The organism is Sphingobacterium sp. SYP-B4668 (assembly GCF_027627455.1).
Lineage (GTDB): Bacteria > Bacteroidota > Bacteroidia > Sphingobacteriales > Sphingobacteriaceae > Sphingobacterium.
On sequence record NZ_CP115483.1, the window covers coordinates 3,806,316 to 3,863,986 of the forward strand.

Below are 57,671 nucleotides of genomic sequence, written 5' to 3' on the forward strand. Positions count from 1 at the left end.
AAGAGCCAACCCTCTAGAGTTGACGCCCATTACAGAAACGCGGAGTCTTTCATTCGCGCCTATAATGTTGTTGTAGCTCTTGGCACTAAATGCTGGCAATACGCCACCGATGCTCAAGGCGCCTGTAGCCAGTATTGATTTCTTTAAAAACTCTCTTCTTGAATTCATTTCTTTATTCATGGCTCATGTTATTATTGCGTGATTGATTTAAGTTCGACTGCTTGTCCATTTCTGACTTTACTCACATCAGCCGCTTGGATAAATGCGCAGATCTCCAAAGTCTCGCGTGGGTCAAAAGGGACTTTCCTTGTGTCAAAAAAATTCACTATTTGATCCAAAAGAGGATTATAACCGACAAACTCACCCAGTTTAACAGCACCCTTTTCGCAGAATATAGTTCCGCCAAACTCCGCCTTTCCCTTTCTCGTTCCTCTTACTGTGCCTATACGACCATCCTCCCATACACCTACGATTGTATCCGCATCAGCCGTGTGTGTACGGCTGATTGTTTTACAGCCGATACCCATCGCCGTGAATAAAATCTCCACACCATGTATACCGTACCAAAAAAAATCTGGGTGACTACTTTCGAGACTGGCAGGCGAATAGACATCCGCGCCCAACACTTTGCCATATTTACCACTCAACACCTCGGCCATCCCTGTAATATATCGTAAGGATGAAGACGAAAAAAATGGCACATCGTATTTCTTAGCCAAATCAAATATCGCAGCAGCGTCTTTATAAGATGCTGCCAGAGGCTTATCAATAAAGACGATTTTCTTCGCCTTTAGTACTTCTTCGGCTTGTGCGAGATGCAATCTCCCATCATTTGTTTCCAACATTACAGCATCTACCTTGGTCAACAAATCCTGTATGGACTCGGCAATTTCTACACCATATGTTTTAATCTCTTCAATATATTTAGGAATACGCTCAAAGGAAGAAGCTATAGTCTTTGAACCGTAAGGGTAGGCCATTGCTACATAATATCCTTTATACTTAGCTGGGTCGGCATTTATAGCTTTGGCAAATGCTACCGAATGGGAGGTGTCCAATCCGATTATACCAATCTTTTTACCAACATCTTGGGGCATGCCAAATGTTATCTCCGGTGTTAAAAGAGAGAAGAATGTCAGGGCACCTACTCCCAAAAATTCTTTACGATTCAAATTATTCATGATTTGATCATTTATTGTGTTATCATCATTTAGTTAAATATGCAATACGGGTACGTACCCATAAATTAAACAAGCACCTCCCAAAACATCGGCAATCGAATACATTCAACTTGCAAAAGTTGCTGTGTAGTCATTAAGCTTATCAAACTCGTAAGAAATAGGCCTGCCTATCGTTGAAATCGGCAGTTATTTAATGTTTATAATTTTAATACTATAAATATAGTAAAAATGTGTACGTACACGAAATAAAAAACAAATAAATATTACAGTTTGTAATATTTATAGTTTTCTTTGGTCAACACATCAATTGGCATATGGTGTAGTTTCACGACATCATCGCCTGAAATAAAGTAATCACAAAGTGTCTGCAACGCAATAAATCCCTGCTTAACGGGCTGCTGACTAATAATAAAATCAATATAGCCTTCTTCTAAGTAAGCAAGGTTACTTTGTAAATAATCATATCCAATTAATCGAATATCTAATCGCTTTTCTTTGATGTACTGTGCGATGATAAAGAGTCTCGAATTCGTTACAAATATCAAATCAACTTCATTATGTTGAAGAAAACGCTCCAACTCCAGCCTGACGGATTCGTAGTCCGTCTGACTCAGAGAAAGTTTATGTATCTGTTGTTTGAAATCCTGCTCAACAAGATAATCCTCAAAGCCCTCTGTCTTTTTAATGAGATGATAGGTTGCATCGAGCTCCTTAGAAATATTGAGCACAAGTACCGATCCTTGATCCTTAATAAGGTAATGCGCAATATTGCCCGCCATCCTACCCGATTGGTACAGATCGGGACCGATATAGCTCAGCGGAGTCACAAAAGGGATATCCGAATTGATAAATACAAAACTTATCTTGCGTTCAGCGCATCGTCGGGTGAATTCCATAGCCTCATTAATAAAGGTCGGCGCAATAATCACACCATCTATCCTATCCCCTAAGATACGGTCAGCCTGCCGTTTGAAAGATGTACGATCATCCAGATTAAACAAATAACGGACCACCTCCACCCCAAACATCTTGACCTCTTCCAACGCAGAATTGATACCATCCAACGGAAGTTTCCAATATTCGGTCTCTTGGGATTGCATAGGTATCAAAACCGCAAAACGATAGACCCGTTTAGAGGCTAGCCGCTGGGCAAGCATATTAGGCTTATAATCCATCTCTTTGATGATATCCTCTATCTTCTGTTTGGTTTTCAGAGCGACCCCACCCCTCTTGTGCAATACTCGATCTACTGTTGCTATTGATACGTTGGCGCGTCGGGCAATCTCACGGACTCCATTTAATCCTGAATTCTCTTCCATAATTAATTTTCAATACAGCAAATTAACCATTTGCAATCAAACTCGCACTATCTTGATCTAAATACAGTGTAGTATTAGGATGCTTTCTCAATATCGTCGATGGAAAACGTTCGCTTACTGGCTCTTCCAGTGTCCATTTTACAGCCTGTGCTTTACTTGGACCTGGCACTACACAGTATAAATAAGGTATTTCAAATAAAGTTGGTATAGTCAAAGTCAATGCTTCCGCTGGTACAGCATCAAAAGACGGAAAACAGCCATCATTGACCTGTTGTTGCCGACAAGTGTCATCCAAGCTAACCCGTTTCACTTTTACGGGGTCCTTAAAATTAGCAACAGGGGGATCATTAAATGCCAAATGACAATTTTCACCAATACCTAGGCAGACTAAGTCAGGACTATATTCCTCTAGAAGCTGTCCATATCGTATACACTCTTCTGTTGCGTCATCAGCCTCTCCTCTAAGTAAGTGTACGCTGCGGAAGGGGAGCATGTCAAAGAAATGCTCTTTCAGATACCTTCTGAAGCTTTGTGGGCTATCCTCACTGAGTCCCACATATTCGTCCATATGAAAGGCATTGACTCGACTCCAATCCACATCAGTATCGATGAGTGCTCGATAAAGTTCCAATTGCGAGGGTGCTGCTGCAAAAATAACAGAGACCTCCTCCTGTTTCTCCAACAATTGTACGATGCGAGCTGCCACATCAGCTGCTGCAGCAGCTCCCATTTGCGTTCGGCTTGTCGATACGCTTAAATTCAATAAATCCATCGTCGATTTTATAAGGTTATAATTGATTATATATGACATTCCCTTGTACCATAGTCCACGACACTTCGATATTTTCGTCAAAGAGGATCAAGTCGGCATCCATCCCCATTTGGATACTCCCTTTTTGATTGCTGATACCAAGCACACGGGCAGCATTAAACGTCACCATCCGCACAATAGTATGCAGGGGCAACTCCACCAGTAACCGCATTACCCTAACCAATAGATCGCATGTGGCTATACTACCCGCAAATGCTGTCCTGTCTTGCAATTTAGCTACCCCGTCTTCTATAATGACCTTGGTACCTCCTACCAATGGTCCCAATATACTTTCGTCAACCTGGGTACCTGCAGCCCGCATGGCATCTGTAATCAGCACGATTCGGTCATGTGATTTGAACCTACTGATCAACTGCAACAAGTGTTTAGGTAAGTGCACACCGTCGGCGATGATTTCAAGATCGAACCCATCGATTAGATAGCCTGCTTCTACCACTCCCGCAAATCGATGTCCCGCTACACGTTTTATGGACGACATCGCCGAGTAAAAATGAGTCATTAGTGTATATCCTACTTGATGCGCTTTCTCCACATCCTCATATAAAGCGTCACTATGAGCTACTGCTGCTATGATATTATGTTTAACTAAATATTCTCCCATCTCCACAGCCCCCGGAAGCTCAGGAGCAACGCTCCATCTCTTTATAAATGGAAAACGTTGGATAATTGCCTGATACTCCTGCGGATCGGGATCTCGAATATAACGTGGATCCTGGGCCCCTCTCTGTTCCATGGCAAAATAAGGTCCCTCCAAATGCATTCCCAAAAATTGGGCTCCTTTGCTATTGCGTCTACACGCCTCCTCATAGCATCCAAGCGTTTTTTCCAATTGTTCTTGAGTCGTGGTCAGTGTGGTGGGCAACATTGCTGTTGTCCCAAAAGTGGCATGTGTCTCCGCTATCGTCAAAAAGGCCTCCACCGTACCATCCATAAAATCAGCACCACCGCCTCCATGAATATGGATATCGATAAATCCTGGAGATAGGTATCTCCCCTTTCCATCCACCCTACTCACTTCATCAAGATCCAGAGAGATTTCCTTTTCTGAACTATATATGCCAGCAATCTTACCTGCTGAGACCAGTACAACGCCCTGTTGCACCCGATCTAACAGAATAATGTTGACATTAGAAATTAAATATGTATTCATGTTTATAATTGTGTACGTACACGAAAATAGAAAAAATATTAAACAATCTACAATAATATTCCATATATACTCCATCTCCTTCCTCAGAAAAAAAAACCAACACAACAACAAGCAACTAACAATCAAATAGATAACAAAAAAAACAGACAGCTACATTTCATACAAATAATAATTACGGGTACCTTCCCCTTCCTTTTAAAACGTAGACACTTAAACAAAGAGGCTCAACCATAAAAAAAGCGCAGTCTCCTGCGCTTTCTTTCCAAGATCTCTATCAGCACTTCACAAGCCTCAGAGACCTAAGGATCACCTTATTAATCAACAATTATTTTTTCAAGGGTTTGGTACTCATTTCAAAAACAAGTTCGCCACCATCCTTGATACTATCGTACGAAAGTCTGAGATTATCCAGGGGTTGGCCATTGAATGTTACCTTTTTAACATATTTATGTTTATCGGATTGATTGAGTGCTTTAAGTGTCAACACCTTTCCATTTTCCAAGTTGACACGAGCAGCCTTCACCAAGGGGCTTCCTATCCAATAGTCTTGTTCTCCCGGGGCCACAGGGTAGAATCCTAAAGAGCTGAAAATATACCAGGCACTCATTTGGCCGCAGTCATCATTACCCCCCAAACCTGCTTCTCCGTTTTGGTATTGATGACGGATAATATCTCGAATACGCTCTTGAGTCTTCCAGGCACTACCAGTCAAGTTGTAGAGATAGGCCACATGATGAGAAGGTTCGTTACCATGTACATAGTTACCGATTATTCCCTCTCGAGTAATATCTTCCGTATTTGCAAAGTAGTGATCTGGCAAATGCATAGTAAATAGAGAATCTAGATAAGTTTCCAGCTTTTTACCTCCCCCCATTACTTTCATCAATTCAGCAGGTTGATGTGGTACATAAAGACTGTAATTCCAAGAGTTTCCTTCAATAAACCCCTGACCATGCGTATCCAACACATCAAACTTTGGCCTAAAAACACCTTTAGAATCTTTGGGCCTCATAAACCCTATTGCCGGATCGAACAGTTGACGCCATGACTCAGCTCGTTTGCTGAATCTCTCATATACTTCAGTATTTCCCAGTTTTTGCGCCAATTGGGCAATACACCAATCATCATAGGCATATTCCAACGTATTGGATACCGAAGTTCCCGAAACATCATCAGGAACATACCCCAAATCGATATAGGCTCCAATACCTTCATATCGCCTAGTATTGGCAGTCTGTACACAAGCCCGTAATGCTGCTTGCGCATCTCCTTTGTACACCCCTTTCATAATGGCATCTACGACAACGGATACAGAATGGTATCCACTCATGCACCAGTTATCATTGGCATAGTGAGACCATATGGGCAGCATCTTCAATACGCTCTGATCATAATGTGCCATCATAGAAGCCACCATATCCGAATTGCGAGACGGATTAATCAAATTCATTAGCGGATGAAAAGCTCTAAAAGTATCCCATAATGAGAATGACGTATAATTCGTAAATCCCTGAGCCTGGTGCACCTCTTGGTCAAGTCCCTTGTATTCGCCATTGATATCCATATATACGGTCGGCATTAAGCTCGCATGGTACAATGCTGTATAGAAATTAATCAGGTCTTCTTTGTTCAGCATATCGACTTCTATCTTGGCCAATTCTTTCTCCCATAGCTCCTGTCCATTCTTCACAATATCGTCAAAGGCCCAGTTCGGTGTTTCGGCAGTCATATTGATCAACGCATTTTTCATGCTTACAGGGCTAAGAGCTACTTTCATCATGACCTCTTCTCCATCCTCGGTGTCAAAGTCCAAATGCATGCGTATATTGTGCGCCGCTAAATCCGGAAAATTATCCTCTTGGTTAAACTTTCGCCAAAACCCATTATAAACGGATTTACCATCTTTATATTGAGCGCCGTAGTTCCTAAAAGGTTTGGATGTTTTTATAGCAAAATAGACAGTTCTAGAACGCGCCCACCCGTTAGTCTGTCTGTACCCTGTAATCAACGAGTCGTTATGCACTTTGACCACTGTCCATACATTTTTACCCTCATAGTTGTATATTCCGGCGGTAAGGTCGAGAATGAGATGAGACGCATCCGATTTAGGAAAGGTATAACGATGTACTCCAACCCTTGCGGTCGTGGTCATCTCGGCCTTGATCCCGTGCTTATCCAATATCACACTGTAGTAGTTAGGCTTTGCCACCTCCTGCTCATGACTGTAGGGAGAGCGGTATCCGTCTTGAGGTCGTTCGACGGTACCCGGATTCAGCTGTACCTTCCCTTGCGTCGGCATGACCAAAATATCTCCCAAGTCAGCATGTCCTGTACCACTGAAATGCGTATGGCTAAATCCCACTATAGTGGGATCTTCATATTGATATCCAGCACAATACTTATAGACGTCTCCATTATACCTTCCTCCAACTGCGTAGGGGATGGTATCCGTGTCTGGACTTAGCTGTACGGCTCCAAAAGGCACCGTAGCTCCCGGAAAAGTATGGCCCATTTTGGCCGTACCGATGAGTGGGTTGACGTATTGAATCAAAGATTTCTGCTGTGCTTTCCCCAACAGAGGATTACTCACAAGCAATACCATCAGAAGGAATAGGCGTTCATTTTTTAGTTTCATAATTACTGATCTATGGAAGGGTCGGCAGCATAGCGTTTCCACAGACTGTCTAAATCTTGCCCCGTTTGCTCCTTCCAAAAACTTTCGCTATAAGTTTTGTCCCTCATTTTTTTATCTAGCGTCTTAACGATGTTTCGCTTTACTTTGGTATCCAACCAATAGAAAAAACGAGCAGTAACGCGATAAGAATCGCTGTACTTTTGCGTATCTTTAAAATCGGGGAGTTTCCAATTAGCAGATGCATTGTCTACACCATCTGTAAATCTGACATAATCAGCGATACCTTCTGTAATCCACCAAGGGCCAGAGCCATTAGGATACCCTTGCACAATATGCATCACTTCATGGGTCACAACGTCGATATCATTTGGATTCTTAGCAAACCAAACCGGACTATATCTCACAATACCTCCTGCAGTAGCGGCGACTCCATCATATCCAGGGTCAATGACAAACGAAACCTGCTTTCGGGTATTTTTATTATATCTCTTCGCCAGCTTCGGATAATTGAGAAAATATGTATCGATAAGCCTCTGCTTTAAAACGGGATCGAAGTCCGCTTGCTTATTGATCCATATCAATGAATATTTGCCTTTTGTAATGGTATCGACCTCTACGGCTTCCCGACGATCATCGTCGGTATGTTGCCAATTGTTCTGTGCCTTGACGGTAATACCTCCCATTACCATACATAATGCCGTGCAAGACATAATTTTTATTAATTTTTTCATTTTTTATGCTTATTTACTTTGTTTGTTTTCAGTTCATTCGTCATCGAGTATGGTGCTGCAGATTCCTCGGTACCTCTCGTCATATTAGGTTGCACACTCATGTCAAAATCTAACACGGCTCCCTGCATTAAACCGGTATGACTTAACCAGTTTTTAGCGTAGGTCTGCCCATTTAGGGAAAGTTGATTTACGTAAACGTGAGACTTAGATGCATTGACTGCATTTATTTCTACTTTCTTCCCATTTTCCAAATGTAGCACTGCTTTGGAGAATAAAGGTGCACCAATGACATATTCATCCGTCGCAGGACATACCGGGTAGAATCCCAAAGCAGAGAATACATACCATGCTGACGTCTGCCCGTTGTCCTCATCCCCACAATAACCGTCAGGTGTAGCACTATACATTCGGTCAAGCACTTGCCTAATCCAATATTGGGCCTTCCAGGGTTGGCCAGCATAATTATAAAGGTAGATCATGTGTTGGATAGGTTGATTTCCATGGGCATACTGCCCCATATCGGCAATTTGCATTTCTCGTATCTCATGTATAGTACCTCCGTAATAGCTATCATCAAACAGCGGCGGTTGATTAAAGACACTGTCCAGCATATTGACAAAAGTCTTTTCTCCCCCCATAAGTCCAATCAACCCCTTTATATCATGAAATACACTCCAAGAGTAATGCCAACTGTTGCCTTCCGTAAAAGCGTCCCCCCATTTCAACGGATTGAAAGGCGTTTGAAATTTCCCATCCTTATTCTTGCCACGCATCAGATTGGTCGACGAATCGAAAAGATGCCGATAATTTTGTGCCCTCTTGGCATACAGGTCAATTTCACTTTGTGGTCGCTTAAGTTCCTTGGCAAGCTGATAGATTGCAAAGTCATCATAAGCATACTCCAATGTACGAGCTGCGTTCTCATTGATTCCAACATCATAAGGCACGTATCCCAATTCATTGTAGTAATTTACACCTTTTCTTCCAACTGCCGTCATTGGCCCTTCATTATTCGCTCCATGGAGCAGTGCTTCATACAACGTTTGGATATCATACCCTCTCAAACCTTTCATATAGGCGTCAGAGACTACCGATGCTGAATTGTTGCCAATCATGATATCCGCATAACCGGGGCTACTCCATTCTGGCAAAAATCCGCCTTCCAAATACGCATTCTTAAGGCCCTCTTGCATCTCCACATTAATAGCAGGATACATCAGGTTGAGGAAGGGATATAATGCTCTAAAGGTGTCCCAAAATCCAGTACCCCCGTATAAATATCCAGGTAATACCTTTCCATTATACGGACTATAATGCACTGTCTGTCCATCCTTGGATATTTCGTATAGCTTATTGGGAAAGAAAAGCGTTCGATACAATGTAGAATAAAAAGTACGCATTTGATCTATATCTTCTCCCTCTACTGCAATACGCCCAAGTTTTTCATTCCAAATCGTACGACCATCTTTAGCGATTTGATCAAACGTCCTATCGCCAAGCTCGTCCAGATTAACAAGAGCTTGTTCGGGACTAATAAAGGACGACGCGACCTTCACATGTACGGCCTTTGAACGGTCCTTAATCTTGAACCCGACAATAGCACCCGTCTGATTAGCTGTTGACTTCAATTTCCCATTAAACCTGGACTTGTCCTCCCATGTTGAAAAATTATCAAAAGGCTGATCAAATACCAATACAAAATAATTCTTGAAGTTAGGAAGCTTTCCTCGCGAATATCGAGAAGAATACCCTATGATCATATTCTTCTCTGGTATGATCTCCACTTCCGAACCTCTGTCAAATGCATCCAAGACAACGAATGCGCTGTCTGTCGTCTGAAACGTAAATCTAAACATCGCAGCCCGTTCCGTAGGTGTTATTTCAGCCCTCACATTATGATCGGCGAGGTATACCGAGTAGTGATAAGGTTTTGCTGTTTCGGATTTATGTGAGAACCAACTCGCTCGGCCTTCTTGGTCAAATATGCCTTTACCAGTGACCGGCATCAGAGAAAACTGACCATAGTCATTCATCCAAGGTGAGGGTTGATGGGTTTGCTTAAGCCCTCTTATTTTGTCTGCTGTATATACATACTGCCACCCGTCTCCATTCTTCCCTGTCTGTGGCGTCCACATATTCATGCCCCAAGGAAGGCCGATGGCAGGATAAGTATTTCCGTTAGAGAGAGAGGGTTTGGAATCCGTCCCCATCAATGGGTTCACCAAATCTACAGGATCAACAGCTCTGCCATTGACCTTTTGCGCCAAAGTAGATGCCGGGAATATAATCCCGGCACCTACTAATAAGGCAATACTTGCTATTATTGATTTTTTAAACATATTCATTTTTTAGCTTACCATCCAGCATTCTGCACCATTTTCTCATTTTTCAAAATTTCATTGTTAGGAATTGGGAACAAGTAATCCCTTTCTTTTTTGAAAACACGGGTCTCGATAAGTGTTTTTGCATAAAAAGCATCTCCATCAGCATTAAGATTAAGCCCATACACTGGCCCATTATCCGTCTCCTCTGCTATCTTCCATCTTCTAGTATCGAAGAATCGTACATTCTCAAAAGCTAATTCCACCTGTCTTTCCCGACGGATAGCATCACGCATGGTCGCTTGTGTGGTGGGCACTGTGATACCATTAGGACCGTATAATGGAATCCCAGCACGCTCACGAATAAGATTGAGATATTTAACAATATCTGCATGTCCCGGTTCAGACTCATTTAAAGCCTCCACATAGTCCAAGTAAATATTCGCTAACCTAATCAGCAATGCCCCTCTTGAATTACCATTTGTAGATACGTTTTTGCGAACCGTATAGCCCGTAGGTGTCACATCAGATGTACTCTGTGTTCGTCCTGAATTGCCACTGAAATTAAACAACGACAACACTGCCGTACCGCTATTTGCCTGATTGAGCCAATAGCTTCCATTATAAGTAATCCCTACGTAAAAACGAGGTTCTCTATTCGTGTAGGCTGCAAAAGTCGTTCTTGATGTTACATCATAAGGAGCTTTGAAACTGACATAGCCGTCTTTTTGATAATTCGCATTGGGATCGGTAATCGGCAGTCCATTGTTCATCGCATATGCATCTACAATTGTCTGCGTAGCACCAAGTGCACCACCACCCTGAGCTGCTGAAGGAAATCCGACATGCTTCGGTGTACGATCATATTGTGCATTGTTTCCACTGTTGGAACGCGCAAAAATCCATTCTTGATTCCAATCTACCGTCATCACATTTCTACAAGATAGATAAGCCGCTACAAATGGATCTGCATTATTCACCTTAAACAACTGATAGTAATTGGGGACAAACTCGTCGATAAATGCCTTAGCAGCGGCTGCTGCATCTTTCCACTTGTCAGGATTGGCAGTCGCACTGAATAAGGCTGTTCCATCTGCATTTTTCACACTAGCAAATGCGGTATTACCATTGAACAATGGGCTCGCCTTGAGTAATAGTGCTTCAGCTTTATAGGCTTTTGCAACTCCTTTGGTAATACGACCAAACTCACTGTTATTCGGTTCGTAAGGTAGGTTGCCATAGGCATTGTCCAATTCGGCAACGATGTAATCGATACATTCATCAAATGGGGTACGGGATAATTTTAAATCCGAAATAGGTATATTGATATCCAAGACCTCCTCTCCTACTATTGGAACGGCACCATAGCTTCTTACCAGATAATAGTAATAAAGCGCACGCAATGCCCTTGCCTCAGCTTTATAGGTCGTTTTCATCACATCGGTCACTTCCACACTATTCGCACCATCTATATTCTGGATAAAATACGATGCATTACGAATTCCTCTGTAATAGCTGTTCCAAAAGGACTCGATTGTCCCATCGGTATTACTCCATACCGACGAAATCATATTATTACTGTAATTGAAGTCCCATGTATATTTAGCTTCATCCGATGAAGCCGTCCATGGACCTGCATTATCGGTACCTACAAATCGCTGTGCGAGTTCATTGGGTATTACAGTGTAGATATTCGCCAAAAACTTATCTGTATTGGCTTTGGATTTAAAAATATCATCTACGGTGATGACATCATCTGGTACTTGATCCAAATACTTATTACAACCACTGAAAGACGACGCAGTCAGTAGCGCTAATAATATATATATTGATTTTTTCATTGGAATATATTTTATCATTTATTAAAAGTTTGCCTGTACGCCCATGGTCACAGTCCGAATATTCGGATATCTTGTACCGTTGTTGGTATTCAATTCAGGATCCCACAGTTTAAATTTGCTCCAGTACAGCAGATTGACCCCTTGTACATATATACGCGCATTCTTCATCCCGATACTTTGAAATGTTCCCTTTTTTAAGTTGTATCCCAAATCTATTGTCTTTAACCTTAAAAAATCAATATCTTTTACCCACCAACTGGATGACACTGCGTTGTTCTTATTGGCCGCATTTCCATAAGCCAAGCGAGGATAGAATGCGTTTGGATTTGGATTCTCTTCTGTCCAACGATCTTCTGCTATTGCAAATAAATTACTACGTTCGGCACCGGTACTATTATTGAAAGGAATGATTCCATCGCCAGATATTTGACGATCTGCTCCTGATATCCCTTGGAAGAAAGCCCCAAAATAAAACTGTTTATACGTCAAATTGAATCCAAATCCATATATAGTATTGGGTATATCCCCATTACCGATACGCATAATGTCATTAGCATTCACAATACCATCTCCATTCAAATCCTTATATTTAATATCACCCACGCGTTGTGCTCCTAAAGCAGTTTGATCGGCATGCGCATTGATTTCTTCCTCAGATTGAAACAATCCATCAGCGACATACCCAAATCTAGAAAGGTAGTTGACACCTCTTCTTTCCATGTAAGGAAACGGTTGTCGAGGTTGGTCATTTTCGATCACTTTGTCTTTATTGTATGTAAAAGTTGCACGCATATCCAAGTATACTTGTCCAAGCGCTAGCGGCGCCATCTCGACTGTCGCATCTATCCCTTTATTGTCAATAATTCCTAAATTACCCCAAGGTGAGCTGTTCAAGCCTACATATCCCGGAAGCGCCCCTCTTTGTAAGAATACGCCTGATCTTCTTTCTTTAAAGAGATCAACCGTTAGCGACAATTTAGACTTTAAAGTTTTCACTTCAATCCCGAGATTTTGCTTATGCGCTTCGGCCCATCTGACATTCGTGCCATAGTCACTTATAGCTGTACCACCATAGGTCACATTGTTAGATCCGTTACCAAACGTATACCCCCCAGCTCCAGTATTGACCAAGGTTAGATATCCAAACCTACGAACCCCACTGTTGATATCCAATGCGCCACCATCACCCACGGTACCATTAGAGTATCGTAATTTCAAGAAATCAACCGCATCTTTCACCGGTTCAAAGAATCGTTCATTAGACACGACCCATCCCACACCGAATGATGGGAAAAAGCCAAATTTCATATCTGGAGCAAAGTTTTCAGACCCATTATATCCGAAATTTCCCTCCACAAAATACTTATCTGCATACGAGTATGTAAGACGTCCTGCAAGTCCCTGACTCCTAAATGGCAGCGAAGAGGTGACACTATTGGCAAAGGCGAATGTCTTTTCACGCTGATTATAGAGCAACATGGCGCTGATCGTATGATCATCAGCAATTGTTTTACTATAGTTAAGAGAAGCTTCCGTATAGAATTGACGATTCGAGTCATTGTCTTTTGAAAAGGCCAAGTCATCCGTGCCTTGAGAAATACTATTCAAGATAGGGTTTCCACTTTCATCATAAGGGAACAGACGGTTAATCATGTAGGTACTTCTTCTGCGTGTCCGATTAATGGTATGTGAATTCCAAATATCAAAAGAATACAAAGCCGAAAACGTAAGCCCAGGTACCCAAAACTTAAGGTCTTGTGTCAATCTGGCGTTGGTCATGATCTGATTCGAAAAAATATTCTGAAAACCAGTCTGTGTGACATCAGCATAGGGATTAGGCTGTGCACCCGCGGAACTCACCCCGGGGACTAGATTACCAGGATACATAACCGGATACAAAACAGGGTTAGTCTGCATTACATTTGCAAAAGCATTCTGTGGATTGATTCCGGGATAGTTGGTATTGGCGACATATCCCTGTACACCTAAGTCAAACTTGGTCGTAGTCGTCCAATTCATCGAGACATTAGACGTAAAGTTGTAACGCTTGAAACGAGTAGATGCATCATAACTCTGCAAGGCATCCGTACGAAGCAAGCTTTCTTCATCATAATAGGCTCCCGACACATAGTAATTTGCGAAATCAGATCCACCTCTCGCACTAAAGTTAGCTCTTTTATTCCCAGACACATTTCTGAATAGTTCGTCCATCCAGTTAACATTGGGATACAACAACGGATCGGTCCCTAGTATGGTATTGTTGATGTAATTATTGGAATATTCCTTCGTCAAGCCGGAAGCCAACCTGGCTTCATTACGAAGTAGCATATAGGTCACTCCATCTGTCAACTCAGGTCTCTTCGTGAATGAAGTGATCCCTTGGTTATAATTAAACATCAAGGTCGGTTTACCTGTTATCCCCTTCTTTGTCGTGATCAAGATGACGCCATTAGCTCCAGCCACACCGTACACTGCCGTTGCAGACGCATCCTTCAAGATCGTAAAGGAAGAGATATCCTCTGGATCGAAGCTATCGATATCCCGTCCCTGAATTCCATCAACCACGACCAGTGGAGCGGCACTATTTCCTGATTGATTGAAAGTTGAAATACCTCTTATCCAAAGATCTGCTCCATCTGACCCAGGCAATCCTGTACGTTGCACGCCCACCAAACCAGCTATTCGCCCCGCAAGTGCCGCGCTCAGATTGGCGATTGGGACTTTTAGATCCTCGACTTTGACCGTTGACTGTGCACCCACTAAGCTTATTTTTTTCTGTTGACCGTAACCCACGACAACGACTTCATTAATGCTATTGTTGATGGCTTTCAAGGTTATATTCAAATTTATCGTATTATTGATGACAGTTCGATAGTCCTCATAGCCAATAAACCGAACCACGACAGTGTCTCCTCTACCGGCAAGGATATTGAATTGTCCCATATTATTGGTTGCCATCGAATTTTTTGATCGTGTATTAATGACGGTCACCCCGTCCAAGGGATTGTTAAGCTCATCTTTGACTACACCCGTAATTTCTAACTGCGTATTGCTCTGGGCAATAGTCTCAGACATACAGATGACACCAATCATCACCACGAGCGTGATAAGTAACGTTCTTTTCATGTTTAGTTTTTTGTTTAGTGATTGCGTAAAAAAGATTGGTTATTCGGGCACATTGTTAACTCGCCACTCTGCAAGCTGAAAGAGTCCACTACCATCACGTATAGCAGTTATGCTCAAGCGATAATACCTATACTTCTCTTTGTTGGGTACATCGAAGCGTACCTTTTGATCTCTAGAAGCAAATAAATAACCTTGCTTGGTATCTATCGTCGTCCAAGTCGTACCATCATTAGAACCAGCGAATGTCCAGTCCTTGGGATCACGCCCCTGTGCATCATTCGCCGATGCCAAGATATAGGACCCTACCGCAATACCACCTGGGAAGGACAATTGGAGATAGAGATCATCCACATAAGGATTGATCAGAAATTTGGTCTTGTAGTCATTGTCGACTACTTTCGGAGAACCTTCATTGGCTGTCTTCCCGCCCGAGTTTTCGCGGTTGACAGCAAGAACACCATAGGCGGTTATATCCATTTCGGGCTCCTTTTCAGGTTCCAATAGGTCATAGTGCCTTGTCTCGGTTTTTTCGCATGCTGTCAGACAGATAAAGAGCCCCAAGAGGGCGCATAGCTGTTTAAATTTAGTTAGCTTTTTCATAAATTAAGGTGAATTGAAATACTAAAACGGATTAGCAAATCGAAATTACGAAGCCTTAATTAATAAAGTTGTTAACCAGTTGTTAATGACAAAAATCAGGTGTTGGGAGCACGAAAGATAAACCCGACTTTAAAAACTGTTTCCAACTGTACATTGTTGGAATGGGACAATAGCTTGCGTATCCGAGAGACAAATACATCCAAGCTTCTTCCTAAAAAATAATCATTTTCTCCCCAAACAGCCAATAAGATATCCTCCCGCTTCAAGACACGATTGGCATTAAGTGCAAAGTATTTCCAAACTTCAAATTCCCGCTCGGTCAGATTCACCTGATGGTCATTTTGGAAGACTAACATCATCTGATCCTGTACCAATCTAATATCTCCAATATACAAATCTGCGGACCGTCTCACTTGTTGGCGATTGATGATGTTGTGTATACGCCAAGAAAGTTCTTCGATGTCAAAAGGTTTAGTGATGTAATCATCTCCTCCCAATTTGAGTCCTTGGATTTTACTTTCCTTATTATTCCTAGCTGTCAAGAAGACAAATCGTTGCTCAGGGTAGCTTTCCAAAAGTTGGCTGACGAGCTCAAAACCTGTATCATCTGGCAATTGTACATCAACAATTAACAAATCGAAAAGTTGTCTACTGCAAAGCTCTTCCGCTTGGCGACAAGTTGTCGCTAATGTAGTATCGAATCCCGAAGAAATCAAGTACTGTTGTGTGACAATTCCCAAGTCTACATCATCTTCAATCATGAGTATCTTTCCCGTCATCTTCTCAATTTTTCTAGCATATATGGACAATTGGTATATAGAGAATAAATTCGGTTCCACTTTTGGGAGTAGTCTCCACTTCTATCCGCCAGCCATGTTCGGCTGCAGACTGCTGCACATAGTATAACCCTAGCCCCACCCCATTCTTAGGTTGTTCTTGCCTACCTCTATAAAATTTGGTAAACATATGTGTGTAGGTCTCCCGATCCATACCATCCCCATTGTCTTTCACATGTAAGGTGATGATATGTTCTTCGCGTGTGGTCCAAATACTGATTTCCTTATCTTGGACACTATTGTATTTAACGCCGTTTTCGACTAAATTATTCATGAGCGTAGTAAACATAAACCTATTAGTCAAAAAATTGACAGGCCCTTCATCCGATTCTCTATGATAAGCCATCTTAGCCTCGGTTCCATACTTGATTTGCAGGTCAGTAGCAATCTCTTCAAGTAATTCATGTAGATTATAAACATCTTTTTCTACATGATATGGGCTAAATTTACTCACATTGATGGCTTGGTTGATTAATTTATCCAATCGACCCGTTTGCCTGTCAATAATGTCCAAATTGATATGGATTGTATCCTTTCCAGTGATGGCTATATCCCTTCTTACATTTTTACTTGCTACTTGTATAGTCGCTAAAGGCGTATTGAATTCATGTGTAATATTATTAAGAAAATCGGTAGTCATCTCATTCATTTTCTTTTGTTTGACCCAATTATTAAAGGTCAAGAAATAAATGGCTACCACCGCCAACAAGCAACAGCCTGATAACAATAGCAGCGGCAAGATGTCCTTGATAATCGCAAGCATTCGCCCTTCCTTATCAGCATAGAGAGCAAATTCAACTCTATTGCTATATTTTTGATGCGATGAAATGGACAAACTAGATACCAATTGATCGCTCTTTTGAAACTGTGTTTCACCACTGATGATTACAGGAATATCTTCCGTAGACATCTTACTAGGTACCAGGTCGATATAAGTACGACCATCAAAAGTCACCGATAACCCCCAAAGGACGAGAGAATACTTAAATTTAGGTTCCAAACCTTCTTTCTTTAGCAAATGGACAAACAGGCTATCCATTGGTGACTCCCGTCGAAGTTGAGCAACAATTCTGTCGTATATTTCACTTCCTTTACTTTTGAACTGCTTGCCATCTGAATGGTAAAGTTTTTCCAAATCACGCATTTGCGGCCGCAGTATCGAATCGATTATTGCCTGCCCCCCAGGGTAAAGCTTATCATTGATAATTGCCTTTTCATAAGCCGCTTTTAGTTTGCTCTTTTCTGTCTTAAACAAATCCTTGCTCTTGATTTCATAAGTACTCGAAATCAGCTGATACTGTAGGAGCATCAACACCACGAAACTGATAATGGCGATCAGTTTATAAAGTCGTTCGGTATTCAGGTGCATACGTGGTGCATGGGGTTATAGAAATTCGGTAATTTTATTTTGAAGTTTTCAAATGTACATTTTTATTTTTTGATTTAAAAAGCAGTCCATATCCCTCTGTAATCTAAGTCCATAATTAACAGCGGATATATAATACCCCTTCCCACTCGTCTTTACCCAAACAAATAGTAGTAAAGAAAATGAAAATAAATTTGTCTTAGTGTTTATTATACACTATCTTTGTCTTATCATAATTTAGGTTTATAATTGGTTATAAAGGTTTCCACTCTCCCCGTTTGGAAACCTTTTCTTTTTTATCCATCATGCCTTGTCAATTCTTTTATCGTATGTGCATTTATGCATATAATAGCGAGGCCATTAATCCACACAAAGACGAATACGAGCCCATCATTAAATTATATCATGCATAAGGTATAATGTAACTACTATGTAGGTTTTATGTAGGTTCTATGTAGATATAATACATAGTTAATAGCTATATATCATATACATTATCATTACCTTATTTATACAAGATAGTAACACAATACATATACAACTCAAGCATAACGATAGTTGCTATTTAACTTATTTCGCGTTGTGTATTGGTCACGTATTAAAATTTCATTTTCTGGATTCTAATTGCATTCAAAATAGCAATCAGGGACACGCCAACATCTGCAAACACCGCTTCCCACATGGTAGCTAGACCACCGGCACCCAATATCAATACAATACCTTTCACGACAAATGCCAAGGTGATATTTTGCCAGACCACACGTTTGGTCTGTTTACCAATTTGAATTGCGAGGGGGATTTTAGACGGTTTGTCATCCTGTATCACCACGTCTGCGGTTTCAATCGTCGCATCACTTCCCAACCCACCCATTGCAATACCAACATCACTCAGAGCCACCACAGGTGCATCGTTCACACCATCACCTACAAAGGCTACTGTCATATTTCGGGCTTTTATCTCTTTCAGCCTGTTGACCTTATCTTCGGGTAGTAAGTCGCCATAAGCCTGATCTATCCCCAATTGTTCGGCAACATACCTTACCACCGTACTTTTGTCGCCACTCAGCATTGTAGCCTTTACTTGAAGTTTGTGCAACTGCTCTATGGTATACTTCGCATCCGCTTTGATACGATCTGCTATCGTAATATACCCCACAAACTTGCCCTCATACGCTACAGCAATCGTCGTGTAGACGATAGATGCCGGATCCACATCATACTTCACTTGAAATCTATCCAACAACTTGAAATTTCCCACTAACAATTCCTTACCCTTTACCAGTGCGCGCAGTCCGTGTCCTGCTATTTCCTCGACATTGCCCATCTCCAGTGTATTGTCCACGGCACCAACATGTTGATGAATGGCAGTTGCTACCGGGTGCGTGCTGTTGCTTTCCAAAGCATTGACCATCTTCAAGATCTCCTCTTTATCAAATTCAGGCTTGAAGTTGACATCCTGTACGCTGAACACTCCTTCGGTCATCGTACCAGTTTTGTCCATGACCACATGCTGGATGTTAGCCAGTGCGTCCAAGAAATTACTGCCTTTAAATAAAATTCCATTTCGACTTGCGGCTCCTATTCCTCCAAAATACCCTAGCGGGATAGATATCACCAAAGCACACGGACAAGAAATCACCAAAAATACCAATGCCCGATATAACCATTCGCTAAAACTGTAGTCCTGCACAAAAAAATAGGGCAACAAACATATTCCAATCGCCAAAAACACGACAATTGGCGTATATACTTTTGCAAACTTGCGGATAAAGAGTTCAGTAGGTGCTTTTTGAGTGGTCGCATTTTGCACCAACTCGAGGATTTTACTAAGTTTACTATCCGTATAGGCTGCAGTTACACGCACTAAGCTTACCGTATTCAGATTAATCATCCCAGCCAATACCGCTTCCCCTTTCGCTTTACTATCAGGCTTACTTTCTCCCGTCAGCGCCGCGGTATTGAACGATGCCTTTTCAGAGAGCAGCTCACCATCGAGTCCAAGTTTCTCCCCGGGCTTTAGCTGGATTACAGTCCCTATTTGCGCAGTCTCGGCTTTAATTATACGCGGTTGGCCATCCACCAACACCGTTACTTCATCCGGTCGTTGATCCAGCAACGCTTTGATATTGCTTTTTGCCCTCGATACCGCCAAAGTTTGAAAAACCTCGCCCACCGCATAAAACAGCATCACCGCAACGCCTTCAGGATATTCACCAATGGCAAATGCACCAATTGTCGCAATCCCCATCAAGAAGAACTCGGAGAATACCTCGCCTTTACCCACGCTGACAAGAGCATCTTTTATTACTGGAAATCCTACCGGTATATATGCGACAATATACCACAATGTACGTAACCATCCCGTAAACCAATCCTGTGCAATCCAATTGTCCAGCGCAATGGCCGACATCAAGAGTATAAACGAAAGGATTGCAGGCGAAAACAACTTTACCATTCCTCCTTCTACGTTTGAATGATCATGTCCATCATCATCACTATGCCCAGCATGGTCATGTTTACCATTCCCACCAGCCCCCTTTAGCAAGCTTTTAGCGCCAGCGTCCGTGTATACCCTTGTCGTTTGTCCACAGCAGTCCCCATCATCGGCCGTGCTATATGTATGCTTATGTTTTGTGCTCATATCTTAATTGTTTATCGACATTTAAGTGTTTCTTATCTTTACAAAATTACCTCATACCTGCATGCAATGCTATTGCATAGTTTCATCTAAACAATTTTCACATATGCCCTTCGCAAATAGCCGCACTTCATCGATACGCAAAGTTGCTTGAGAAGGTGCCTGGAAATTAATATCCGTTCGACAGGTCGTCTGCTTGCAAATCCTGCAGTAGAAATGCAAATGCCAATCTTTATGTGTATCTTCATTACAATCATCACTACATAGCCGATACTTACTGGTACTATTCTCTTGTATACTATGCACGATTCCTTTTTCCTCAAAAGTCTTGAGTGTACGGTATATCGTAATCCGATCTGCCGGATAGAAATGATTTTCGATTTCGGATAGTGACCGAGCAACATCCTGAGAAGCCAAAAAATCATATACCAATATCCGCATACTGGTCGGCTTCGTATTCTTCTCTCGCAACTTATTCTCTATTTCGTCGTTCATGTCGATTCTCAATTTCAAAATATATCTCCTCTCCGGATTACATAAATCTACGAATTTTTTAATCTTTCGGACCACCAGCTAAGATTCCAGGTTATTTAGCACTTGATGATGACATCAACACGACCCCTATACTGTTCACCAGTAGAGACAACATCAACCTTGCCCATTACCAGTCGCAATGGTCTCTTGGAAAATGGATACTAAAAAAAATGAAAATAAATTTGTCTTAGTGTTTATTATACACTATCTTTGTTCTATCATAATTTAGGTTTATAATTGGTTATAAAGGTTTCCACTCTCCCCGTTTGGAAACCTTTTCTTTTTTATGGTATTTGACATTTATTACCGGTGATATATTACACAATTTGATTATTTACCACCCACGTATTAGGCAGTAAAGATAGGAAGGGCACCTAGCAAAAAGAAAAAATCCCCATTCAGAGCTGAATGAGGACTTATAGCTCGTTACTGCTTGATTCGCAATACGTGCTTCGTCTGGTTTCGGTAGATAGTCAATCCTATATGCTCTGCATAATTATCCCGTTTGACGATTCTTTGAAAATCAGCTACTGTATTCACCAGCTCCCCTTGGCACGCTACGATGACATCGCCAGGTCGCAATCTTCCATTAAATGAGATGCCCCCCTCACCTACTTTTATCACTAATACGCCCGCTATAGCAGGTAATCCCGCGGCCGACTGTTCGCCCAAGGTCTCGATTGATTTAAATGTCCCTCCTTTCCATTCGTAGACTTCGCTCTTATTTGCCGATTTGGACATCAGCAAGTGAGGTATCTCTGGTCGATCTGCCATTTTCTTTAATCGAGGACTTTTCACTCCGAAATTCAACATATCAAAATTTTGGAATCCAAGTACACGATTACCTACCAACCTAAAGTCCCCCCTCTCTGCATCCTGAAATTCAGGGTCGATTACCTGTCCATGCTCCTCTATTCCTTTTGCTTGGTCTAATGCCAATGCTTCGGCATGAGTATAGTAGTTATAATCGACCGTATCTCCCCAGTATTTGATCTGAATATCCTGATGGGCCTGCATCACCACATTGTTTCGAAATACATCATGGCTATTCCTAAACCAAACATGTGGATGAAATCCATTATTGACCATCACATTGTTGTACACAGTCCTATAAAATCCTTCTCTCAGTTTGAGTCCGCCACTGAGGCACAGATTATTATATATCAGGTAGTTACTTGAACCATCATCCAAGTCGATGTCCCAGCCGTGATCACATTGGAATCGATTGTCGTGAATCAAAGTCGTTTTGACAGCATCTAAAGTAACCCAATTCGGATGTTGGGCAGTCAGACGATCCATCTCCGATCGGTCGGGATGCCAAAACCTATCCCGCCCCCACGAATTGAACGCACCGTGATCACTGGTTTCTAGTACCGTATGGAATACATCATTATATCCGATATCATGGCCTCCCCATGTCCCGTCACCCACATTGATTCCTGCACGCGGTACTTCATAGATGGTATTGTGAAGCACTCGAATGGTCGAGGCCATAGCAATCTGTACCCCTGCCACCTGCTTTTCGATCAATCCTATTCTACGTATCAGATTGTCGCTCACTTCACAGTCTTTTGGGTAATCATCTCCCCTAGGGCCAGGCACTGTATCCATTTCCGCAATTGGAACGAACTCTTCATACCGAAATGCCGGAGATCTTACCGCATCCGGATTGCCGACAAAATTAATCGCCCCCGCACCTATGCGTTCCACCAGATTGTTTGATATCACGACCTCTCGATTGTAGTTGCTTACGAACACGGCATTGCCGCCTAAATCTGTAAAGTCCGATCCAATCACCGTGCAACGCTCAGCTCCTTCGATCAAGACTGCCCCTTGCCGATAGATAGCCCAATCACTTCTTAGCAATGGCTCGGCAGTCTTCATAAATGTAGGTGCAGTATGCACGAAGCTAATTCCTTGTATGCGCACATCGTGCACTGGTCGGCTCCTGCTACCCTTGATGGTCAAGATATTCTCCTGCATGGGCACTTCCAATTTTAGATCGTTGGGATTCACCCCCATTTTCGGATAGTAATACAGTATGCCATCCTCCTCATCCAGATACCATTCATTCACTGCGTCCAGCTCTTCGAACACGTTCTCTACGTACCGATAGGTCTCGTGCATTTTACTCGGCCTATTATTCTGTTCGCCTCCTTCTAATTGCACCTCCCCGTTCTCGTTCTTACCGACCACCCGATAGTGGAACCCACCCCATCGACCAATATGCAAGGCATGTACATATGCTCCTTTTGGAGCTTTCCATCTCTTTACACGTTCTGGAGCTATTGCATCTACGGCATATCCATTAAAAGGCAATACAGTAGGATCATAATTGGGGTATCGCGCCCGTATCATAGGCTCTCCATCCGTGTAGATATGCTGAAAGCTCATCCGCTTTGGCACTTGGCTTTTCCAGATACCATTTCCTACTTCCTCCCACTTGAGCTGCAACGGCGTCGCCCCACTCCAGGTGACGCGTTGTCCTTCCATAGCTTTGATGGTAACAGGAGCAGTTGCTGTACCAGAGGATTCAGGACCAATCAGGAGGGGCTTGTCTATATAATACAAGCCCTCCTTAATAAGTACTTCTATAGCGCCGGTATGGCCTTTTTTCTTCAAGTTGGCTATCTCTTGTACAGCCGCATAGGGCGAAGCATAGGGTCGTTCTTCTGTTCCGGGATTACTATCCTTACCAGACTTGGCAACATAGATTCTCTTGGCCACTGTAGTTTGGGCTGATACAGCTCCCCCTTCCCACATTACTCCTATGATGAACAGCACCAATACTTTGGGGATATACGTTAATGTATGAATCATTTATATAGAATTACTTCGTGAATTCAGTTCATAATTAATAGTCATTCGATCTCTCGCTGATTTGCTCTATTTGTATCGTGGAATTAGTTTTCGGTGGCACTCCTGCTCCTTTTTTTCATCCACGGTTAAACAATCTGTACCACATAGATATTCATTTGATATAAAGGTGCATTCGGTCCAGTATTCCAATATCCGCTACTATACTTGAGGTTTACAGTTCACAATTTAACAAGAATTTTGACAAACGAAGATTTCGGCAATGAAAATATCTGGCTTGTATGAATAGTAATCCGTATTTAGCCTTTTCGCCCTTAGGCCTAAAGCATATCTTAAAAGTAAAAAGGGTCTCTTATGGAGACCCTTTTTACTTTTACCGTACGGAACACTATAATTTGTGTTCTTATTTTATAACTTTTACACGCAGGTCCCGAACATTAACAGTTGTCGAGGATCGAAACATCAATAAATCAAAAGGTTGTTCGACAAAGAAGAGGCTACTCAGATTAGATAAACCTCCGTCTGCAAATATCTCCACCGAATTACGATCGACTAGCAACCTATAGGTCAGCGTCTCGGCATCCAAGATACGCGGAGCTACCGTACGTTTGATAAATGTGGGGCTAAAGTTAGCATCCCCAGCCTTCGAACGATCCACAAAAAATTGGTTGGTAGCCTCATCAAATCCAAGGACCAATTCATCCCCCTTTCCGTTCGACAATACCAAATCAAAAGTCGCCACCTTATCCAATGCAAATGAAAGCTCAAACGCACCGTTGGCCTCCCCGATATACTTGCTCCAGTCGTCGGTTCCGTTTTTCACTTGTACCCCGCCCTTTTCTTGTGTATCCCATGCTCCAAGTTCATCTGTGATTGGAGTCGACACCAAAAGCCAACGTTCGCTGACCTTTTGTAGAGAAAGCGTCCGTGGTATTGTCATCCCACTCCTCCAACTAGATGCAGGTACCGTATTGGCATATGCCCAATTACTCATCCAGCCCATCAAGATCTGCCTATTTTCAGTATTGGAGAATGTAACTCCTGCATAGTTGTCAGGTCCATAGTCCATCCAACGAATATCCTTTTGATCCGACCTAAATGTCGTACCGTCAAAGTCTCCCACGAAATATTGCGTGGCCGACCCCGTATTGGGTCCTCCGGGATTGATACTGACCAACAATACCCATTTATCCCCTTCAGGCGTCTCAAAACGAAGTAAATCTGGGCATTCCCATACTCCTCCATGTGCACCTACCTCATTTCCAAATTCGCTCAATCGTGTCCATTCCTTCAGGTTTTTAGAGCCATAAAAGGTTATCGACTGCTTGGTTGCTAGGGTCATTACCCATTGACCACTACCCGCATGCCACATTACCTTCGGGTCGCGAAAATCCCAAATCCCCGGATTAGGCAACACCGGATTACCTACATACTTGGTCCAGGATTTGCCTTTGTCCAAGCTATAGGCTATGCTCTGATACTGATGCAACCCCGTTTTCGCTTCCTCGATTTTAGGATTATGGTGGGTGAAGATTGCAACTAATGCTCCCTTTCCAAACCCAGCAGTATTATCTTTGTCAATGACCGCACTTCCTGAAAAAATAGTCCCTAGACTATCTGGAAAAAGTGCTATAGGGTGTTCCTCCCAATGAATCAAATCCGTACTCGTCGCATGCCCCCAATGCATAGGTCCCCATACAGTCGTATCAGGATTATGCTGAAAAAACAAGTGATATGTACCATCGAGATATACCATTCCATTCGGATCATTCATCCATCCTTTTTTAGGAGAGAAGTGATAGCTAGGACGATATTTTTCTTGCAGATTATTTTCTTTTTTAGCTGCCGTCTGACAGCTATTGAAGATGGTCAGTATAAGTAGAATACCTAGATATTTCTTCATTACCAAATACTTTTAAGCTTATACAATTCCAACGTTTGCAAGTCAGCCTTACCACCTTTTACCTGGAGGCTATACGTGCGATCGGTCGGATTCAAATTATAGTTCACAGGCATGAATACCTCGCCCTCAGCAGCAAACACCTCTACTCCTGTACGATCCACGAATACTTGCAGATTCAACTTTCCATCCACTAAAGGAGCCTGTGCCCGCACGTTATCGATTTCCAGTTCCTGCTTAGCAACATCATAATTGATTCCCAATCCACGTACTGTCAACTGTATGACCTTCGCATCTTTGGCCATCAATGTCAACTTGATTTCGGCAATCTCTGTATCCACTCCAGCCAATGGATTTTTCATGTCAGGAGTTAGTTCTTTAGCGCTCACTTTAGTAACAGCTCCCCTCAACTTTTGCAGTTCCAATACAGGCGTACGCACGAGTCTTACGCCCTTATTGGTTTGTTTAAGTGCTAGCTCCATAGGGATACTCATCGATTGATTGAAAGAAGAAGCCTCTTTGTTGGTGTGTGTACGCCACCAACCTATCTCTACGCGTCGCCCCTTGGGTTCATCACTAAAAGTCTGGGCTGCGTAGTAATCCCTTCCATGCTGACTGAATAAGCGTTCCTCCTCGGGTAGAAAGGTCTTTCCATCAAAGGTTCCTATCGCATATTGGCTGTTAGCGCCTGTCAATACCCATTTTTTATGGTTTTCATTTCCGTCCACAGGCAGCTCAAAGAATTCCGGACATTCATGCATATAACGATCATCACCTTTACCACCTATGATTTTGCTCGCAAACGTCCAAGATTTCATATCTACTGAGGTAAAGAAATGCATGGTGTGCAGGTCATTGGCTTCCGTCACATAGAGCACCATTACCCAGTGTTTACTAGGCGCATGCCAGATGACCTTAGGGTCGCGATTGCCGTCCGTGATTTTGTCCAATATGGTATGGGGCAACTTGGTAAAGTTGCGGCCATCCAAGGTATAAGCCAGTCCCTGCTCCCATGATTTTTCGGCCGCAGTGTAGTATAGCACTAAAGGTCGATCTTTACCTTTGCCCAGCCCGCTTGTATTCTCAGTATCCACGACACCACCGCCACTGAACATGGTTCCAAACTCATCTGGATATAGCGCTTCGCTCATTTCCTTCCAGTGGATCAAATCCGTCGACACTGCATGTCCCCAATGCATATTGCCCCAGTTCACACCATAAGGATTATGCTGGAAGAAGAGATGATACTCCCCTTTATAATAGGCCATGCCATTCGGATCGTTGTTCCATCCTCGCTTTGGAGAAAAGTGAAACTGTCCACGGAGCGGTTCTTTGTAATCCATCTTATTGCCATCATCGGAGGCCTGCACTACTGGCGAAAAAGCACTACTATTGCTATTCAGTGCATCTACATTAATCGTTAGTGTGCTTCCTTTCCAAGCACTCACGTCCAAGTAGGCATACCAATCAGGGGTGTCATCCGCTAATTCGACGTTAAACCATCTTATCTTGTCTCCGTTGAGCAAGATGTCCACATTTCGCTTAGGCGCTCCATTTTTGACCGGGATCTTCAAGTACTTTTTTCCAACCTCAAATTTGGTAGTAAATGGTTGTTGCCCCATTGTGATCAGAGGCAGTCCTCCACACATCACCAAAAGTAATACTAGTCTGTTTATCATAATTGCATGTTTAAAATAGTTAATTCCAACCGAAATTCTGTATATAAAGTTTTTTACTAAAATTTATCTGTGACAACGGTATGGGAAAATACTCGTCTCGATTTTTCTTAAATACTGAAGCTGCTAAGTAATTGCGCCTCGTTTTCTCTTTCTGCAGGTATTCGTTTACATAGGTATCTGCAATACCCCAACGTACCAAATCAAAGAATCGAAACCCTTCCATCGCTAGCTCCAATCGTCTTTCCCAACGTAGGGCCGCTCTTGCATATGATTGTGTCCAAGTACAATTCACGCCATCTTTGTACTCCGCTACCTTAAATTGACCTGTAGGTGCTCCCCCACTATCTACCAACCGGAATGTACTTTCCGCTGCCCGCTTCCTGATCTTATTGATAATGGGTAAGGCCTCAGCGGATCTTCCCAATTCGATGAGAGCCTCCGCTTTCCACAACAATACATCGTCAAAACGAATAATATCTCTATTCTTACTGCTGCTCATGAATGGATTAACTTTCTTAAAGCAAGGATTGTCATACAGCACCACTTCTTTCAAAGACATATAATTGCCATAAGTTTCGATCTGCCGGATCCAGCTGTTCTGAAAGATAAAATCTGCTTTATATTTGTATGGAAGACCTACCATTGCTACCGTATGTAGTAGCCGTGGATCTACATTCTGTGTTTTCACCTGTGCAGCGGTAGACAAATCTGTACTGTTGAAGCTCGTAAACTGGGGAAGACCTTCTGCATCGGTCTTGAAGGCGTTTACTAAGTTTTGACTGGGTTGATGAAACCCACAACATCCATATTCACCGTTCATCGGGTAGTTGAGCATTGCACTCCAGTCCAAGCGGCCAAATTCGGTTCCATCATTCAATGAATTTTGTACTGCAAAAATGGATTCAGGTCCATTCTCGTACTCGCACAAAAAGTTAAATGCAAAATCTTGTGACAAATCATAGCGGCCCTCCAACTCTTCCACTAGTGCCACCACTTCTTCTAATTTTTGACTATTAATACCCGTCACCTGATGTTGCTCATTCTGCTCATAAGCCGAATACAACAGGGCTTTGGCCAAATAGGCTTGCGCCATGTACTTATTGGCCCGCCCTTTCTGGTCGTCATTTTTCTCAGGCAATTTGGAAGCCGCAAATCTAAATTCGTCTATAATCTTGGTCCATTGCTCTGCATCCGTATATTCGCGATTCGAAACAGTTATATACGCTTCAGGGGCCAATGTTTCATCCACAAATGGTACATATTTAAAAAGCAATTTAAGCTCAAACATATAATGTGCCCTCAAAAATCGCATTTCGGCCGTTCTTACTTCTTTCTTTGGATAATCGGCTACGTCCAATCCATTGATGACTCGCAATGCATTATTCGCCCGAGATATGGCCACATATTGCCTGTACCATTTTTGGTCCAGTCCACCTACATCTACCCGCATAGATACAAACGTTTCATACAGATTCCACTCTTCCATATCGCCCGTTCCAGCACCTCCTTTATAAGCGTCGCCACTTCTCAAGTCACCATAAGGCCATAGGCTATTGGTTTTATTGTTATAATTTTCATTGCCTAATGATGAGTAGGCGGCTATGACCAAGTTCTCGGCAGCTTCAGCATTGTTTAGTTGATTTTCGCCCAATTGGCCCTTAGGATTGATATCTAGGTAATCACTACAACCGCTCAGCAGTAATAGGGATAATGCAGTGTATATTATACTTATCTTTTTTTTCATGACAAGGTTGCAATTAAAATGAAACATTTATGCCGGCAGTAATGGAGAATGGAATCGGGTATCCCGAATTCGGAGTTTCTGGATCTACACCCGTATATTTATTATTTCCCCAATTTTTCTTAAAGGCGAGTAGATTTTCGCCCAATACGTAGAATCGCACTCCTTGGCTTTTTATCCGTTGTAGGGCCTGAGGTGACAAGCTGTATCCCAGTTCCAGTGTCCTCAACTTAAAATACGAAGCACTCTCGACCACATAGCTTGAAAAGCGTTTCTCATTGTTCAGGTCATTAAACGATAAGGCTGGAATATCCGATTGCGGATTTTGGGGCGACCATGCGTCCAACACCCGTGTGCCATAGTTTTCCCCGCCAAAGAAGCTGATAAAGTCCGTATAGCCCTTGGCAGAGTTGTTGACTAGTCCTCCATATACGCCATTCCAGAACATACCGAAGTCCCATTGCTTGTATCCAATCGAAAAGTTGATACCGTAGATAAAATCAGGATCTGCGATTCCCAACCAGGTCCGATCTTCATCCCCTATCCGACCATCTTGGTTGATATCCTTGTACCGAATACGTCCTAACCCCTTCCCCACCTGTTCGGCATGGCTATCCACCTCTTCAGAGGTCCTGAAAAGACCATCTGCGACATAGCCAAACATAGAGTTGAGTGGTCTATTGAGAATGGTTTGGTCTACACCATTTCCAGGATAAGAGTTGATGACATCTTCGGGCAGTTTGACGATTTTATTACGGTAGCCGGCCATATTTCCCGTAATGGAGTATTTCCAATCGTTATGAGATGAACGATAAGAAAGTAGGAGTTCATAGCCTTTATTGGACATGCTCGCGCCATTCACCCATCTATTTCCCCCTTCACCCAGTGTCGCTATAAAGGGTGGAGATATGAGAATATCTTCTGTTTTCTTTTGAAAATAATCAAATGAACCTGTCAATTTTTGATTAAAAAAACCGAAATCAACCCCAATATTGTGTTGCATGGCCGACTCCCAGCGAAGATTGGGATTGGGTTGTTGTATACGTCTATATCCTGAAGGCAATACGCCCGTACCCGCTCCATTGATGTCGTAAGCCGTTCCATTGTCTGGATCCCAAGTAGGGTTGGTAGCATAGCTGGCCTGATACATTCCGAATGAGGCAAAATCCCCGATTTCCTGATTACCCACTTTCCCCCATCCATAGCGGATTTTTAAATCCGAGAGCACTTCTACCGATTTAAGAAAATCCTCTTGACTCACACGCCACCCTGCCGACAGGGCTGGAAACCAACCAAATTGGTTATTGGCCCCAAATCGTGACGAGCCGTCGTATCGTGCCGTAGCAGAAAGCAAGTACTTGTCATCAAAGTTGTAGTTTACTTTACCAAAGTAAGAAAGCAAGCGATAGACCGTACCACTGCCGCTATTGGTCTGAATACCTTCTCCCGCATCCAAGTACATATAATCGGGGTCTTCAGACGCAAACTTACGACGTCCGGCTTGTAGGTTTTCAGCATAATAATCGATTATTTCCTGACCTGCCAAGAAGTCAAAATGATGCTTGTCCTGCACATCCAATTTATAGGTAAGGGTATTGTTCCAGACATAGTTGCCCCATCTGTTGTTCACGTTGCTCAAACTAGCGGTATTTTCAGACATGAATCCAGACACATAGGTTTTCTGCATATTTCGGTCCCACAAAAAGGAATAGTCCATCCCCAGCATCGATCTGAATTTCAAGTTTTCCAATAGTTTCACTTCCATGAACATGTCCCCGAATAGGCGCAACATGTTCCGTCTATTTTGCGCATTGTCAGCAATAAGCCTAACTGGATTCTGTCTATCGCTCATCCCGGCTACCGGCCCACCCCAACCGATACCATCTATCGTATGTACAGGCACTATAGGTTGTATATTACGTGTTCGGTCCAGCACATTTCCCAGTACATCCTGCTGTATCTTGGTAATGGAGAGATTTTCACCAATCTTCACACGGTCGTTAAGCAGACTAAAGTCCGTGTTCAAACGGCCCGAGAGGCGTTCAAAATAGGTTCCCCGTACCGTTCCTTGATTATCGAAATAATCCACTGCAAATAGTGCACGGCTCTTATTATTACCGGTCATTATGCTCAGGTTATAATTTTGGACCAAAGCCGTTTGCCCCACCTCTTCTACCCAATCTGTATTTGCTGCGCGCATGGTCTTGGCATCATCAATGTATTCGGGCAGGATGATTTCATCCAACCGCCAAGTGCCATCACCGTTCTGTGCATCCCTAAATCTGTATACTCCGAAATTGGGATCCGTACCGTCATTACGCGCAGCTCGCCACTGCACGTACCCTCGCTGCTGTGTATCCAACCAATCCAGTGATTTTGAATAGTTTTTGATACCCGTAGACACCCGCGCATCTACCCGAGTACCACCCTTTTCTCCTTTTTTGGTCGTGATAATGATTACCCCATTGGCGGCCCGAGACCCGTAAATACTTGAAGATGATGCATCTTTCAATATTTGGATCGACTCAATATCCAGTCCTGATATTTCGTTCATAGATTTGGTACTCGGCATACCATCTATGATATAGAGGGGGCTGTTGTTACCCAGTGTCCCAATCCCTCGGATCAGGACATTGGCCGATCCATCAGGTGAGCCATTCGTCGTAATAAATGCTCCAGGCACTCTTCCCTGCAAGCTTTTCATCACATTCCCCGTCAGTGGCGCATTAATCTCATCCATCTTGACCACAGCTACAGCTCCCGTAAGATCAGCTTTGCGCTGGGTCTGATAGCCTGTCACGACAACTTCTTCCAGTTCTTCCCCCTCGGCCATCGTCACAACCACATTATGTTGATCGCCGACCGTCAAGAAGGTCGTCTTCTTCCCCACACGCGTGAAGCGTACCTGCGCCCCTTTAACAGCATTGATTTTAAAATTTCCACTTTCATCGCTGGCCGTCACATTTTGTGTCCCCATTACGGTGACTGTCACATCGGATAGCGGAAGTCCGTTCATATCTGAAATTTTTCCAGACAACGGAATGTCCTGAGCATACACGATTGTAAACATGCATGCCAAGAACAATAGTGTTAAGACTATTCCTCTCATAGTTTAGTAAATTTTGTTTGTTTATAATTTATAGTTGATTAAGATGTTGCGTTGGTTAGGCTGCTTATCTAGCCTGAATCAACCTCCCCTCTCCCCAAGTAATGTATCCATTCAAACCGATTGATTGTGCTGGCATCATAGCTCGGACATGCGCCTGTACTCTGTGTCACAAAGGCACTCAATGTGGCTGCAAACCCCATTATCTCTTCCATACTGATATCCACACTATTACGCATCCTGTTAGACAAAAAAGCCGCCAAAAAAGAATCTCCACTCCCAATGGTATCTTTCACTTCTACTGGATAAGCCGGAAAATGATAGCTTATTGCTGCACGTCTAGCATGATAGATAGCCCCTGCAGCTCCATAAGTTACAATGGCCTCATCTATCCCATACCGCTGCATTATCTCTTCCACAAACTGTCCATCATTATCACCCTTGGGTAGATCCAGCCACTGGGCAATCATTCCAAGCTCCTCCCTATTCATCTTCACCAAATCGGCGTAGCCTAATAGTTCAAGCACACGTGCTTTCGTATAAAAGGGGGCGCGTAAGTTTACATCCAAGACTTTATATGGAGCTACCCGTAAGAGATGCTTCAACGTATTATATGAAATTTCGTGTCGAGAAGAAAGGCTGCCAAAAACGAGGAAATCTGCCTGTTGAATAGCATCTAGATTAGCCTCGTGCAATTGAATATAATCCCAAGCGACTGGGTATACTATTTCATACGTCACCTCTTTATGTGCATCAATGTGTACTTCTACCGTAGATGTTGCATGCGCTTTATCCACCTGAAAGAGCTGGGTAGGTACTCCCAGTGCTTCGCATAGTGCAATCAGCTCATCGCCATCTTTATCTTTTCCCACCCGCGTAAGCATCTGTGTCTCCACACCCAACATATTGAGGTGATAGGCTACATTCAAGGGTGCACCACCAAGTTTTTTGCCTGTTGGCAGGTTGTCCCACAACACCTCCCCAAAACAGACTCCTTTGATTGCCAATTGTTCGTTTTTCATACTCAATGCAAATTAATGGTTTGATCCATATTCTCTAAGGATGTACCTTTGGTCTCAGGCATCATTCGGAGTACAAATACGAGCTGTAAAACCATAAAACCTGCAAATATCAAAAAGGTATATCCGCCGCCCAAGAATTCGGTTAGTGCCGGAAAACAAAATGTAATCACAGCTGCCATCACCCAATGGGTAAGGCTCCCAATTGTCTGTCCCTTGGCCCGAACTTCATTCGGAAATATCTCGGAGATAAAGACCCAGATAACCGCTCCCTGCGAAAAGGCAAAGAATGCGATATACAGCATCAGATAGAAAGTAATAGAAAGCCCTTCGGTATGTCCTGAGAAAAAAGCAAATGACACCAGTCCTAATGCTACGATAAGTCCTATTGACCCCACCAACATCAACTTTCGACGACCTATACGATCGATGAAATTTATAGCTAATAAGGTGAAGATAAAGTTGACTAAGCCTATTCCTACTGTAGAGAGGAGAGAGCTTTGCGCTCCCAAACCGGCCATTTCGAATACACGTGGAGCGTAATATATAATAGCATTGATCCCCGATACCTGATTGAACACAGCAAACAAGATGGCCAATAGCAACGGCGTCCGATATTGCTTTGAAAATAAAGGCGCAGCCTGTTGTCCCGAAGGTTGATTAACATGGCGGCTTTCTAGAATACGTTGGACCTCTTCTTCATAATTGTCCGCATTAATCTTTTTCATGGTCGCCTCAGCTTCTTCGCGCCTGTCACGATGTAACAATAACCATCTCGGACTCTCGGGAATGAAAAATATCAAGACAAAGAATAGCGCAGCAGGAAAAGCCTGTACCCCCAGCATCCACCTCCAAGATTCTTCACCCCACTGACCTATCAAATAATTGGACAAGTAGGCTATTAGAATCCCGAACACTACATTGAATTGAAACAACCCGACCAACTTGCCCCTAGACTTGGCAGGTGATATCTCTGTAATGTATATGGGCGCCGTTACTGAAGATACCCCGACCCCAATCCCACCCAAGAAGCGAAATATCATGAATAGTGGCCAATCTTGGGCTATCGCCGTACCAATAGCAGAGAAGAAATAAAGGAGCGCAACGACAAAGAGGGTATTTTTTCGTCCAAATCTATCGGAAGGCAAAGCTCCTAAAGCAGCGCCCACTACTGTACCAATCAAAGCAATGGCCATCGTGAGCCCATGCTCAAATTCGGTTAAATTCCAAAATACCTGCACTGCTTTCTCTGCGCCGGAAATTACCGCTGTATCAAACCCAAATAAAAAACCTCCCAAGGCCACTACAAATGACCAGGCCAACACCATGTTTTTGTTCATATCACTTTATAATTGATTAGAAGCAAATCTAGATGCTCGATAGGCTCTGGGATATATAAATCCACGACAAATTGAATAAAATTTGTTACACAGTGAATAATAAATTCAAACACCTAAATATCAATTAATTACAACAACAATGGAAATATAGATTCGTGATTATTGAACAGAAAATTTCACTTCTGATTCATTCCGACACGCCAATTAAACAATGTACTTTTTACACTAAGTATTTACGATAGAGTGTCAAAAAACAAAAACATGTATATTGCCTTACGTTTAGCACAAATCAGTCATGCCTAGAAGTCTAATATCACTTTTCATTCTGTCGATGTTGTTATGCATTTCCTGCCATCAGCAAGAGACCAAAGGAAAGTATACCATTGCATTCTCCCAATGTATTGGGACTGATGCTTGGCGCCAAACCATGTTACAGGAAATGAAGCGTGAACTTAGTTTTCATCCCGAAGTGACATTTCTGTATGCCGATGCACAAGGCAACAGCCAGCAACAGATAAAACAAATAGCGTCTTTCTTAAAGCAAGATATAGACCTGCTGATTGTATCTCCCAATGAGGCCGATCCACTCACCCCTATTGTCAATTCCACTTATCAGCAGAATATTCCGGTCATCGTCACCGATCGCAAGACTTCCTCCCATCTATATAATGCCTATGTAGGTGCAGATAATGTAGCTATTGGCAATCTGGCAGGTAAATATATCGGCAATATGCTCAATGGTAAAGGTAACATTGCTCTAATCACCGGCCTAAAAGGTACTTCAGCCTCTATGGAAAGGGAAAAAGGATTGCGAGAATCCCTACGTGATTATCCGTTGATACAAATCGGTACCGTTTTAGAAGGGCAATGGGAAAGAGCAAAAGCCCGCAACACAGCACAAGCACATATCGACGAATTGGAAAGCAGTGACCTTATTTTTGCCTTCAACGATCAAATGGCTTTGGGCGTACGCGAGAGTTTACTGCAACAAAATAAAGCTGTCAACAAAATCATTATTGGCGTGGATGCACTCCCTGGTCCAGCTAATGGATTGGAACAAATTACCAAAGGACATCTCCAAGCTTCTATGCTCTATCCTACAGGCGGGGCCGAAGCGATACGGACAGCTATGGCCATCCTTCAAAAAAAATCCTACCAACGAGACAATCTGTTGGGAACACTGGTCATTGATAGCAGCAATGCCAATCTGATGGCATTACAATCCAAGAAAATCGAACTGCAACAGGCTGATATTGACCGGCAGCAAGTCTTGATGAGTGAACAGAGTAAAATTTACAACGACCAAAAGGCCATCCTCAATGTATTGATCGTCAGTCTGGTGATGGCTGTTGTATTTGGTGGAATATCCATCATCGTCATCAAGAGCAATTGGAACAAAAATAAGCACCTAGAAATCCAAAATAGAGAAATCCTACAACAGCAACAGCAGCTCATTGAAATGAGCGAACAGGTCAAAGAGGCCTCTGAAGCGCGCAGCAATTTTTTCACGAATGTATCACACGAGTTCAAGACTCCGCTGACGTTGATTCTTGCTCCGGTCGACGAGCTCCTTAAAGAAAAAGGAATATCAAACGACAGTAAAGAACAGCTTCAACGTATCCGACGGAGTGCCCATAAATTACTCCAGCTTGTCAATGAACTAATTGATATCCACAAGATATCCAAGTCCAAGATTACATTACAGGCCGCTCCGGTACAAGTAGATCATTTTATGCATCAAGTGATTACCACGTTCAAACCCCTTTCCACTCGCCATCGGATATCACTATCCTATAGCAACAGGGCGCAAGTCAAGGAACTCTGGTTTGACGAATATCTACTCGAGCAGGTGATGTCAAATCTACTTTCTAATGCCTTTAAATTTACAGAGAAGAACGGTAAAATCGAAGTCATTCTTGAACGTAACACCTTTGGAGACCATGTGTATTTACGTGTAATAGACAATGGCCGAGGAATCAGCGCAGAGCATCTAGACCATGTATTCGACCCGTTTTATCAAGGCGGGTATAGTCCTGAAGGCTCGGGCATAGGACTCTCTTACGTTCAAGAAATCATCAACCTCCACCATGGCCAGATTACCGTCAGCAGCAAGCTCGGTGAGGGCTCCTGCTTTACCGTACGCCTACCTATAGGTCACGTCCATCTCAAAGACACCGAGCGTCGGCAATCAGTTATTCCCGTGGTACCAATCAGCAATCCAGCTTTACTGAGCAACGATTATAGTCCCAAAATCGTAGAAGACGAAATCAGTTTCACTTCTATCAAGCTACCGAGCATACTTCTTATCGACGATCATGCCGACATCCGGATATTCTTAAAAGAACTCCTAAAGCAGGAGTATAATATTTATACCGCCGATAGCTATGATCGCGCCGTACAGATAGCTACTAGCAAACTTCCGGATTTGATTGTGTGTGACGTGATGTTGCCCGACAAAAGTGGCATCGATGTATTGAAACGCCTTAAATTTGATGCACAGACCTCACATATCCCCATCATACTCCTTACAGCCATCGATTCCGACGAGGGCAAGATAGCAGGGCTCAAAGCCATGGCGGATGCCTATTTAACAAAGCCATTCAATGCCGACCATCTAAAGGCCGTAATTGAAAACTTGCTCTATCTTCGCCGCGAGTTAAAAGAACGATACATCAGTGAAATCGAACCTATGGACGAGCTTACCGACCGCAGCTATTCAGATCAGGACAAGCGATTCCTCAACAGCCTTTCCGCAGTGGTAGAGACTCGCCTATCCGATGCGAAATTAAGCGTGGAAGACATCAGCACCGAGCTTAATATGTCTCGCGTACAACTGTACCGAAAAGTGAAGGCCCTCCTTCAATGTAGTGTCAACGAGTACCTGTTACAACGAAGACTAAAGAAAGCTAAGCATCTCATCATTGAAGGTCTCAACATCAACGAAATCGCTGAAAAGGTAGGTTTTTCATCATCAGCCTATTTTACGTCAGCCTTTAAGAAACATTGTGGAATGACCCCGTCCACTTTCAAAAAGGAGAAAATTAAATAGTAGTGTAAATTGGGAACCAAGTAGTACGTATTTAGTATTAAGGTTATCGCATAAAACGCAATGATTAGCGTACAATCGGCAGCTTCTGAGCAGCGAGGTATACTTATCACTCCTTGTGTCGTATTCTCTATCTTGTAAAAATACCCAAACAACTATTTCCACTACCTGCCATCCACGAACCATACCCTATTTACAGTCACTAAATGTTAAAAAAATCCCAACGTTTGCGTATTCCAATTTTAGATTTTACCTTGATACTTTGATTCGCTTCGGAAAGAGCGAATCCTAGAGGGGGACAGCGTTTAAATTCAAACAACTTGAAATAATGTACAGGCCAATAGTCTTTATAGTATGTTTAATTACGAGTGTATGTTTATTCAACTCTTGTATTTCTAGATTAAGTAGACCGGCAATTACGGGGTATATTTATGATTACGACAATAAGCCTGTCGCCAACTGTCGCGTGGGAGAAACCCAAACTGATGAAAATGGCAAATTCTATTTAAAGGAAATCCGAACCAATCGTTTTCTCCTAACCGAAATATTCGCCATGGAAGCTCCCCCCATCTTTTTCACACTTGACATCGAGAAAGAAGGTTATAAAAGTTACAGCACCAACTTCTTCCACAAGTACGGAGGTGGTCGAGCCAAAGGTGCTCTTGACAACTTGGATACCGTATATATCAAACGTATCAACGAGACCATACTCCCCGAAAACTACCTTTATACAGACTGGCACTTTGCCGCCAATAAGGATTTGGATACTCTCTATGGGATTAACAAAAATTACAACATGCAAAATCCCATAACCAACACCCCCCACTTTGATTCCAAATTTCACAGTGGTATGATCTACAAATTCACAAGCTCAACAAAGCCTGACTCCGCGTGGAACCCCGAGTCATACGACCTAGAAACTACCTATTGGGTTTCCCTCAGAGAAGATGGTCTATATGAAGGCAAAAAGACCCTAAAGTATCTAAATCCTTGGCGGCATCGAATGGAATACGATAGAACATATCGTGAGGCTTACACCATTCCGAGCGATAGCACGACAACGAAGGGGACCTTTACTTTTTTGAATAACACCATTCGTTTCGATCGTCATTTTACCAATTCCAATACGCTTTACAGCATTGACTCCATCGATCGGGATATGATAATATTGACCAAAATCAAAGGAAGATAGTGAGGTCCTCTCGCTTTCCATTGTCTTCTTTGCGATGAAGAGGACATGCAGTAGCGTCTTATATTTGCATTTGGCGAACTCAGTATGGTCAATGCAACATAACAAGCCCTCCTCAACATCTCCATCTCTACTATAATTCAATAATTTGGACGTAAAGATTTTTATCTTTAATTTAGAATTCGTTAAACACAAAATGTATTTCATGAAACCGACACTCTTTTTAATTGGCGCAACCTTATCTATTTTATCCTGCAACAATCCACAAAAGCAAACTCAAGAATCCGAAACTCCAACAGAGCAAACCCAACAAGTTGCTTCAGAAAATCAAACGTCAAGCACCAAATTTTCTATTGAAAACATCCCATTTTCCACAACAGATTTAGGTGACTTTCCTTTTTTCACCGCACCTGATGGAGCCATATACGTCAACAATACAAAAACGAAGCCATTTGATTTTATCGTTTTTGTAACACCCGATGATATCTTTGAAGTGGAAGGTAAGACCTATAGATCATGGGTGCATGCGGATAAAGAGAGTAAAGCAGAGCTATCGGGACGCTACCTCTTCAAGAGCTATGATGATGCCATCACCCAAGCTGGTGGAGTCAAGATCTTTGAGGGGATACTGGACGGCAACCGATTAGAGCAATACAACAAATTATGTACCTATGCTGGAGATGACGGTAGCTTCATTCCAAATGGTGACCAACAGATTGTAACGTATGTAATTCGTAGAAAAGAAGGTAATATCTATATTGCTTTGGAGAAAAAGGACTTTCCTTCGACTTCCATCCAGATTGTTCAAGAGAAACCCTTCGAGCAGACGATTAAAAAAATCACATCCGATGATATTGTCAAGGACTTAACAGAAAAAGGAAAATCCATTCTATACATTAATTTTGAAACAGACAAATCTAATGTCACTGCAGAAGGCAAAGAAGCTGTAGAACAGATATTGGGTGCACTCACGAAGGATAAATCTTTAAAAATAGCTATTGAAGGTCACACAGACAATAGCGGTGAGGCTGCACACAACAAAGCGCTATCAAACGACCGCGCTAATTCAGTGATGAATCTCTTGGTAGCAGATGGAGTTGATAAATCCCGTTTAACAGCTAAGGGCTTCGGGGCCGAACGCCCATTGTTCGCCAATGATTCTGAGGAGAACAAAGCAAAGAACCGACGGGTCGAACTCATAAAAATCAATTAATACAGAAAGGCCTTTGTTATAAACAGCAAAGGCCTTTTGCTTCAACCACCGCTTGGCATCAGGAATTACACCAAGCCGAATTGTAAAATAAGGAAAGTCATTCCTTTAATAATACAGACCTTAATCAGAAGTCTCTGGCGATTTCGGTAAATCGCTCTTTAAAAAATTCGCCTACTTTCATTTCATCTGTGTTGTTAAGCTGAAAAGACGCTTTAATTTCCTCCGGTCCGATTTTTGATTCTGAATCAAACCATAGCACATAAGTTTTTCCTTTTCTTAATTTTTCGTTGGATTTTTGGATAATCCATGAAGAGCGATCTGCTTCGGTAGATTTGCTAAAAGCCATTCGTCTGAAATATGCAACATCAACATCATCTACCCTCTTATCTAAGTCCACAATATAAAAACTGGATTTACTTCCTTTCACAGACTGAAAGTACCAATACAGGTACCCGTCTTCTTCCGGTTTGAAAAGGAAACCGGAATAGAACTTATCCCTTACCTGTAGGGGATTCTTGAACAACGTATATTTTCTAAAATCCCTATTCGGTGTATTGGGTATTGTGACAGCAACAAAATAATCGGTAGCATCTATATTTTTGACCTTTTCGTAAAACGCTTTTTTGCTTTCCACCGCCTCTTTCTCCTTCTCAGCCCTCTCTTCCCTTACCCGCTTCAGCTGTTGATCCAAAGTTGAAAAGAGCCTGACCAATCTATCCGCAATTTCCTTATCAGCATCCTTCAAGGAAAATAAATCACTTGAAACTTTCTTCCCTTCGTCCTCATTAATGATGGTAGCTTCCTTCCCCTTTGCCGTAAACACATAATAGCCATCTTTTAACGTGTGGTAAAATGTGGGATCTATCTTAAAGACTATCTGATGATCTCCTATTAACGGATGTGTCATCGACAACGTAATATTACCCTCAAGGTCCACGGAAAAATCCTCATAATACCCTTCCTCAGAACCACCATATTCTAACAGTAAATTTTGGATTTCACCAGCTGTTTTTTCCGCATCCTTAGCTTTACTTTGCGCCACCATTATGGATGGAAGCAAGAGACATGTAAACGTCAAAACGATTGCTTTCAAGATATTCATAGTCATATACTTTTATGTAAAAAAATTGAAGTTATTAATCTTGTGATGGTCTAATGTATACACCGAATTGGTACTTCGGACTCATCCCTTTTGAAAAAGTCAATGATGAAAGTATACCTAAGTTCTTTGCCAAAGGCAATATGACTGTGGCTTCACCAGTCAGCATTCCTGAGCGTTCAGCACCAAATATTTCTTCTTATCAAAAATATTATACCCCACTTCAAAACTCACACTGAGCATTCCTTCATTTTTGAATCCGCCAAACTCGCCCTCTAGTGTAATGGCATTTCGGAATTGATTCAATGCTACAGTCGAAGAGTCTATGCCTACATTTTGGAATGCATTTAATCGGTAAGAGGGGATGTATTCCAACCGAAAAATGGAAGTTCTTGCATTTCCAACATGTCCCAAAAAAGAGAAACCGATATTCAGCCCCTGCCCTGACTGGCTAATACGCGCAATATCCCGATCGACCTCAGTCTTCTCTTTCGAACTGATGAAATTTCCAAAATTACCCACCACTCCCAGGTTCCAGGTCAATCCCTTCCACTGCTTTCCTCCGTGCCATTCCATGGCGTTAATCATGAACTTGGTGTTCGCTATAATGTTTGCTGCACTTGCTCCATCTATATTGTAGGCAAGAGACGCACCTCTCCAATAACTACTACCTGTAGCTTGATCGCGTGCAAACTTACTAGTAGCGTTGCCGGAAACGCTACTGTCATTGATGAAGTTCGAATAGGAAGCCCTATTAACCCTTGTCTGAGAAAAAGACAGTGTACCGTAAGCGATTAGAAAAAAGAGAATTAAAATTGCTTTCATAATAAATAGATCAAATGAGCACCTAATTTTCTGCCTCCATTACACTACTTTTCGGTATCAAAGAGGTCATATAAATGTACGACGAGCTCTCTGTCTGTGAAATACCTAAAATGGGGTATTTTTACATATCCACAATTGGCAATACTAACTATCACTTCGGAAGGTTACAGACCTTATCGGTACACCTGATACTCCGTTTTTTAACGATTACAATGAGACCAATTTCCTGAAAAATTCTTACCGCGTCACTGCTGACGAGTATTTGACCCTTCGAGAACTCTTCAAATTTAACGGAATACCACGCTACATCCTTGTCGATGATCAAGGTCGAATCCGCAATGACAACTTTCAATCCTACAACTTAGATTCTGAGTTAAAACGATATTTTCCGGAGAAGTTTAAAAACGTCATGTAGTATGATAGGCGTATTGCGATGTGAGTAATGGTATATGACAGCTGAGTAGCCCCATGGGCTACTATTGGGTCAAATAGGGATTGTCCGGTATTTGGACCAGATGATATCCCTCCCGTTTGAGGGCACGGATAGTTTTCCCTTCTGGCATCGTTTTGAAGATTATCGACACCAACGTTTGGGCGGGGATAATTTTCAATCGCACTAGGATGTCTCGAATTACCTTTTTGATTTTGATAAATGTGAACAGACTCCTCTTGTTGGATCCTGAAATCATTTCCGCTCCTTTAAACCAAAAATGGGGATTGATTTTTTTAAATGCAACCATCTTCAATCCTAAGCCAGCAGCAATTTTTTCGAACTCCCGCTCAGATACCTTGTATACAAAGTTTCCCACTGGCTCAAAGGAGAACCGGTTTTTCCATATTTTACCAAATGCACGTGGGCAAGCAGCCAATAGATTACTTATAAAAAGCAACAAAGGCAACTTACTGACCGGGTCCTGAGGTTCCATAATTACCACTCCTACTCGAGCAACCCTCAACATCTCATAGACTGCAGCATAGGGTCTTGGAAAGTGATGATAAGACTCCTTACACAGCACATAGTCAAAACTATCATCCGTGAACGTCATCTTTTCAGCATTCTCGGCTGCGCAGGCAGTGATTATTCCTTCTTTCAACGCTACATTCAAAAAATCGACATTCAGGTCCGTCGCCAATACATCATTATCCGAATTCAAAATATATTGGGCGTCAAACCCATAGGCATCACCCACTGTCAGCCACTTTTTATTACGCTGTATCAATAATGGATCCAAGCAAGAGAAAAATATACGTTGCAACCAGTTGGACAAGTTATCCTGATCCATTAATCGGCTTCTTTTATATACCTCCATCTTTGACTCTTCCGAGGGAAATCGTTTATTATACCATTCGTTGTGTCTATCGTAACTATTTTTATAGGACATATTACCACTTTATGATATTTACGTGCGCAACCATACAAACGTTTGGTAAAAATCGATTTTATAAAAAGAGAATAAATAATTTTAGTTTTACCCAACGTTCTTCCTATATGTTGCGTAACTATTATATACATGGAAATAAAAAATTGGCTACCAAATCAAATGAATGGATCTTTTTTTTAATCGGGATAGCAAATTAATTAAGGGCTGCAAAGCCAATAAGCGTCAGGCTCAGGAAGTTTTATACAAGCTTTATTATGAAGATATGTTGCGGTTATGCCTTCGTTATCTTAAATCAGATGAGCTAGCTCATGAAGCGCTCAACATGGGATTCTTGAAGATATTCCAAAACATCAATACATTTGACCAAAAAAAAGGCGAATTCGGTGCTTGGATACGTACCATTATCGTCCGATCATGTATCGACCTAGGTCGGAAAGAAGCCCGCTTCAACCATTCCGCTATCCAAGATGAGACAGAAGAGGTATACATTGAGCCAACAATCCTAGACAAGTTATTTGCAGAAGACCTTCTCCAACTCATTAGACTTTTACCTGTTGCCACCCAGATTGTATTTAGTCTCTCTGTCATAGATGGTTATTCCCATCAAGAAATTGCCCAACAGTTGGATATAAGCGAGGGGACCTCACGCTGGCATCTCTCTGAAGCAAAAAAACAGTTGCGTACCTTATTGAAAGACGCTACAATTGATAACCCTCTGAAAACAAAAAAAATATGAAGAATTCAGTATGGTATCATAAACTTTGGCGAGATAAGCTAAACAACATTCCGGTCAAGGAGTCCACTGATTCAGCTTGGACAGAGATGAAGGACATTTTAGATCAACACCTACCGACCATTATACCTACTAATAGCAATCATCCTAACGACGGCGGTAGCGCTGGTGGTAGCTCGGCTGCATCCTTGGGAACAAAGATATGGAAGGTGATTGCATATCTTTTGCCCGCAGCTGCGACTATTTCAGCTATAACCTTTATGGATCCGCCTTTTCAAAAGGAAGATCTACGTGTACAGAAAAAGCAAAAGGAACTTCGTTTAGATTCCACAGACCAAGAGAATAGTGAACAAAATCCGTTTAAGACCCCCGACCCCAGCAGGGATAGAGACACTTTACGGATAGCAATATCGAATAGTGAGGCATATACACGGGCCAAAGCGTCATCAGAGCTTCCACTAATAACGTCGCGCTATTTCCATGACACATTGCCTCCTGTTCCAGAAGTCAGTAAAGAACATAGGTCATTGCTAGATACCTTTGTAGCATTTAAGGAGCATCGGCAAGTCTTCAATCAGCAAGAATCTGAAAACGTTTTTGAAGCCTATCCGTCAGAAAGCAAGGTCATCACGTCATCAGGTTCTCTCTTACATATCCTCCTACCTCCAGCACCTTTAGCTTCTGTTGGCAAGCATAAGATTGAAAACGATAGACAGAACAAAGACAAAACAAGAACTAAAAACCAGAAGATCATCCCGTTACAACCTGACCACACACTATATCGGCGATGGAGCGGCATCAACATACATTCCTATAGCTATGGGATGGAGACTGGCACCAACCTAGGTCCACAGGAGAAGACTCTTTATGCCGGTATTTTTGGTCATCTGGGCTTGAGCGACAAATGGTTTATTAGCCTGGGTCTCAATGCCAACAGCAAGCAACCAATAGCAGGAAAATTTCGTCATCCTAGCTTTTTTAGACCCGACTCTTTACGCTATTCTTTCACGGTAAACGATAGTCGAAAACTTATTCTGCTAGATCTTCCACTAAAAGCCGAGTATAAGCTTACAAAGCTCGTTTCTTTAAATACCGGACTAACTTTTAATGTCCCCATAAAGCAATCTTCAGCTCAAACCGGACTAGGGCCTATCTACGATATCCGGGACACGCTCAACCATAGTACCGAAATTATTTCAGCATTAATCAATACCCGAGCAAACCACGTTAATATTGGTTTTTCCAGTGGTGTTACCCTACATCTCAACAAATTCGACATCAAGGCAAATTATCATTGGTCCAATCCCTATCGAGTTGGAAATTCATTGGGTTCTTACAAATTTGAGAATAGATATTTTAGGATTGGTGCGGGCTATCGGTTTAGGTAAGTTTACAATCAAATCAGCTACCATAGTCTCACAAGACACGTTCTATCTATAGTGGACAGCTGATTATACAAGTATTGGCGACTATATGAAATTGCTTGCACACCTATGAAATTATTTCCTCCTTTACTACTTCAATAAATTATTCTCAAAATAAAATTGCCATCAAAAGAATCTAAAACATATTACCTGAAGCCCATTTTTTTCAGTCTACCCACCAACAAAGATTTTTTTATTATCTTGGCTCACCAATTAAATTGTGTCGCACACTCAATTATGGTATTATAAATCAATTGACCAATGCTTTGGGATGACTATTCCGATGAGGAACTTTGCGCGTTAATCAAACAAAATAAGGAAAAGGCCTTACAGGCCATCATGCTTCGGTATTGGGAGCCTTTATACAAAATGGCGTTATACACCCTTCATGATACGTTTCTATGCGAGGACATCGTGCAGCAAGTTTTTATCCAGATATGGTCCAAAAGAGACGTCCTCAACTTTCGGTATTCATTAAAATCGTATCTATTTGCTTGTACCCGATACGAAGTCTATCGACAGATAAAGGCCAAGCATACCCCTCTCCATTCCTGTGATGACGACGAATATCGTTATATCGAATATTACAACCCCCACCAAGCCCTTGAGTACAATGAGCTACTTGAGAATGTGGAGACATTGGTTGACCAATTGCCCGATAGGTGTCGTGAGGTATACAAGCTCAGTCGTGACCACCAATTTAGTCACAAACAAATTGCAGCTCACCTCAATGTATCCACCAAGACCGTTGAGAATCAGATTACGATAGCACTGAAAAAAATCAAGGTTGGTCTAAGTAAATTGCTCTTTTTGTTACTTTTTTAATTTTTTTTCATTTCAGCTTGGGGGCAACCCGTGCATTTATACTCTTCCTTGGTATAACAGCACATTGCACACGTGAATAACCAAGATATAATAACCAAGATAAAGCGGATACTATCCGGTAGGTCCACTAAAGAGGAAGAGGATCAAGTAAATGATCATTTCTACCAATCTTTCCAGTCCCAGGAATGGGATGAGATGGATATGGGGTCTAAAAAAGACCTCGAGAGTAGGATTATTTCACAAGTTACCGAACATATTTCTCCTCGATATAAAACAAATTACTCCGTATTCAACCGCCACAATATATTCCGTTACGCAGCTGCAATACTTATTCTGCTGGGTATCGGATTTCTATTCTATCCACGCTCAATCGAAAATTCTCCAATCACAGCTACTGTAACCCCATCGCAACTCATTCCCGGAAGAGACATTGCATCCCTAGAGCTCAGCGACGGCACAGTAATACCACTGACCGATCTCGCTCCCGATAAACAATACCAGAACGCAGGAGTTACCATCCGTAAGAATTCGGATGGCAATCTCACCTATATTTATGACCAACAATCTGATACCGATGGTTCTACAGACAAATGGAATACCCTAAGAACTCCCAAAGGAGGTAAATATCAGATCGAGCTTGCTGATGGTACCAAAGTATGGCTCAATGCGGGTAGCTCCTTAACCTTTCCAGAGCGATTTGCTACCCATAATCGCTTGGTCAAAGCCTCCGGAGAGGTTTACTTTGAAGTCAGCCATGACAAGACTCGGCCATTCATTGTCAATAGCAACGATATGGAAATCCTTGTACTAGGTACTTCATTCAACCTCTCTAACTATGACGACAACCCACAAGGCGTATCTGTGGCACTACTTGAAGGCGCAGTCAAGTACAAGACCGCTACCAGTCAATCTACACTCCGACCAGGACAGAAAGTGAATTTAAAGGCTGGAAAAGTAGAAAAAACACTCTTTGACATCGAATCAGAGATTGCATGGAAAAATGATTATTTCATTTTCAAGGACCAGAATATCAAACAAATTATGAATGCATTAAGTCGTTGGTACAACGCAGAGATCGAATATGAGGGGAATGCTTGGGAGGACAAGAATTTTACAATCAGAGTATCTCGACGTCAGGAGATAGCAGATATACTCGAGATGCTAGAATTAACACATTCTATTAAATTTAAAATCATAGGAAGGAGGATTATCGTCAGCACATAACTTTACCCATCACCCATTTTTTAAATAAAAAAAGCCGGGATGCTGAAGACATCCCGACCGAAATCCAGTTTTAAAAAATGTATAAAAAATTATAAAACCTTTAGTCTTATCAAACTTATGAAAAAACCGTTGAAAAGAGAACGAGATAGGTTCTTTTTAAAAACCTTCGTCGCCATCAAATTCATGGCTTTAATCTGTTGCTTTACTATAGTACAAGCCACAACCACCGCATATGGCCAACTCATCAACCTCAATTTAAAGAATGTGAGTATCGAGCAGGCACTCCTAAAAATCAGTCAACAATCCAAGCACGACTTGGTGTATGATTCAAAGGTATTTCGTAATACTGCATTGATTCACTTTACGTTAAAAGAGGCCAACCTCGAACATGCGCTTAACCAGCTTTTTGAAAACAGAGGTTTTGAGTACGAGATTCGTAAGAACACTATCATTGTGAGACCGTCCTCAAAGGCTGAGCTCCAAAATACGAAGAGTGTAGTGACATCTCAACAGAGACAGGTGACGGGCAAGGTAAGCGACAGCAATGGATCTGCCCTAGTTGGCGTCACTGTCACCATAAAAGGAACATCCATAGCCACCACGACCGATGAGAGTGGCAACTACAAGATCGCCGTGACCGAAAATGCTCAATTTCTTACATTTTCCACAGTCGGATATGAACCTACTGAAATCAGCATTATCAATCGAACCATCGCCAACGTCACGCTTAACCAACAGATCGATAATCTAGAAGAAGTTGTCGTCGTGGGGTATGGCACCCAGCGCAAAAAAGACCTTACCGGCGCTGTAGCCAATATATCGTCGGACAAGCTCAACACCCAGAGCAATGTCAATATAGGACAAGCCATCCAGGGTAAGATTGCAGGAGTTGATATTGTCTCCCAAGGCGGTGCTCCCGGTGCGGGTAGCCGTATCATGATAAGAGGTATAGGCACACTCAACAATGTCAGCCCCCTATATATTGTGGACGGTATCTACATGAACAATATGGACAACATCAACCCCAACGATGTCGAGAGTATTGACGTATTGAAAGATGCCTCATCAGCAGCAATTTATGGTTCGCGCGCTGCTAATGGCGTCATCATCATCACCACCAAATCAGGATCCAATACGGAGGGCGAACCTATTATAGATGCCGCTATCAATGCTGGATTACAGACGCCTTCCCGATATCTTGATATGATGAATGCACAAGAGTGGGCCAAGGTATCCACGCTAGCCCGTCAAGCCATTGGGGCGGGGCCATTAGCCATGGCTGCTGATTTAGACACCAAGGAAGATAACGATTGGCAACGTACCATGATGGGCACGGCACTCATGCAGAATTATAATCTCACCATCAAAGGTGGCAGCAAATATTTCACTTATTATACTGGATTGGGCTATATGGATCAAGATGGTACAATACAGGGTACCAAATACAAGCGTTACAATGCCCAGATTAAAACAGAGTTTAAAAAAAACTGGCTAAAGATTGGTAACAACACTATTTTTTCCAGTCAAAAGAACAATCCACTATACTCTTTCGCTCGCGGAGGATATCTCGGAATCATCTTACAGTCTATCCCCACTCTATCCCAGTATGACCCTACTAACGACAAAGGCGGCTATGGAAAAGTATACGGTGATGCTACTGACATTCCCAATCCACTCGGTATACTGGATCAAAACCTAACCCGCCGTACCTGGGATGAAAATAAAATTTACCTTAATTTTTACGCTGAAGCTAGGCTACCACTAGGTTTAAAATATCGATTCAATGTCACGCCAGATTTCAGCTATACCCGCAATACTGACTATCAGAACGAATTCGATTTTGGACTACGCAACAATAGCATCTCTTCGATTCTCGAAAGTCGCAACACGAGTAACAATTTACTCCTCGAAAATCTATTAAGTTATGATCAGAAATTCGGCAAGCATACTATCAATGGATTGATTGGATACGCCTATCAAAATTTCAAAAGCCGCTATATTATGGCTTCTGGCCGTGGTCTACCTCCCGGTATCTATGAGGTTGGAGCTGCATCTCAGGATCGCCTTAATGATGGCTATTCCAATGAAAGCGCACTTACCTCCATTATATCTCGCGCCTTTTATTCTTACGACCAGCGCTATCTTTTGACCGCTACCTATCGTAGAGATGGCTCATCTAAATTTAGAAAAGGTAATCGATACGGCCATTTCCCTTCGTTTTCGGTGGGATGGAATATGAAAGAGGAAGCATTCATGCAAAGCATCAGCATGCTTAATCAGCTGAAGCTAAGAGGGGGCTATGGTGTACTCGGCAATCAAGAAATCAGCAATTACATGTATACCAGCGTAGTTACATCAAACATCAATTACCCAGATGGGAATGGTGGAGTGTACAATGGCGCCTTCCCAAAAGACTTTGCCAATCCGAACATCCGCTGGGAAGAAACGGCAATGACCAACATCGGAGTCGATGTCGCCAGCTTCAACAATCGCTTGACCTTGACCGCCGATTGGTACCTTAAGAATACCAAAGATATTTTACTCACCGTCCCTATTCCCATCTCTACCGGCGGAGCCAACGATCCAGTGGTAAATGCAGGTAGGATACGCAATAAAGGATTCGAATTCACTGCCAATTGGAGTGATCGACCTTCCAATGACTTTGGCTATGGCATCACGTTGACTGGTAACTTTGTGACCAATCGGGTCGTAGCACTGGGTGAGGCCGATCAAATCATCAATGGCGGTGCCAATCGCACCAACGTGACCACCACCAGAACCCTAGCAAACTATCCCATCGGTGGCTTTTGGCTCATTCCTACACAAGGCCTATTCCAAACTATAGACGAAGTCAATGCTTACAATCAGAATGGCAGTCTCATACAGCCCAATGCCAAACCGGGTGATGTCAAGTTTAGCGATACCAATGGCGATGGTAAAATCACAGATGATGATCGCGTCTATATGGGCAGCCCCCTACCGACAACCTCACTCGGCCTGAATTTCAATGCCAACTATAAGCAATTCGATTTATTGGTAGGTATGCAAGGTGTCATGGGCAACAAGATATACAACGCTACCCGCCTAGAGCTTGAGGGAGTAAATAAGGGAACCAACTACCTCAGGAGCGCATTGGACTACTGGACCGAAGACAATCGCAATGCATCCGCGCCCCGTTTGGTATGGGACGACCCCAATCAGAATAATCGTCCACAGTCCGACCGTTACCTCGAGGATGGATCCTTCTTCCGTGTGCGCAATATCCAACTTGGATACACCTTTCCGGCCCATATCTTAAAAAACAAATTACAACGTTTAAAAATATACACCAGTATCGAGAATCCATTTACCATCACGGGATATTCGGGCTACACCCCCGACATAGATGGAGGTGGTGATTTGACCTCAAGGGGATTCGACAGTTTTGTTTACCCGACCAACAGAATAGTGATGTTTGGTGTCAATCTTTCATTTTAACAGCATAAACCATGAGACTATATACAATATTAACTTCATCTCTGATTGCACTGCTATTCATGAGCTGTGAGAATAAACTAGATTTGACCAACCCCAATAGTGTGACAAGTGAAACTTTCTGGAAAACCGAAACTGATTTTAAACTTGCTATTGCATCATGCTATACCCCATTAAAGAATTGGAACGGGGGTTACTATGGTACCCGAGGGCTGATGACGCGCATCTCCCGAGCCGATGACATCGAGTTCAGGAATGACATCAATGAAATATATGCCATGCATCGTTTCACCAATGACTCCTACAATGCTGTAGCACAAAACATCTTTTATCAATTTTACAATGCCATCTATAGGGCCAATTCCATTCTCACCGAATTGGACAATGCTAACTTATCTGATGATTTCAAGAATATGGTACGTGGAGAGGCCTTGTTCATCCGAGGTATGTATTTCTTTCAACTCGCTAAAGAATTTGGTGATGTGCCTTTGCGCCTTAGCCCGTCTCAGGATCCCACTACGTTTCCACTAGCCAAATCTTCCCAAGCAGATGTTTACGCCCAAGCGGCAAAAGACTTTATAGCTGCAGCTGATATCCTCCCCCTGACTAACGACAAAGGGAAGCCCACCAAGGGTACCTCCTACGCCTATCTAGGCAAATTATATGTCTATACCGAACAATGGCAAGAGGCCAAGAAAGTGCTTGAACCACTCACCAAAGCTCCTTATACCTATAGACTTGTCGATGATTACGCATGGAATTTTGATGAACTGCACGAACACAATAGTGAGAGTATTTTTGAAATATTGTATGAACCTGTGGGCGGAACCAATCAATGGGACAATGGCGAGACGGCCAATTCAGCCCAATCGACCACCATCGCTGTTGAGTATGCAGCCGGTAGCGTAGGGGGATGGTTTGAAGCCCAACCTACCAAAAAGATGATGAATATCTTTTGGAAAGAAAAGGCAGCCAATGGCGACTTCGATTACCGAGCCAAGACTTCCGTTGCATGGGATTACCCTGGCTGTATGTACTATCAAAGACCTATACAACAGGTGCTCAATGCAACCGAAATCAAGCAGTATTGGATCTTGAAGTCGCAAAATTCTGCCACGCGCACCGAAGAGGTCGAGTCCCTTCCTTCTTACATTAATGAGCGCGCTATGCGTTTTGCAGACGTACTCTTACTGCTGGCAGAGTGTGAATTGGAGAGCGGTACAGCTTCCGATGCCATTCCCTATATCGATCAGATCAGAACACGAGGAGGTAACCTGCTACCTTACGCCGGCCCCAATACCGCAATAGCGATCAAAAATGAGCTCATGCATCAGCGCGCTATCGAGTTTTTCAAAGAAGGAGAGCGCTTTTATGACCTACGTCGTTGGGGATTATTGGAGACTGAACTTAAGAATCAGGACCCTATACGATTTGCCAATTTTAATAAAAGACACTACTACCTACCTATTCCGGCCAAAGAGATCCAGACAAATCCATTAATTACCCAAAATAATGATTGGAAATAATATGACGCCCTTCAATAGTAACAAAAATCATATCCATTTAGCCTTCCTAAGCTTGCTGCTAACACTTTGCGTGCACACCAGCACACTGGCTCAATTAGCCTCTCTTGAAGTGTACCAAGAGCTACCAGATCCCCATTCTAGGAATCTAGCTACTTGGAGTAATGTCACTTCTGGTGCCCATAGTGGTTTTGTATCTACCAACCAGCATTTTGATCGATCCTCTGCCCCAAGTCAGCATGATGTACAGTCACAGTGGTCCAAGACTGCTTGGCGAGGAGAACGTGTACACACCCAAGGGATTATCTATACCACTCGTCGACTGAACGATATACAACTAATAGTCAGCGACCTACAAAAAGACCAACACGCTCATATTTCCAAAGAGCATGTTAAAGCCAACTTTGTACGGTATGTCATGGCGGATGATCCCAAAGGACTCAAACAAGGCTGCGCAATCAGCGTTAAGTTGGATACGGCATTACATGCAGATATGATCGACCCTATTTCTAGCCTCTCCATGGAAGACTCTACCAGTCGCCCCCTCTGGCTAAGTGTAGATGTACCCCGTCATACCCCTCCAGGTATTTATTCAGGCACATTGACTATCAAAGCCGAGAACTACTCCCGTCAGCATCCCTTTACCATTACGGTACTGGCCCACACCCTACCCGAGGTTCAAGATTGGACGTTTCAACTTGATCTTTGGCAAAATCCCTATAGCGATGCTCGTGTATACGGTGTACCTTTATGGTCCAATGAACATTTCCAAGCGATGAGGGCCAGCTACCAGATGCTGCGTGATGCTGGTCAGAAGGTCATTACGACCACTTTAATTCACGATCCATGGAGCTCGCAGACCTATGACGTATACGGAGGAATGATCAAATGGATTAAACAAAAAGACGGTTCGTGGACTTATGACTACCGCATATTCGACAAGTGGGTGCAGTTCATGATGGATATTGGCATAGATCAACAAATCAGCGCCTACAGCATGATCCCCTGGACGCTCAAATTCCAATACTACGATGAAGTCTCTGGCCAGGATCAAATGTTCGAAGCCAAACCCGATAGCCAGGCATACGCCACATATTGGGGTAGTATGTTGCGTGACTTCGCTCGTCATCTCAAGTCCAAGGGATGGTTTGACATCACCACCATTGCAATGGATGAACGCCCTGAGAAAGATATGCAAGCTGCGATTAAGGTCATCAGGGACGCCGATTCGGCATTTCGAATTTCAATGGCCGGTAATTATCACGAAGAGTTACAGGCCGATTTGGTAGATTATAGTGTTGCCTCTACGCAGACCATCTCCTCTGAAGTCTTGCAGTCCAGAAAAGAGAAAGGCTACATTACCAAGTTTTATACTTCCTGTACCGAAATCTTTCCCAACACCTATACGTCATCCGATTATGCCGAACTCAACTGGATGGCTTGGCACGCCCTTCATAAGCATTATGATGGATACCTTCGATGGGATTACAACAATTGGAACCGAGATCCATTCAAAGATTCACGCTTTGGTCCTTTTCCAGCCGGGGATACCTATTTCGTTTATCCTGGAGCACGCAGTTCGATACGCTTCGAGCGCTTGCGTGAAGGCATCCAGGATTTTGAAAAAGTGACCTTTCTGCGACGCCAATTCAAAGCCAATGGCCATCTAGAAGACCTTAAAAAGCTAGAAGATGTTATCCAAGCTTTCACCATACAGTCTTTAAACGGCAAGAATGCTCATATTGCACTAGAAAAAGCGCAAGCCATTCTCAATAGCTTGTAGCGATACAAAAACATCAAACACTGGTAGCCGCCCTCAACAGGCGGCTATTTTCTTTCCGCCTCTCTGTACAGATCAAGTGTATAGAGTAGCATGTCGCATATTCCATAATACTCCAGTTGGAAGACAAACGCTCCTCGACGTGCATCATAATCTTGATGGTCCAAAAGTTTTCCCTTAGTTTTGGAGCTAAAGACCACACAATGAAAGAGATTATGGCACTTTCGGATAAGATAGTAACCCTCAAAAGGAATGAATTCTTGAAAACCAGCGGAAGTGTAGATACAAATGTATATTATATCGAAAGCGGCAGTTTGCGCATATCCATATTCAATGATGACAGCGAGCAAACCATACGGTTGGGATACAAGGGCAATCTCATTGTTGCCTTGGATTCATTTATCACAGGAGCACCTTCCCACCTCGCTATTCAAGCCCTAAAGAAAAGCAGTATTCGAGTCATCTCCAAATATCAGATTAATGCTTTTTTACAGACCGAATCCAATAGAATCCTATGGTCAACACTATTAGAAAGCCTCATTGTCCAACAGTTCGAGCGCGAAATCGATCTATTGACAGAGTCTCCGCTACAACGCTATAAAAGGGTACTACAAAGAAGTCCGCAATTGTTTCAAGAGATACCCAACAAACACATTGCCAACTATCTACGTATGAGCCCGGAGACCCTATCTAGGTTAAAAAAATCTTGATTTCAATCAAGGATTATCATCCCGCTCTTTTGTTTTTTTGTATAAACAAAAGATGATATGCAAACGGAAATGTTAACCCACACACTCACTGGACAGACACACGATATTCTCTCCCAGGTTCAAAAAATCAAATTATTGCATAACGACCTACTGACGTGGCGGGCGAATAAAGATTCTTGGAATATTCTGGAATGTTTAGAACATCTCAATCGATATGGGAACTATTATCTGCCCGCCATAGAGCAGAAAATACTCTCCTCCTCTAGCCAACATGATCCCATTTTCAAAAGTGGTTTACTAGGAGGCTATTTTGCAAAAAGTATGCTACCTAAGAAAAAACTCAATAAGATGAAAACCTTTTCTGATAAAAATCCCTTACATGCGCCCCTAGAGGTGACGGTGATTGACAGGTTCATGGCCCAACAAATCCAATTATTGGACCTATTAGACAAATCGAAGCACGTCAGTTGGAACAAAGTAAAAATAGAAACCTCTATTTCGAGGTTCATCAAGTTGAAGTTAGGCGATACCTTTCAGTTTTACATAAACCACATGCTAAGACATATGCAACAGATTGAAAATATACAGGTCAAATACCTATCTTAAATACGTCATTCATTATTTTCGCTCCTTTTCTTCACCTTACGATTCCCGTGATTTGACAGGGGGTACTTTGAGGTTTGCAAATCGTCCCTGAGTACTGCTGTCCAAGACAGCTATAGGCGATATTAAGTCTTCGAGCAACATAATCCGAGATATGACAGCTCTACAATCCCAAAAGTATTCTAAAACCTGCCCGGAGAATAGCAATACGCAATGTCAAAAAACCTGTCCCAAAATAAAGACCGCTTCGTGCTCACTTACCCCGTCGAGTACCGCTTGGTTGACACATATTGCTCTGAGTCATATTCAGTCTTAATAATATCATACAATTCGCTGTATGGCCTTTATGGATAAAGGTCGGTCGTGCAAAGCAGGCAGCAGCATGAAAATAAACGAAAGGAGGGACTAAGAATAATAAATACCCAAATCTCTATTTATTTTCACATTCGTTTAATCGAAAAAAACGATTGGGCATTACAAAAAAATGCTCCTCGCCTAACGAGGGCTGTTGAAGCTCTTTCGATAGATTAGTTAATTCATTTTCAATTCACTATATTTAAACCACCTGAGCACGCTTAAGATAAAAAAATACCGAAAACCTATACCCTACATGTGATGGAAGCTTCAGATTGCCAACTTTTTGACTCGGTACAGCAAGACTATCAGCTGGCTTTAAAAAAGCTGATGGAGCGATATTGGCGGCCCTTTTTTTTGATGGTCGAATCCACTACACAAGACCAATATGCCAGTGAAGATATCGTCCAAGAGGTATTGATCAATATTTGGCGCAAACGGAAGCAGATTACCATTCAACTTTCTAAAAAGGTATATCTATTTGCTTGCGGGCGATATCAGCTTTTCAACAAAATTCAAAAACGAAAAGCTCCCGAGGTCGACCCTTCTGGAGGAGATAATACCGTCGCCACTGACCTCCTCAATAGCGTCCGTAAGCTCGCCTTTAGCGATCCTGCCAAACTTGTGGTCCACACTACACTCAGCAATATCTATAAGGAGCGTCGGTTTGAATTTGCGTGGGAGTTATTCAGTAGACAGGATATGATTCGCTTCGGGACTTTCTTGGAAGCCATCCCTGGTCCTGTAGGCAGAAGGGCTATTCCCGCAACTCGGCTACTGTATCCTATCCCACGAACTTCATTAGATGCCAATCCCGAATTAGATCAAAATCCCGGTTACCAATAAATTGATAAGAAAATAAGTAAAAATCCATGAAAAAAACAATCATTTGTACATCCCTCGTAGTAGGGATTCTATCATTAGCTGCTATCCCTAGGGTTATCAAAACAGACAACTCATTGCCAAATGTCCAATCCAGCAAAGGGCCGTGGCAAGATTTGATTGCTGGCAACTCACTTCAACAATGGCATTGTTATCTAGAAGCTAGCGAAATCGGTTGGACGGTACAAAATGGTATCCTCTCCACCCCTGGAAATAAAGGTGACATCGTGACCAACAAGGAGTATCACAACTTTGAACTAGAACTTGAGTGGAAGATTGAGAAACAAGGCAATAGTGGCATCTTTATATATGTCGTGGAGCACCCTGACAACAAATACATATATCAAACTGGTCCTGAATTTCAAATCATAGACAATTTGAACTATCCATTTCAGCTTACCGAACAACAAAAAACCGGAGCACTTTCGGATGTCATATCACCAAAGAATGCCATCCCCAAGCCCGTCGGTCAGTGGAACAAGGTACGGATTGTCGCGCATGACAATAAAGTCCAGCATTGGCTCAACAATAAACTGATTTTAAACTATACTATTGGTTCTGATGAGTTGGCTACACATATTTCAGCCAGCAAATTTGCGAATCTTCCCTATGCCAAGACCAATAAGGGGCGTATCGGACTTCAAGATCATGGTGATCCCGTATACTACCGGAA

39 protein-coding genes (2 of these 39 cut by a window edge) are annotated in these 57,671 nt (G+C 42.5%); 14 read left to right on the plus strand and 25 right to left on the minus strand.

Annotated features, from left to right (window positions below):
* From OQ289_RS15650 to OQ289_RS15755, 22 genes are all read right to left on the minus strand, one after another.
* Window positions 1-180: the 5' end (the start) of a Gfo/Idh/MocA family protein gene (locus tag OQ289_RS15650; protein WP_270087786.1), read on the minus strand. The gene continues 1,176 nt to the left of window position 1, outside the view; only the first 180 of its 1,356 coding nucleotides appear in the window; its start codon is at window positions 178-180; its stop codon lies beyond the left edge, outside the window.
* Between the two features lie 11 nt (window positions 181-191).
* On the minus strand, window positions 192-1,181 hold the full coding sequence (locus OQ289_RS15655) for a Gfo/Idh/MocA family protein (RefSeq protein ID WP_270087787.1): 990 nt from the start codon (window positions 1,179-1,181) through the stop codon (window positions 192-194).
* 263 nt (window positions 1,182-1,444) lie between these two features.
* Window positions 1,445-2,500, minus strand: a complete 1,056-nt coding sequence (locus tag OQ289_RS15660; protein ID WP_270087788.1) for a LacI family DNA-binding transcriptional regulator — start codon at window positions 2,498-2,500, stop codon at window positions 1,445-1,447.
* A gap of 22 nt (window positions 2,501-2,522) precedes the next feature.
* On the minus strand, window positions 2,523-3,272 hold the full coding sequence (locus OQ289_RS15665; protein WP_270087789.1) for a glucosamine-6-phosphate deaminase: 750 nt from the start codon (window positions 3,270-3,272) through the stop codon (window positions 2,523-2,525).
* A gap of 16 nt (window positions 3,273-3,288) precedes the next feature.
* Window positions 3,289-4,482: an N-acetylglucosamine-6-phosphate deacetylase gene (gene nagA, locus OQ289_RS15670; protein ID WP_270087790.1), complete on the minus strand. Its 1,194-nt coding sequence runs from the start codon at window positions 4,480-4,482 to the stop codon at window positions 3,289-3,291.
* A 325-nt stretch (window positions 4,483-4,807) separates the two neighbouring features.
* On the minus strand, window positions 4,808-7,117 hold the full coding sequence (locus OQ289_RS15675) for a GH92 family glycosyl hydrolase (RefSeq protein WP_270087791.1): 2,310 nt from the start codon (window positions 7,115-7,117) through the stop codon (window positions 4,808-4,810).
* A 2-nt stretch (window positions 7,118-7,119) separates the two neighbouring features.
* Entirely contained in the window at window positions 7,120-7,848 is a 729-nt protein-coding gene (locus OQ289_RS15680) for a basic secretory protein-like protein (protein WP_270087792.1), read from the minus strand.
* Entirely contained in the window at window positions 7,845-10,193 is a 2,349-nt protein-coding gene (locus OQ289_RS15685; protein ID WP_443020412.1) for a GH92 family glycosyl hydrolase, read from the minus strand. The genes OQ289_RS15680 and OQ289_RS15685 overlap by 4 nt, the downstream gene beginning before the upstream one ends.
* Before the next feature lie 8 nt (window positions 10,194-10,201).
* Window positions 10,202-12,010, minus strand: coding sequence for a RagB/SusD family nutrient uptake outer membrane protein (locus OQ289_RS15690; RefSeq protein WP_270087793.1), 1,809 nt, complete (start codon window positions 12,008-12,010; stop codon window positions 10,202-10,204).
* Between the two features lie 21 nt (window positions 12,011-12,031).
* Window positions 12,032-15,136, minus strand: coding sequence for a SusC/RagA family TonB-linked outer membrane protein (locus OQ289_RS15695; protein ID WP_270087794.1), 3,105 nt, complete (start codon window positions 15,134-15,136; stop codon window positions 12,032-12,034).
* A 39-nt stretch (window positions 15,137-15,175) separates the two neighbouring features.
* Window positions 15,176-15,736 carry a discoidin domain-containing protein gene (locus tag OQ289_RS15700; RefSeq protein ID WP_270087795.1) on the minus strand — a complete coding sequence of 187 codons (561 nt, stop codon included), beginning with the start codon at window positions 15,734-15,736 and terminating at the stop codon, window positions 15,176-15,178.
* Between the two features lie 95 nt (window positions 15,737-15,831).
* Window positions 15,832-16,515 carry a response regulator transcription factor gene (locus tag OQ289_RS15705; RefSeq protein ID WP_270087796.1) on the minus strand — a complete coding sequence of 228 codons (684 nt, stop codon included), beginning with the start codon at window positions 16,513-16,515 and terminating at the stop codon, window positions 15,832-15,834.
* Between the two features lie 13 nt (window positions 16,516-16,528).
* Window positions 16,529-17,941 (minus strand): sensor histidine kinase, encoded by a 1,413-nt coding sequence (locus tag OQ289_RS15710; protein WP_270087797.1) that lies wholly within the window; start codon window positions 17,939-17,941, stop codon window positions 16,529-16,531.
* Between the two features lie 595 nt (window positions 17,942-18,536).
* Window positions 18,537-20,579: a heavy metal translocating P-type ATPase gene (locus tag OQ289_RS15715; protein ID WP_270087798.1), complete on the minus strand. Its 2,043-nt coding sequence runs from the start codon at window positions 20,577-20,579 to the stop codon at window positions 18,537-18,539.
* Window positions 20,580-20,648: 69 nt separating this feature from the next.
* The gene (locus tag OQ289_RS15720) at window positions 20,649-21,071 is read right to left on the minus strand and encodes a Fur family transcriptional regulator (RefSeq protein ID WP_270087799.1); all 423 of its coding nucleotides are present in this window, start codon (window positions 21,069-21,071) and stop codon (window positions 20,649-20,651) included.
* Window positions 21,072-21,536: 465 nt separating this feature from the next.
* Window positions 21,537-23,930, minus strand: a complete 2,394-nt coding sequence (locus OQ289_RS15725; RefSeq protein ID WP_270087800.1) for a PDZ domain-containing protein — start codon at window positions 23,928-23,930, stop codon at window positions 21,537-21,539.
* 400 nt (window positions 23,931-24,330) lie between these two features.
* Complete coding sequence (locus OQ289_RS15730) at window positions 24,331-25,830, minus strand: glycoside hydrolase family 32 protein (RefSeq protein ID WP_033563291.1); 1,500 nt, start codon at window positions 25,828-25,830, stop codon at window positions 24,331-24,333.
* The gene (locus OQ289_RS15735; RefSeq protein ID WP_270087801.1) at window positions 25,830-27,506 is read right to left on the minus strand and encodes a GH32 C-terminal domain-containing protein; all 1,677 of its coding nucleotides are present in this window, start codon (window positions 27,504-27,506) and stop codon (window positions 25,830-25,832) included. Before OQ289_RS15735 ends, OQ289_RS15730 begins: the two co-directional genes overlap by 1 nt.
* Before the next feature lie 19 nt (window positions 27,507-27,525).
* Complete coding sequence (locus OQ289_RS15740; RefSeq protein WP_270087802.1) at window positions 27,526-29,250, minus strand: RagB/SusD family nutrient uptake outer membrane protein; 1,725 nt, start codon at window positions 29,248-29,250, stop codon at window positions 27,526-27,528.
* A gap of 13 nt (window positions 29,251-29,263) precedes the next feature.
* Window positions 29,264-32,356 (minus strand): SusC/RagA family TonB-linked outer membrane protein, encoded by a 3,093-nt coding sequence (locus OQ289_RS15745; RefSeq protein WP_270087803.1) that lies wholly within the window; start codon window positions 32,354-32,356, stop codon window positions 29,264-29,266.
* 68 nt (window positions 32,357-32,424) lie between these two features.
* The gene (locus OQ289_RS15750; protein ID WP_270087804.1) at window positions 32,425-33,375 is read right to left on the minus strand and encodes a carbohydrate kinase family protein; all 951 of its coding nucleotides are present in this window, start codon (window positions 33,373-33,375) and stop codon (window positions 32,425-32,427) included.
* A 2-nt stretch (window positions 33,376-33,377) separates the two neighbouring features.
* Window positions 33,378-34,712, minus strand: a complete 1,335-nt coding sequence (locus OQ289_RS15755; RefSeq protein WP_033563293.1) for a sugar porter family MFS transporter — start codon at window positions 34,710-34,712, stop codon at window positions 33,378-33,380.
* Between the two features lie 295 nt (window positions 34,713-35,007).
* Between OQ289_RS15755 and OQ289_RS15760 the strand changes: the two genes are divergently transcribed.
* The 3 genes from OQ289_RS15760 (at window position 35,008) to OQ289_RS15770 (ending at window position 40,160) form a co-directional block, all read left to right on the plus strand.
* Window positions 35,008-37,761: a substrate-binding domain-containing protein gene (locus tag OQ289_RS15760; RefSeq protein ID WP_033563294.1), complete on the plus strand. Its 2,754-nt coding sequence runs from the start codon at window positions 35,008-35,010 to the stop codon at window positions 37,759-37,761.
* Window positions 37,762-38,086: 325 nt separating this feature from the next.
* Complete coding sequence (locus OQ289_RS15765) at window positions 38,087-38,950, plus strand: hypothetical protein (protein ID WP_156142752.1); 864 nt, start codon at window positions 38,087-38,089, stop codon at window positions 38,948-38,950.
* A gap of 202 nt (window positions 38,951-39,152) precedes the next feature.
* The gene (locus OQ289_RS15770) at window positions 39,153-40,160 is read left to right on the plus strand and encodes an OmpA family protein (protein ID WP_270087805.1); all 1,008 of its coding nucleotides are present in this window, start codon (window positions 39,153-39,155) and stop codon (window positions 40,158-40,160) included.
* A 124-nt stretch (window positions 40,161-40,284) separates the two neighbouring features.
* On the opposite strand, the gene OQ289_RS15775 is transcribed toward OQ289_RS15770, so the two are convergent.
* The 3 genes from OQ289_RS15775 to OQ289_RS15785 all read right to left on the minus strand — a co-directional run bounded on the left by OQ289_RS15775 (window position 40,285) and on the right by OQ289_RS15785 (window position 43,466).
* On the minus strand, window positions 40,285-41,262 hold the full coding sequence (locus OQ289_RS15775; RefSeq protein ID WP_270087806.1) for a hypothetical protein: 978 nt from the start codon (window positions 41,260-41,262) through the stop codon (window positions 40,285-40,287).
* Window positions 41,263-41,421: 159 nt separating this feature from the next.
* A complete protein-coding gene (locus tag OQ289_RS15780; RefSeq protein ID WP_270087807.1) occupies window positions 41,422-42,084 on the minus strand; it encodes a hypothetical protein in 663 nt (220 codons plus the stop codon).
* A 476-nt stretch (window positions 42,085-42,560) separates the two neighbouring features.
* Window positions 42,561-43,466 (minus strand): class I SAM-dependent methyltransferase, encoded by a 906-nt coding sequence (locus OQ289_RS15785; protein ID WP_270087808.1) that lies wholly within the window; start codon window positions 43,464-43,466, stop codon window positions 42,561-42,563.
* Window positions 43,467-43,629: 163 nt separating this feature from the next.
* Between OQ289_RS15785 and OQ289_RS15790 the strand changes: the two genes are divergently transcribed.
* The 11 genes from OQ289_RS15790 to OQ289_RS15840 all read left to right on the plus strand — a co-directional run.
* Window positions 43,630-44,202, plus strand: a complete 573-nt coding sequence (locus OQ289_RS15790; protein WP_270087809.1) for an RNA polymerase sigma factor — start codon at window positions 43,630-43,632, stop codon at window positions 44,200-44,202.
* Window positions 44,199-45,587 (plus strand): hypothetical protein, encoded by a 1,389-nt coding sequence (locus OQ289_RS15795; RefSeq protein ID WP_270087810.1) that lies wholly within the window; start codon window positions 44,199-44,201, stop codon window positions 45,585-45,587. The genes OQ289_RS15790 and OQ289_RS15795 overlap by 4 nt, the downstream gene beginning before the upstream one ends.
* 297 nt (window positions 45,588-45,884) lie before the next feature.
* Complete coding sequence (locus OQ289_RS15800; protein ID WP_270087811.1) at window positions 45,885-46,448, plus strand: RNA polymerase sigma factor; 564 nt, start codon at window positions 45,885-45,887, stop codon at window positions 46,446-46,448.
* Window positions 46,449-46,520: 72 nt separating this feature from the next.
* The gene (locus OQ289_RS15805) at window positions 46,521-47,672 is read left to right on the plus strand and encodes a FecR family protein (protein WP_270087812.1); all 1,152 of its coding nucleotides are present in this window, start codon (window positions 46,521-46,523) and stop codon (window positions 47,670-47,672) included.
* Between the two features lie 117 nt (window positions 47,673-47,789).
* Entirely contained in the window at window positions 47,790-51,149 is a 3,360-nt protein-coding gene (locus tag OQ289_RS15810) for a TonB-dependent receptor (RefSeq protein WP_270087813.1), read from the plus strand.
* Between the two features lie 11 nt (window positions 51,150-51,160).
* Window positions 51,161-52,672: a RagB/SusD family nutrient uptake outer membrane protein gene (locus tag OQ289_RS15815; protein ID WP_270087814.1), complete on the plus strand. Its 1,512-nt coding sequence runs from the start codon at window positions 51,161-51,163 to the stop codon at window positions 52,670-52,672.
* The gene (locus OQ289_RS15820; RefSeq protein ID WP_270087815.1) at window positions 52,659-54,452 is read left to right on the plus strand and encodes a DUF4091 domain-containing protein; all 1,794 of its coding nucleotides are present in this window, start codon (window positions 52,659-52,661) and stop codon (window positions 54,450-54,452) included. Before OQ289_RS15815 ends, OQ289_RS15820 begins: the two co-directional genes overlap by 14 nt.
* Window positions 54,453-54,652: 200 nt before the next feature.
* Window positions 54,653-55,159: a Crp/Fnr family transcriptional regulator gene (locus OQ289_RS15825; protein ID WP_270087816.1), complete on the plus strand. Its 507-nt coding sequence runs from the start codon at window positions 54,653-54,655 to the stop codon at window positions 55,157-55,159.
* 57 nt (window positions 55,160-55,216) lie between these two features.
* Window positions 55,217-55,765 carry a DinB family protein gene (locus tag OQ289_RS15830; RefSeq protein WP_270087817.1) on the plus strand — a complete coding sequence of 183 codons (549 nt, stop codon included), beginning with the start codon at window positions 55,217-55,219 and terminating at the stop codon, window positions 55,763-55,765.
* Window positions 55,766-56,377: 612 nt separating this feature from the next.
* Window positions 56,378-56,962 (plus strand): RagB/SusD family nutrient uptake outer membrane protein, encoded by a 585-nt coding sequence (locus OQ289_RS15835; protein WP_270087818.1) that lies wholly within the window; start codon window positions 56,378-56,380, stop codon window positions 56,960-56,962.
* 26 nt (window positions 56,963-56,988) lie between these two features.
* Window positions 56,989-57,671 carry the 5' portion of a 3-keto-disaccharide hydrolase gene (locus OQ289_RS15840; RefSeq protein WP_270087819.1) on the plus strand. Its footprint extends 25 nt past the window's final position, so the window shows 683 of its 708 coding nt (coding positions 1-683); the start codon lies at window positions 56,989-56,991; its stop codon lies off the right edge, out of view.

Coding starts and splice junctions, on each gene's coding strand:
- OQ289_RS15740 (WP_270087802.1), bottom strand. CDS start 29,250: ATGAAAAAAAAGATAAGTATAATATACACTGCATTATCCCTATTACTG.
- OQ289_RS15755 (WP_033563293.1), bottom strand. CDS start 34,712: ATGAACAAAAACATGGTGTTGGCCTGGTCATTTGTAGTGGCCTTGGGA.
- OQ289_RS15655 (WP_270087787.1), bottom strand. CDS start 1,181: ATGAATAATTTGAATCGTAAAGAATTTTTGGGAGTAGGTGCCCTGACA.
- OQ289_RS15695 (WP_270087794.1), bottom strand. CDS start 15,136: ATGAAAAGAACGTTACTTATCACGCTCGTGGTGATGATTGGTGTCATC.
- OQ289_RS15685 (WP_443020412.1), bottom strand. CDS start 10,193: ATGAATATGTTTAAAAAATCAATAATAGCAAGTATTGCCTTATTAGTA.
- OQ289_RS15725 (WP_270087800.1), bottom strand. CDS start 23,930: ATGATTCATACATTAACGTATATCCCCAAAGTATTGGTGCTGTTCATC.
- OQ289_RS15765 (WP_156142752.1), top strand. CDS start 38,087: ATGTACAGGCCAATAGTCTTTATAGTATGTTTAATTACGAGTGTATGT.
- OQ289_RS15800 (WP_270087811.1), top strand. CDS start 45,885: ATGCTTTGGGATGACTATTCCGATGAGGAACTTTGCGCGTTAATCAAA.
- OQ289_RS15775 (WP_270087806.1), bottom strand. CDS start 41,262: ATGAATATCTTGAAAGCAATCGTTTTGACGTTTACATGTCTCTTGCTT.
- OQ289_RS15715 (WP_270087798.1), bottom strand. CDS start 20,579: ATGAGCACAAAACATAAGCATACATATAGCACGGCCGATGATGGGGAC.
- nagA (WP_270087790.1), bottom strand. CDS start 4,482: ATGAATACATATTTAATTTCTAATGTCAACATTATTCTGTTAGATCGG.
- OQ289_RS15750 (WP_270087804.1), bottom strand. CDS start 33,375: ATGAAAAACGAACAATTGGCAATCAAAGGAGTCTGTTTTGGGGAGGTG.
- OQ289_RS15700 (WP_270087795.1), bottom strand. CDS start 15,736: ATGAAAAAGCTAACTAAATTTAAACAGCTATGCGCCCTCTTGGGGCTC.
- OQ289_RS15745 (WP_270087803.1), bottom strand. CDS start 32,356: ATGAGAGGAATAGTCTTAACACTATTGTTCTTGGCATGCATGTTTACA.
- OQ289_RS15795 (WP_270087810.1), top strand. CDS start 44,199: ATGAAGAATTCAGTATGGTATCATAAACTTTGGCGAGATAAGCTAAAC.
- OQ289_RS15790 (WP_270087809.1), top strand. CDS start 43,630: ATGGATCTTTTTTTTAATCGGGATAGCAAATTAATTAAGGGCTGCAAA.
- OQ289_RS15835 (WP_270087818.1), top strand. CDS start 56,378: ATGGAAGCTTCAGATTGCCAACTTTTTGACTCGGTACAGCAAGACTAT.
- OQ289_RS15720 (WP_270087799.1), bottom strand. CDS start 21,071: ATGAACGACGAAATAGAGAATAAGTTGCGAGAGAAGAATACGAAGCCG.
- OQ289_RS15710 (WP_270087797.1), bottom strand. CDS start 17,941: ATGCACCTGAATACCGAACGACTTTATAAACTGATCGCCATTATCAGT.
- OQ289_RS15815 (WP_270087814.1), top strand. CDS start 51,161: ATGAGACTATATACAATATTAACTTCATCTCTGATTGCACTGCTATTC.
- OQ289_RS15820 (WP_270087815.1), top strand. CDS start 52,659: ATGATTGGAAATAATATGACGCCCTTCAATAGTAACAAAAATCATATC.
- OQ289_RS15780 (WP_270087807.1), bottom strand. CDS start 42,084: ATGAAAGCAATTTTAATTCTCTTTTTTCTAATCGCTTACGGTACACTG.
- OQ289_RS15735 (WP_270087801.1), bottom strand. CDS start 27,506: ATGATAAACAGACTAGTATTACTTTTGGTGATGTGTGGAGGACTGCCT.
- OQ289_RS15770 (WP_270087805.1), top strand. CDS start 39,153: ATGAAACCGACACTCTTTTTAATTGGCGCAACCTTATCTATTTTATCC.
- OQ289_RS15830 (WP_270087817.1), top strand. CDS start 55,217: ATGCAAACGGAAATGTTAACCCACACACTCACTGGACAGACACACGAT.
- OQ289_RS15825 (WP_270087816.1), top strand. CDS start 54,653: ATGAAAGAGATTATGGCACTTTCGGATAAGATAGTAACCCTCAAAAGG.
- OQ289_RS15760 (WP_033563294.1), top strand. CDS start 35,008: ATGCCTAGAAGTCTAATATCACTTTTCATTCTGTCGATGTTGTTATGC.
- OQ289_RS15785 (WP_270087808.1), bottom strand. CDS start 43,466: ATGTCCTATAAAAATAGTTACGATAGACACAACGAATGGTATAATAAA.
- OQ289_RS15680 (WP_270087792.1), bottom strand. CDS start 7,848: ATGAAAAAATTAATAAAAATTATGTCTTGCACGGCATTATGTATGGTA.
- OQ289_RS15690 (WP_270087793.1), bottom strand. CDS start 12,010: ATGAAAAAATCAATATATATATTATTAGCGCTACTGACTGCGTCGTCT.
- OQ289_RS15705 (WP_270087796.1), bottom strand. CDS start 16,515: ATGACGGGAAAGATACTCATGATTGAAGATGATGTAGACTTGGGAATT.
- OQ289_RS15660 (WP_270087788.1), bottom strand. CDS start 2,500: ATGGAAGAGAATTCAGGATTAAATGGAGTCCGTGAGATTGCCCGACGC.
- OQ289_RS15665 (WP_270087789.1), bottom strand. CDS start 3,272: ATGGATTTATTGAATTTAAGCGTATCGACAAGCCGAACGCAAATGGGA.
- OQ289_RS15730 (WP_033563291.1), bottom strand. CDS start 25,830: ATGAAGAAATATCTAGGTATTCTACTTATACTGACCATCTTCAATAGC.
- OQ289_RS15675 (WP_270087791.1), bottom strand. CDS start 7,117: ATGAAACTAAAAAATGAACGCCTATTCCTTCTGATGGTATTGCTTGTG.
- OQ289_RS15810 (WP_270087813.1), top strand. CDS start 47,790: ATGAAAAAACCGTTGAAAAGAGAACGAGATAGGTTCTTTTTAAAAACC.